The organism is Veillonellales bacterium (assembly GCA_039680175.1).
GTDB lineage: Bacteria > Bacillota > Negativicutes > JAAYSF01 > JAAYSF01 > JBDKTO01.
Map to the genome: position 1 here is coordinate 57,672 of JBDKTO010000025.1, position 57,568 is coordinate 115,239.

A 57,568-nucleotide genomic window follows, 5' to 3' on the forward strand; every position below is an offset into this window, starting at 1 on the left:
TAATTATTGAAGGACTAAACGTTTTACAGACACCCAAGGTAGATTATATGATTTCTAAATCCCATTTATATATTTCTGATTTTCTTGATTTTTCCATTTACGTTCATGCAGATTCAAAGAATATTAAGCAATGGTATATTGAACGATTTCAGATACTGCGTCGTACTGCCTTTCAAGATAAAACTTCATATTTTCATCGTTATGCTCAGATGTCAGAGAAAGAGATAGAATTATTGGCAGAAAAAATATGGGATGAAATAAATGGAGTTAATTTAGAGGAAAATATTCATCCGACGATGCGACGTGCGCGCTTGATTATTAAGAAGGGAGATGACCATTCCGTTCAAAAAATATGTTTGCGAAAGTTATAACCATTTTACTAGGAATCCGCTGTAAAACCAAGTGATATGACGCCCAATATTGACAGTAGGGAACCTCCGATATAGTTGTCTAAGCTTGATTTGGCTGTATTGAGCCTTTTAAAAGGTACAAACATTTTTCCACGTCCGTAAAAGAGCCATATTTTATTAGATACTGATTATGGATTTATCTAGCATATTGCCATTTCGATGAAAATAATAGTATCAAGATATAGAATGTGTATAGTGTTCATAAAGGGCATCACATAATTATGTAGATGTAAAATGGGCAGACAATAATAATTTGGTTGTATATTACAGTTATAATAAAGAATTTATTAAGCGATAAGGTAAAATGTGGAGGTCGTATAATGATAAAGAGGAACATGAATTATCTTGAAAAAGCTATGAAATTACAGAAGCAAGCTGATAAGGTTATTAAAGATCTTCAGATTAGATGCCGATGGGAATTGGTGGGTAAGACCATATTAGTAGGTTCGGCTAGTTTTGGTCTAATGACCAGCCCTAATTTGGATTTTGAGATTTATGTGGAAGAACCAGATGTTCGTATAGGCTTTGATACGATACGTGAATTTGCATCTATTTCAGGAGTGAAACAAATTCAATTTCACAACTTTATGGGGACATACGATCCAGGACTTTATTGGCGTATTGATTATCAAGACCAACAGGGTCTTGTGTGGGATATTGACAATTGGCTTGTGCCTTTTTGCCACCCTTATGCTGGAATGGCTGATAGTTTTGCCAAAGCGATGAAACGGGCATTAACTGATGAAACTAAACAGTTTATTTTAGAGATAAAGTCCAAAGTGTCACCAGAAAAAAAGTTTCGTGGAATAGATATTTATAAGGCAGTTATGAGTGGTGGAGTACGGAACAGAGAGCAGTTTGAAAAGTGGATAGCAAGTAATCCTCCTGTTGAAATGGAAACATGGCAGCCGTCTGTATAGACGATATCCAGAGTTTGAAAAACGAAAACAGGGTCGGTGGTTCTTTCAATTTGTTATATTTTTATTAAGGAGAATTATTTAAATAATAATCATATTAATAAAACAATAGCGATATCTCTTGATTACTCAGGAGATATCGCTGTTGTTATTTTTTTCTTCCATTGGCATAAAAAACTTGATGACATCTACCTCAAGCCCATCAGCAATAGCAAACAAAACGTCCAATGAGTAGGCTTTAGTAGAATTGGGTGCTTCGATCTTGCTTAAATAACTTTTACTAATGCCTATTTTATCTGCTAGTTCATCCTGAGAGAGTCCTTTCTTCATACGGTAATATGCAATTTTTTTAGCGATCTGCCTATACCGCTCATCATAGCTCGTCTTCATAAGTCCGTTCACCCCTATATACATAAAAGTATAGGGGCGTTTTAATTTTCTCACATTACACCTATAGTGAAATAAAAATCTGCCAATTTATTGCACTTATAGTGAAATAAAGATATAATAATTTTAGCATTAATTTACATATAAAGCATTTTCCGATAATTATTTGACATAAAATGATTTTGTTTACGTTTATCTTGTATTTGATATAATCTATTATATAGGAATAATTTTCCAATTTTAATATGAAACCGCTTATAGACGGTAACATATAGTATTTTCATAATCAAGGAGGAACCTATGAAGAAACTAAGCACCTTACTTTTGGCCTCAATGATAATGGCCACTGGTACAACTTCTGTTTTTGCAGAAGAAATTAGCGGAAAAGATGCTACAGTATCTATTACTAATGCTCTTATTTCGCAAGAAATTCAAAACGTTAAGATTAACAACAAAGCTTGGTTGGCTCGAACGGATATTCAGCTTCAAATGGACAATAATATGAAGCCCACGCTTTCGATCGAAACCGTTCAGCCTTTTCATCGAACGGATACGGAAGCTACATTTTATCAATTGCGTGTAGCCCGTAATCCACAAAATGGTACAACTACCAACATTGGTACAGGTTATCGTCATGTAACAGATGACAAAAATACTCTAACCGGTGTAAATCTGTTCTATGATCGTGCCTGGAAGTATGGTCATGAGAGAGTTGGCCTTGGTGGCGAATATTTCCATGGTTTACTGGAAAGTCGTTATAATATCTATCATCCGATTTCTGGAGAGAAGTTGGTAGATGCAATATCAGCTACTTATGAGAAAGCGATTAGTGGAGCTGACTATGAAGTAGGTATGCCAATTCCTCATATGCCATATATGAAGATTTTTCTCCAAGGATATCAGTGGGACTATCAATACAGTGACGATGTAAAAGGGTACAAGCTACGTAGCGAAATTCAAGTGACTCCTCAACTGCAATTAGAAGTAGGGTATTCTCATGATAATTACGTCAAAAACAATCAATATGTAAATCTGATGTATACATTAGGCCAATCCGGCAAAGTGGCTATGCTCGAAGCGGGTAAACCGATCATTCGTCGGGAACGTTGGGAAAAAGTAGATAATTCGAAACGGTTGCTGGATAAGGTAGAACGGGAAAATGACATTAGGGTGGAACGGTATTCCAAGCAAGCAAATGGAATCATCGTATCACTGACGAATTAGGAGGAAACTAGCGAATGAAGAAATCATTGATTATCATATTGACTTGTTTTATGGTAAGTTTATTAATTACACCAGCCTTTGCAGCTCCAGGGGATATTACCAGTATGAATGTCGCGATTAAGGAAATGCAAGTATATAATGAAACAACCAATCAATGGGTTACCATTTATTCGACAGGGGCACCAACCACTCTTGATATAGTAAACACAAACCTGTTTAGCAGTACGACAATCAATTTGCCAGCAGGTCATTATACATATCTTCTGATTACGCAAAATCCCGCAATGAGTTGGACTGCAGAAACAACAACCGGGATTGTGAATAAAAACGTAGATAAAAGCTCTGATGGTACCCCTAGTTTCAATAACAATACAGGTTATGGAATGAGCGGGGGACATTATATGAAAGCTGGATACGTAAACTTTACGATTACTCCCAATACAACTCGTTTGAATATTAAATTTGGTGCTACAGTCAATTCCACTACAGGCGCATTGAATCAGCCAGTATTTCAAGTTCAATCATACTAATAGAATTGCTTGAAATGTGTCAAATCAATCGATGGTATAAGGCATGAATAATAGGAATAGGACGTAGAGAAATATATAATCATTCAGTAATAAATTCCTATTAACTGTACTATCTAAAGTGCTTCTGGGTATTCAGGGTAATTCTGAGTAGTATGCAGAGTATAGTTAAGAACTTTCGTCAATAAATTGACGGAGGTTCATTTTTTTTGTTTATCTAAGCTTTGTCATTTAGCGGCAAACTACCGTTTACGCAGAGACCGTACTTGATATAATTATTATATAGGAAATAATTTACAATTAAAGCGAGGTATATTAACTATGAGCAGTTATATTCGAGAGGCACTTTCAGGAAAAGTATTGGCATACTTAGATGGTGAATATGTACGAAATCTATCTGGTGAAGTACTAGTATCAATTGACGGCAATTATGTTCGGGAAGGTGTGAGTGGTGGTCGAGTTTTAGCATCTTTGGATGGCGAGTTAATCCGAGAAGGTGCATCGGGAGGTAGTATTATTGCTAGTATAAGCGATAATTATATTCGTGAAGGAACAAGTGGCGGTAATGTGATGTTTGAGGTTGATCGTTATTTATCTAATGTTGAAAAATGCGCATTGGCAATAGCTGTAGTAATGATTTGAAGGCTGGTAACACCTAGTATATATAGATTTAATTGGGAGTAGTCGAAAGGATATTTTAATATGTTGTCGAATCCCCTAGTTATACATTCTAGGGGGGACGATTATGGTTGTAGATGATAAAGATTCTAAAAAAATGATTCAACTTGCCCGAGAGGGGAAGGGAATCAAAGAAGTATGGGAAGAAGATTTTTCTAATTATGATTATTGGGATGTTTATTGGACAATAAAGAATGGTGGCGTTACCGCTGCACGGGAAATAAAAAAACAAATAACAATGAAGTTGAACCAAATAACGTCGGAATCTACTGAGCGCCAAAAAGAGTTAATAGACGAAATTCAAGAACTAATTTGGCAGTTATACTCAAGTCATAAAGAAAATCGAAAGAAATTAGAGGATATACGTAAAGTAATAGGTTAGAATGGTTAAGCAAGATTGCAAATTTGGCTATGGCTAGAAAGTAATTCAGACAATTTAATATCTATATATTACAATAGAAACCGTCTCAAAAAATGATGAGACGGTTTTTTTATATTAACAAATAGTTTTGTTGAAAATTTTTGCGAATTTTAAAAATTGAATTGTTTTTTTTCTAGAGAAAAGATTTTTAAAAGTGTATGATAAGGGCATTGAAAGGGGGGATTAAAGATAAAAAAGGTTTGGATTGATGAGAATAAAAGGATAATGATTGAAAAATTTGTTTTGCCATTTCACAGAATACACGAATTAGCAAATCGTTATCCACTAATGAGTGAAGAAGAAAGGGAGGTTTTAAAACAAAGCTTACTAAAATCTGGACAACTAAATCCAATCTATTTGTTTGATAACGAAATTATCGATGGACGCAATCGTTATTTAGTTATGAAAGAGCTAGCTGAAAAAGGACAGTTGTCCTTTAAGCCAAAGATAGAAACTTATCCATGTAAGAAAGAAGACCTGCCTACAATTGTAGAAGCACTTAATGTCCATCGTAGGCATTTATCGCCTAGCCAAAAAGCTGCGATTGGCGTAAAAAATTATCTACCAATTCAAAGACAATTGGCACAGGAACGCCAGCAAAAGGGGGTTAGCTTAAATTTAAGCGAAGGTGGTAAAACAGCAGAAATAATTGCAAAGATGGTTGGGGTAAGCACTACATATATTGAGAAAGCAATAAAAGTCATAACTGATACAGAACTATTTTCCTTACTCGAAGATGGAAAAATTAACGTTGTAGATGCTGAAATTGTTGCTTCGAATGCCACTCCAGAACAGCGGCAAGAGATAATTAACAAAATAATGCATGATGGAAAGGGGGTCAGATATAATATTTCGTTAATTACCCCAAGGAAAAAACAAAAAGTTAAAATTGCTGAAATTCAACAACCATTACTTATAGTAATGAAAAATTTAGATGGAGATAATGATAAGACACAGTTAATAAAAGAAAAAATTCGAGAGTTGAGAGACTTGTTAATATCCGCAGGTGTTGAGAACTCCGAAATTTGGTATCAGCCAACTGATGAAGGCAACAGTGCTTTTAAAGGAGAGTTAGAAAGGTTATATAAAAAAATACAGCCTAAACGGTTGGGTGACTAAGAAATTTCAATATAGAAGTAGAGCTTATGATCTTTGACAATTAAATAGCAGCGAACAGATAGACCAAAGGCTTAGGTGGAAAGCATAGTTCCTTCTACCGGTCTGTCCATTTTAAATTTTAGGAATATTCTGATTTTATGTAAGTTAAATCTAAAATAGTTAAGGAGAGAAGAGAATATGGAAAATGTTGAATTTGATAATGCAAATATTACTAGTGAAATGAACTTAAGGCAATTCGTTGACACAAGTAATGAAAGCGACATGCAAAAATTAACGGACGGAAATTCTCCTAACGAATCAGCCTCAAATAATATTACTTCGTACTTTGGTCCCGTATATGAGACCGTTGAAAAATTTACTGCTCATCCGTTTGCTAATATTTATCCAGATACTACTCAAGCAGAATATGAAAGCCTTTTAGAAGATATGCGGATACATGGGCAATATGAACCTATTATTATTTTTGAAGGCCAAATTGCTGATGGTAGGACTCGCCAAAAAGCTCAACAGGAATTAAATCACCCTATGTTAGCAAATGAATGGTTAGGAACACCAGAAGACTTGTTGAACTATCTCTATGCTAAGAGTCAGCATCGTAATTTGACTAGTCAACAGCGGGCAGTAGTTTCTCTGCAATTTCTTGAAGTTGAAAGAGAATTAGCTAAACAGCGTAAGGGAATGCGGACGGACTTAGCACATATTGTATCTGCTGTTAAAGGCAGAGCATCCGACATAACTGCTAAAAAGCACGGAACCAATCGAATCTATTTAGGATATGCTGAAAAAATTCAAGAAAATGCTAAAGAGTTGCTGGAATTTGTAAAAAGAAATGAAATTCCTATTACTCAGGCAAAATTGCTTGCAGAGTCAATTGATAACCCTGAGCAACGACTTGAAGCTGTTGCAAAATATAAAAAAGACAAGAAATCTATGAAAGCTATTATTCGTGCTATCAAATTACCAGATGACACGAGTGAGCCAAAAGATGGTAAGGAAACTTCAGATATTATTCCAGCACTCATGCTATTCCAAAATATGCATTTATGGCAAGATCAAGAAGTTGCGATGAAAAAAATTCAGCAAATTGCAGAAATCTTAAATATTAATAACCGTGAAATCTGGTACGTTCCAGATAATGATAAAAATACTACAAAGAAAATATTAAAGTTAGTTCAAGCGTTTAATAAAAAGATAGCAAAAATTAATAGATTTTCTTCAGATGGTAGCCCCATTAAAAATTTGTTAAAATGATGCTTAATTTTCTTTATCATATAGCAGTCAAGGGTTATTATAACTATTTTTAATAAAAGGGGGTGGTTACCTTGATTGTTTAAAAATGCAAAGCATTTAATGTTATTCCGCAATTAAATATAAAAATTTTTTAAAAAGAGAGGAAAAAATGGCAATGGAATTAAAAGAAAAAAACTTTAAAGTAATTGTGTTAAAAAATGTCCAGGTTCAAGAAAAAAATGGTCAGTACGAAATTAATGCAGAAACACTTAATGGAAAAATTATGAATATATCAATTAATGAAGCTTTACTTGACGAATTAAATAAATTTAAGATTTATGATACGGTTTTTATTTATCAACATCGTAGTAATAGGGAGTGGAAAGTAGATGGCTTTTTACCTATTACAATAGGTAGAACAAATTTATTTGACATAGAAGGAGCAAAATCTCTAAAAGAAAAAATTAGTGTAATTAAAGATATCAGGAATTTGTTTGGTGATATATCTCAATTAGATTTTAATAATCCCGATGACATGTTGTTGTTATGTGGAGCTTTTATATGTATTGCTCATGATTATGAAAAAGTGAGAAAACATTTATCTATGTCCTTAATTTATAAAATGCTTGAAATTGGTGGTAGAGCATCATGGCTATATAATCAAGGCGAAGTATGCATATTTTAGTTGAATTTAACAGTAAACGTAATATCAAGTTTTCACAAATAATTATAAACAATTTTTACAAAAAGGCGGTGGTTATCGAGTTATTAAAGATAAATAAAAAGGCCAGATTAAGCATTGCCGTGCTTATCCAGCCAAAGTTAAAACTATTAATTAGATTATACTATGGTGTCTAGCTGCTCTGCAAGGAGCAGCTAGGTAATAACTAAAAGAATGGAGTGTATGCTGTATGAATGTTATAAATTTAGCCGATTATTATCCAAAGAAATTAATATTTTGTGGCGACATACATGATTTTTCTGTAAATATGGTAGATGGTAATTTAGTGCTTTGTGTAAATCTTAATAATGAAGACTTTCGCTTTATGAAGCTAAAGGAGACGTTGTCGCTATGGTCTTTTCATGAAGCAAGTAAAATTTTATTAAATGCAATGATTGGAAAAATACCTATTTGCATTCATGCAGAATATGTTGATGACTTTACATATCACATCAATGATATTGGGTACTATGTACAAGATAATTAAGTAATTGTAAAGGAGAGAATAGCACTTGATTGACAGTGGCATGGCATTACAAGATAAACAAGCATTAGAAAAATATCTCGATTTATTGTTTGGACGTCATAATGAGAAAGGTAATATTTTTTTATTGGAGCGATCGGCGTTTAGTGATAATTATAATAATGGTAAAGGAAATCGACAAATTATTAAGCCATTGCAGATATCGGAGATTATAGCGCATATAGAAGACGAAGGTTTTGCTCATGATTTTTCTATATCTCCTGCTATTTATGCTGGTAATTTCCGTTCGCATGATATGGTTTCAGGTTTATATTGCTTTTGGGCTGAGTTTGATTATGGTACGGTAGGTCACAAAAAACGTGACCTACCCTTTGCAAGCAAAGACGAGTGCAAAAGTATGATAAAAAATAATTATATAAGGGCAGAGTTGAATCCTAACATTATTATGAATAGCGGTCATGGTATTCATTGCTATTGGCTGGTAGGTAGCAATCTGATTGGACAGCAGACAAAAAAGCAAATAGAGCAGGTTAACGAATGGTTGTTTCAAATTGGAATTGGCATCAACCGGAATTATTATAATGAAGTCAAAAGCATAACAAGTTTGATGCGTTCGCCTTACCCGGCAGTGAATCGGAAAATAGCAACCAGTCCGGTTAGGACGAAGATGATATTTACGAAACAACCTATATATTCCCTGCCCTTCATCAGAAACAAAATTATTTCTCATATTATGAAAAAACGGAAAAGCAAAAATACTGCATTCCTAAGAACCAAAAAATATAATGGCTGTAAGGCCGCCATACCATTCTTGCGTAGCGGCGATATTGGCCTAGTAGAGGCAGATACAGCCTTTATGGCATGGCTTAGTGATAGTACTGATTTATCTTACTATAAAAGCAACCTTTATGGATTTGATAGCACAAGCGCGAAAGAGGCGTGGATATTTAAATATCTATATTTGTGTAAGCTTGATGTACAAGATATTTATGATTTTTGTGACCAATATATGGATAGGCGGTATCATATGTTTCGAACAAGAAGAAATATGTCAGATCGGTTAAAGCGCATACAATATGAAATTAATTTAGCTTTACACCGCAATACATTTCCTAAAAAAATAAAATATGAACACAGGGGGATTTTATAATGAATAACGATAATAAAAAGAAAAATTTAGCAAAATTAAAGGCTTCTCTTCGGAAGGCAAATTTTATCAAACAGTTTAATGGGGCAAATTTAATTATGATTGCGCTCATGCTTAATTGGTTTCGAAAATTTGGACATTTATTCTTCGAAAATGATTTTAAATTCGTGAACAATGTTCTTTATGGTTGGAACGGTATCCGTTGGGAAAATGGTAAGGATTTAGTTGGAAGTTATATTTTTAATAAAATGGATCAATTGGCTGACACAACGGTGCCATCTAAGCAAATTCCTGAGATAGTTAAAATTGCCAAGAATAAAAAGCAATTTGTAAGTGAAGATTTATGGCAGTGGAATGCCGACTTTGATAAGAGAGTAATTGTAACCTTTCAAAATGGAACATTATTGCTTGATCTCGGCCAGAAGAGTCATCAATTTTATCTAAATCAATTTGATCCAGATAACAATGCGGTGTATGCAATCCAATACGATTTTCAGGATGAATTTCTGACTAATCAATACTGGAAAAATAGCTTTGTTGGCAAGTATCTAACGGATTTTTACAGTGATGAAGATCGACAGTATTTACAGCAATTTTTGGCCTCCATTTTAATTCCTCAGTATCAACCCCAGCAGGGGCTAGTTATTCTGGGTGATGGTGGAGATGGTAAAGGTGTGTTAATGGGAGCATTGAAAAAGATATTCGGAAAAGTGGTTACTGAACTTAGTGTATCAAAATGGACAGGAAACCATGAGACGGCAACGCTGGTAGGATCGTTATTAAACATAACGAGTGAGGCTCCTTCTCGGGAAATCAGTTTGGATACATGGAAATCAATTATTGCTTGTGATAATTTGACAATTGACCCTAAATATAAAACACCGTTTAGTTATAAACCGTTTTCTAAACAGATTATGACGGTAAATCAGTTGCCGAAAATTGCAATTGATAAAGCAGTGTTGCGTCGTATGCCCGTTATTAGGACTTGTCAATCAACAGCCTCAAAAAACCGTAGTGAATCATTTAGAATTCGGTTCGAGAAAAATATAGATGCGCTAATTTCGTTTATGCTGCATGGCTTGTATCTATTAAAAGCAAATAATTTCAGAGAAATCTCAGGAACGGGCGTATTAAGGGATGCCCTTATTTACCAGAATGAGTCCACTCTTGTGGAATTTGTTGAAATGTGTCTGGATATTACAGAAAGCGAAACTGATTTTAGTAGCTCATCTGATTTATTTTCGACTTATGAACTATGGCGTGTAGATCATGGACAAGGGTCAAAGGATATTATCAAAAGCACTTTTAGTAAAAAGCTTAATAATTTATTAATAACTTTAGAAAAAAAGAGCAGAAGTGGCAGTAAAAAAGTAGCAGGAAAATCGGTGCGTGGCTTTGGGGGCATTGTCATTCGAAGTGAATGGCGACAAAAGCTCTTAGAAGAAGAAAAAAGGAATAAACTATTTAAAGAGACAGGAAGGTAGGGAAAACAGTGGTTAATGGCTCAACAAGCGCTGATGAATCAGTTGCGGTTGAGCCATTGCTTTTTATTTTGAAGGTTACAGAGGAGTTACGGATGGGGTTACAGATATAATTTTGTTTATTTTCTAGTGTAAGTATAAAGAGAATAGAGTTACTCTTAAATAATAAAAAAAAATATATAGAGATATAAAATAAAGATTTATATAAGGGTGTGTATACTGTAACTGCTGTTTTTTCTTGTGTAAGAAAGGGGTTTGACGGAAGTTTGGCGGCGACAGTATTTTATTATGAAGGCAGGATATTGGGATATGGTTTGACTTATTTCATTAAATAATTATTTTTTAATACTGCTGCTATATAGTACGTTGAGAAATTATGAACTGATGCTAAAAATGTAAAGGATGGGTTGATGTCATGGCAAGTATTGAAATGAGAGCGGGGTTATTTTAAAAAAGTGCCTTGGAAAATTTAATCGTGCTGGATTTATTAATAGGGGGAAATTATCCGTGATAATCATTATCAGTGGCTGCGCCACGGGTATGGATAATAGAACCTTCGCTGCGCTTCGGTTCTTGTGCAAGGGTTAACAGTCAGCTAGAAGCTTGCTTCTCAAAAGAAAGCAACGATCTGCAAGCTTGTCTTGCAGACTATTTGAGCGTAGCGAAAATAGTATATATCTAGAAAAGAAGATATATAGAGAAAAGTATATATAGAAATGAGTGCACTCTCAGATTATTCCAAATGCACTTCTGGATTATTTGGAATGCACTTCCAGATTATTATATGAAAATCGCAGGTGCTAATTTGGCGGTATACCCAAATGCACCTGCAGATTATTTTTGTGGAGCTATTATAAAGTCTTCGGGTTGATGTATCTATATTACAAATGAAACAAATGTTTCGTTGGTAGTTTCGAAGTGGGAGGAATAGATATGTCGACAAAATTAATTCATGTGGATGCTGAATTGGTAAAAAAATTAAGAATTGCTGCTGCGATCAAGAATATTGGGATGCAACAGGCGGCGAATGAGGCTTTAGAGCAATATATTCAGGCAAACGGGGTGGAGCAATATGAAACAACGACACCTTAAAATGCCGTATAAGTTATTAGAGCTAAACATATCGAATCATGCAAAGTATGTATATATGGCATTGTTGCATTTTCGCAATAAGACAAGTAAGAAAATAAAAGTTTCACTGGCAAAAGTATCGGAGGTAACTGGACTTAAAGGCCGGCAGTTAACAAATCACATTAATACGCTTATTCAATATAAAATTATATCGCGGAAGCAAAATAAACATATTAGTGGAGAATATTGCTGCAATATCTATACGATTTTGTGTGAGGAAACTTACTTTGCAGAAATACCTTGGGAAATTGCCTATAATGATGCGTTATCAGTCAATGCTAAAATTGGATATTGTATCATGAAGCGATTTACCGATTTAGACAAGAAAAATTTTATTTGCTACATGACGAAAAGCGAACTGGCTGAAAAGGTGGGATGCTCGGCTAATGAAATAGACAAGATAAAGCGAAATCTGAAAAATGTTGGATTAATTGAATATGAGCGTAATAGCAATAAAATAACATTGGTATATGAAGAAGCGTTAGAAGAGGAACTCAGTTGTGAAATCAAGCAAGTAGTCCGTAATAAAAATAAGGTGAGCCGGAATGAAAATCATTCGACTGTTTTTTAAAGATACAAAAAGCATAATAACTACATCTATAGAGGAAATTGCCAATGAATGTACGGATAAACCTAGTGAAATGGAAATAATGCGGGCACTTGAGGAAATGGAGGGGGATAATGAAATTGCGATTGTGCCAACACGTAAAGGATATTTATAAATCCATTTTACAGTAGGGGCACTTGCCAGAAAAAATGGCGAAATCAGCAGCGAAACGCTACAGGTGACACTTAAATCACGAGTAAAAAATTAGGCTTTTTCAGGATACTATAATAGTGACTTTTGACAGTGAATTGCCAGAGGTCAATTTTCTCATTTAAAATAGATTTATCTGGATCATATAAAAACTATCATAATTACATGAAATCACGATTATATTGAAGCTGGTGCGAAAAATAATAATTATATTAATAGCATGTAAGATATGACGAAAGTAACAGAAGTACATTCTGTTACTTTCACTAAATACCCACGAATATAGGCAGTATAAGGCTTTGTATAACATTTATACCAGTTTCCATACAGACCGTTTACGCTGAATGTAATACAATATATAATACCAATAAAAGGAAGTACATTGGCGGAAGGGGTGCTGATATGGAACTGGTGGAACCAATTCGAAACAAAAAGCAGATTGATGCTTTAAAAAAGTATTTACGAGGTCAGAATATCAGGGATTACTTGCTTTTCGTACTGGGGATTAATTCAGGACTTCGCATTTCCGATTTGCTCAAATTAACGGTGGAAGATGTGCAGGGACAGGATCGAATCAGTGTTAGGGAACAAAAAACTGGGAAGGCAAAAGATTTTCCTTTATCGGAAACCTGTAAAAAGGCCATTCATGAATATCTTAAAGCGACAGGAGTCAAGGCGGGTTATTTGTTTTCCGGTAGAAAAGGTACTCACCCAATAACTCGCATTCAGGCATATCGCATTTTAAATGAAGCTGCACAGCGTGTTGGCATCAAAGAAGCGATAGGGACTCACAGTTTACGAAAAACATTTGGTTATCATGCGTATCAAAATGGCATTGACATTACTCGTATCCAGAAATTGCTCAACCATTCAGCACCAAGTGTAACGTTGGCATATATTGGGATAACTAAAGAAGAACTAGACAATGTTTACATTTCATTAAATTTATAAAAACGTTTTGAACGATTTTATATGGGAGGGTTTCTATTGCTGACACAAAAGGAATATCAAGCATGGATTGAATATGTTAGGGAAAATCATTTTCCACTTTCAGATATTGTAGTTGATGATATAAATAACTGGCGTAATCGATCGGTACTGGCAAGGGCATTGGTAAGAGTTAAAAAATATGCACCTGCTATCGAACTATTTAAATCAATACTAGATGTTGAAATACATACTGAGGAGAAAGATTGCTTTAGGCTTTCAGAGGTAGAAGATAAAGTCTGGTGCTTACAAGAATTGGCACTCAGCGTATGGCGTACAATTGGAAATCGTAGCGAGGCATTAACGTATATGGAAGAAGCACTAACACTTATTGCAACATATCCAACACAGTTTAATTTCTTAGATCGATGTGAAGTCTGGCGAGAAATCCAGGGCTTTATTTTTTTTACGTCCAAAGGAAAAAACAGAAAATAGGTAGGAGGAGGCAATAAATTTATTATTAAATAAGCTATTTTTAGTGAAGTGGTGATGCAGAGAACTCTTTTAGACGCAAAAGAAGTGTAAAAGGTGTAAAAAATTCACTATAAGTGTACTTTTACACTTGGAAGTGTAATATATAAATCCATTACCCAACTGCTTACAGGTGTCTGTGGTGAACCTGAGGGAATGATTGATAGCCAGCTATTTTGTTGGCTGTTTTTTATTGCTTTCGATGTTCGCTTGTGAAAAAACAATTTATAATAATAAAAACAAACGGGTGTTTGTAGTTGGGGGATGATATGATGCAGAGAGACTATGAAGCGGAATATCTTGATTTGGGAAAACACATTGCATTTTATCGGGAAAAGAGAAACTTATCGCAAGAGCAATTAGCAAAACGGGTGGATTGCACTCCTATCTATATACGAAAAGTCGAAGGGCAGAATGTAGCAACTAAAACAACGTTGAGTGATGTATGGGCAGTGAAGAAACTAGATTTTCTCTTTTCGATTGCTGATGCCTTGCAAATGGATGTAATTGCGTTTTTTAAGCCAATGACAGAAGAATACTTTCAAGAATATCGGCGGGATCACTAATGTTTACTGCGAAGCGATATGCGACAAGAGGAATTACGGAGAAACTGGGGCTAGATTTACAGCTCTTACTCTGGTCATTAATTGATAGAAGGAAAAAGACCGGAATTGAAGTGGATTATTTGCAGGTCTTTGAGCTATCTGTTATACAAAAAAATGGCGTTGCTATACAAAGTGTTATACATAAACAGGAAATTCCGCCAGCAAATGATATTTATTATTTTCCGTTATTGGTCGAAGAGCGAGTACAGGGTACAGTGTGGGCGATGGATAGTGAAGAATATTGCATGATGCTATTACCAGAGGAGTATTAGGATTACCTCTGTCAGGATGTTGACAGAGGTTCTACTTGATTCAATATACAAACAAAGGGAACTCTTGCTAAAAAACGTACTAATTTGGCAGGAGTTTTTTCTTTTTGTAGAAATTTATAAATAAGGGATATAATATCTTCTTTGTTGAAGGAGTACACAATGACTAACTTTTTTGAATTTGAAAACTGGCAATGCGAGCTACTTGAAAAACGGAAAAGAATACGAAATGATAATTTATCTAAATATGCTACAAAAGATTCGGATTTTATAATAAAATATCCACACAAAAATTCTGAAGATTATTGTAGGTCAAATTTTACGATTGATGTTGATCGAATATTACATAATATATTTTATAATCGTTATACGGATAAGACTCAAGTTTTTTCTTTTTATAAAAATGATGATATTACTCGAAGAAGTTTGCATGTTCAACTAGTGTCACGTATTGCTAGAACAATTGGACAATCACTGAACTTAAATTTGGACTTAATTGAGGCAATTGCTATAGGGCATGATATAGGACATACTCCATTTGGACATGTTGGAGAAAAGTATTTGAATGAAAAATATAATGAAAAAACAAGTCGATTTTTTAATCATAATGTTCATAGTGTTCGAGTTTTGCAAACTATTACTAATAGCAACTTAAGCTTGCAAACTTTAGATGGAATACTTTGTCATAACGGAGAAAAAGCTTTTTCTCATTACCAACCTATACTAATTTATGATTTCGATGAATTTGATAGGAAGATAGAAGCTTGTTACACAAACAAGGAAGAAATCGCAAAGTTAATACCATGTACGCTTGAAGGATGCGTAGTTAGAATTAGCGATATGATTGCCTACGTTGGAAAAGATAGACAAGATGCAGCTCGCACTAGAAAATATCATAAAGATACGTTTAAGTATAATGCTGTATTGGGGACAAGCAATAGCGAGATTATAAGAAATATGATTACAAATGTTGTGAAAAATAGTTTGGATCAAAATTTTCTTAAGATCAATGATGAAGTTTATGAGGATTTTCGTAAATTAAAGGAAGAAAATGATAAACTAATATATCGTGATCCGGAAGTTAATGATGAATATGATAACAAAATTAAGCCAATGATGTTCAATTTATATGAAGAGCTATTAAATGATATAAATGAAAAGAATTATGAGTCACCAATATTCAAGCATCATATTAATTATTCAATTTTGTATAATTTTTATAGAAATAGAGAACGGGGTTATTTACAAATTGAACCTAATGATGTTGTTGTAGATTATATTGCAGGTATGACGGATGATTATTTTATTGACTTATACTCATTTCTATTTTCCGAAAGCAAACTAACTGTAAAATATAAGTCATACTTTGAAGATTACATAAATTGAGAAAAGCTTATATAAAAAAGGTTTGGATTGCATAAGAAGCACCTAAAATTACAACCTTTGTCAGCAATTTGACAGAGGTTCATTTTTTTGCATAAAAATAGCCTGAACCGTTTACGCAGGGTGGGATAGAGGATACGATAAATACAGGTAAGTTTACATAATTAGAAGGTGAATGCGTGAAGAACGTAAAAGCAATAACTCCGAGATGTGGTATATGTGGCAAATTGTATTCATTAAAGAATGATGACGGCTCTGGCTTATGTATGTCGTGTAGACCAGAACATAGCCAGTCGATTCTAACGATGAGACATAGATTAAAAAGAAAAATAGTGATGGAGGTAGGTAAAACCATGGTCGATGATTTTGACAGAGAAGAACTGAAAGCCTATGAGGTAGAAGCGGTACAGGAAGTACAAGAAACAGAAGCGGTACAAGAAAACATCGATGCTTCTATTTCTATTGGCGATGCTGCTGAAACTCAAGAAGTCGAGAAAAAAGAATTAAAAATCGAAGACATCATTGAGCCAGGACGGTATGGGATTAGCAACAGCCAAATGATTCCGGCGATGAAAAAAGCCATTGCGGAAGGTTCAATTGAGAAATTGGCATTACTGAAAAACTCCTATCTCTATACTTTTGACCGATCCATACGCTATTTAAAGAAAACAGAACGTGAGTTTATCGCCAAGAACAACATTTAGAGTGATTTTGAAAAATAAATGCTAACATTTGAGGCCCTTTTCAGTTAGATACTTCAAAAACTGAGAGGGGTCACATTTTTATGCAACTACAAATTATTGTTAAAGAAAAAAATAAGCCATCCAGAAAGGCATTACAAGCATTTAATCAATCTGTTTTTGAAGTGGTCAAACGGCATCAACAAAATGGAGAACAAATTGAGGAAGGAGTAACTTCTAATGAATAAAAAACAGGGTGATATTAAACATGTGGCAATCTATTTACGGAAGTCCAGGGATGAAGGAGAGTACGATGATGTGCTCTCCAAACATCGTGATACGTTAACAGCCATTGCAAAAACTCAAAATTGGACATATCGATGCTATGAAGAGATTGGCTCAGGTGAAAGTATCGCCAAACGCCAAAAGATGCAACAGCTATTAACTCATGTGGATGAAGGATATTATGATGGCGTACTTGTTATGGATATTGACCGCTTAGGTCGTGGGGAACATGCTGATTGGGCTAAAATATGCGAAGCATTTCTTTATTCAGATACCTATGTTATCACGCCACAAAAGGTATATGACTTATCCGAAGAACAGGATGAAATGTTTTTTGATTTCCAGGCAATATTTGCTAAGATGGAATACAAAATGATTAAAAAACGAATGAAACAGGGTAAAGTGGCGGGTGCTAAAAAAGGAATGTGGACGAATGGCAGACCGCCATATCCATATGTATATAATCCCAAGAATAGACAGGTTGAAGTCGATGAAGAAAAACGGAAAATATACCGGATGATTATTGATAAATTCCTGAGTGGTATTAGCGCACAAAAATTATCGGAATGGCTGAACCGCTGTAAAATTGCCCCACCCTATGCAGGAACCCGCAATAAGCATGGCTGGTCAAATAATAGTGTAGTTCGGTTATTAATTAATGAAATTCATCTAGGGTACGTCATTTATGGTAAGACGCGTAATATTCGTGGCTCAGTTAAGCTGGTAGAAAAAGAAGATTGGATTAAGGTCAAAGGGACTCATGAACCGTTAAAGACGGAAGAAGAGCATGAATTGATAGTAATGAAGATTGCTCAAAACAATATTATTCCGAAGAAAACCCGCAATGGAATGTTGCCATTATCGGGACTGATATATTGTGCTAAATGTGGTCATGCTATGCAATTTGTCCGTTCGAAAAGAAAAGAGGGAAGCTATTGGACGGCGATATGCAAGTATGTTCATCCTGACGGAACGAGATGCAGTCAAAAAGGGAGAAAATTAGATGTTGCTTTTTATCATGCATTATATAGCACGATTACCAAAATTGATGAAGAAACGGTCGAGATGATTGATGAAACCAATGGACAGTATGTTGAAATAGAAGCATTATTGGAAGTGCGACAAAAAGAACTAAAGCAGGCAGAACAGGCAATAGAAAAACTATTTGAGTTGTATGAAGAGGGGACGATATCAAAACAACGGTTTTCAGATCGAATCGCCATTTATGATAACAACAAGAAAGAGGCGCAGGAGGATATTGAAAAATATCGCCAGATATTGGCTGCTAACAATGATATAGTGACGCTGGATAGCATTCAAGATAAAGTGAGCGAGTTTAAAGAGTCATGGAGTAAGGCGGCAACGGCAAGTGAGAAGAATAAGGCTTATAGGCTGTTGATTGATAAGATTGTATATGACAGGGAAGAAAATGGGGTGACGTTGGAAGTTTTGTATAAATAAATTGATATGAGTAATAAAAAGGGAACTCCTGCTAAATTTTGTATTAATTTGGCAGGAGTTTCCTTTGTTTGCATGGAAATTTATTAATTAGAAGATTAGAATAGTGAGAAAATGATTAACTGAATTTGTCCGCGCTAATATTGATTCATGATGAGTTGTCAAAAGGAAAAATAACACTAAATTTCGCATTTTTATTCTCCACTTTGTACACGATACAACGGAGGTTATGTAATGGAAGAAAAAGCTCAAGAAATTATAAGGTTTTGTAATAGCTGTTATTATGTTGGTGGTAACGATTGGCTAAAAGAGTTTTGTGAAAAAAAGGATACTGAAGAATGCATGCTCTGTATTAATTTTAAAGATAAATTAAAAGAATATGAGGAAATAAAGGACAAAATACGTATTCATTTACAAAATTATTTACAGTTAGACAATGTGAGCTTCCTTTTTGGAACAGGAGCATCATTACATTTAGGAACTACATCTATTAGACGTTTCCCCAAAGCAATAGAGGACAAGATTAATGGCGATGACTCGATTTCAGACTTATTTAAAGAGTTAATCAAGCAGTATCAGAAAAGTGAAGAGATAAGACGAAACAAGAGTGAGATTGATGTTCCACTAGAGGATTTCTTGAATTTTTTACTTGCGTTACAATATATTGGTGAGAAATCTAAGGACATGGGGATGGGAAAACCGTGGAAAACTGAACAGTTAAGTACTCTAATAATAACTATTAAGCAGGCATTATTCACTCTTTGCGATTTGGACGATATAAAAGAAAACTGGTTTACCAGTAACCCCGAGAACACTGAATTTATATTAGAGATGGAATCATACGGAAAGTACTGTTATCATAAGCGATTTATTAAGTCTTTATTGCAACGACCGCTAAATTTACGGAGAGCGAATATATTTACGACTAACTATGACTTAGCATTTGAGAATGCTTTTGATGAATTGGGAGTTTACTACATAGATGGATTCTTCGGATTTCATAAAAGGGCATTTAGACCCGAGAGTTATGATTATGACTTATATTATCCTGGGACAGCAACAGAAGGAAAAGTAAGACGAACGGAACGAGTAATTAGATATTTTAAACTTCATGGTTCTATAACTTGGGTTAATGATGAGGCATCGGAGTTCAACCAGTATGGTCTAGTCGAAAAGCCGATTGAGATAATCAGGGATAAGCCTGAATTAACTGGGAACCTGATGATTTATCCTACATCTCACAAAAAAGGATATACACTTGATTTCCCGTATTCCGAGTTATTTAGGCAGTTTGCCACAACCATAACTCAGCCCCAGTCAGTGCTCTTTTGTATTGGTTATAGCTTCTATGACGAACATATAAATGATATTATAAAGCAAGCATTAGCAATCCCGAGCTTTACGCTTGTTATAGTGGATTGGGACGGAACGGTCAATGAAGAAATTAAGAAGTTGAAAAACTTATGCGATCCGAGAATTATTATCTTAGAGGGGGAGTATTTAGGAGACTTCAAGATTTTTGCGAAAGACATAATGCCGAACTTCCACGATATAGACATAAGGGAGAAAGTAGTTACAACCCTTAAGAAGTTATATCGTAGAGAAGCTAAAGAGGATGAGGAATAATATGTTTGATAGAAATATTGGGAGGGTCGTTAGTGTAGATAGCTTCAGGATAATTATTGAGCTAGAGAAGGATATTAAAACTTTATATAAAAGCGGCTATCAAGACATCTATGAAATCGCTCGAATAAATTCGTATATAATTCTTCCTGTTGGTGCTGACAAAATTGTAGCTTTAATCACCAAGGTAAAAATCAACGATGAAACAGAAATTGAAGCTACAACCGGGGCTATATCTCTACCTAAGGCTAGGCGGTTTATAGTTGCCACTATGATAGGAACTATAGACGGTTCGGGGAAGTTTTTGCAAGGAGTCTATAATTTTCCTATATTGGACAACCCTGTTTGGTATGTGATGAAAGAAGACTTAGAATTGATTTTTGACCAGAGGTTCAAAGGCGAAAACATAGATTTCAAAAAGGATTACTTTCTGTCGATTGGTACTTCACCAGTATTTTCAGGATTTAAAATAAAAATTAACCCAGATAAGTTCTTCAGTAAGCACGCCGCTATTTTGGGTAATACAGGTTCTGGTAAGTCATGCACGATTAGTACGATATTTCAATCAATTTTTCAAGGTAGCTATAAATCTGATGGTGTGGAGAAGAAAGCTTCGAACGCTCACATTATCATTTTTGATACGAATGGAGAATATAAAAAGGCGTTTCAATTTTTGAATAAGGAAATAAGAGCTAGGGTAAATACGTTTACAATTGGTAAGGATGGACTAAAAGTCCCTTATTGGTTCATGAACTACAATGATTTTGATTATTTATTTACTCCCTCGGAACAAACGCAGGCTCCAATATTAAAAAAAGCTATTTCTCTTGCTAGGATAGGTGAGAAATCTGCGGAAGAGAGTGCTTCAGTTTTAGATGAGCCAATTATAAGTAAAATAAGCCAATTGCGAGAATGTCTACAAAAAAATGACTTTACGCTATTTGCTTTTTTGAAAAATAGATTAGCCGATATTATAGAAGCTACAGGAAAAAATGACAACCAGTATGTTCAGGCAATTCACCAGATATTAGCGACATCCTTAGCAACCGAGGCCCAAAAACTTAGCTTCAATAAGATGGGGTATCATTGTGGTGGCGATATCGCCTTAACCGTTATTATTGAAGTGATTAAAGTAATAGACGAAAATCTTAATCAACTATTGGTAGAAACTGGCGGAAAGGGTCTTTCCAATGATTGTGACATAGATGTTCCGAAGTATTTTAGCTATCAACAACTATTTGTGAATTGTATCGATGCTGCTATAAATGAAATTGGGGTTTCGCATTCTAAATATCAAGAGTATTTGTCTAGTCTTAGATTGAGACTCTCTAGTTACTATTCAGATGAACGAGTTAGTATTCCGTTCATGATGAGAGAAAGTGAATTTCCATACGCACTTTCAAGCTTTTTACAATATATCACTGGTATACTAACTGATTCTATGGGTGGCAATATTTTCACTAATTACCGACATAATCAAGACGGAAAAGAATTCATAAATGTCAGTCAGCCCAATAATATTAGCCAAGTGACAATTCTAGATATGTCTTTGTTACCTTATGAAGTACTTGAAAACATGACTGGATTGATTGGCCGATTAATAATCGAATTTCTACAACGGATTGAAAAAGTTGATGAATATAAAGATAAACGAGGGCAATTTCCTGTCGTTTTAGTCTTGGAAGAAGCGCAGAATTACATTCCTGAAATTAATCAAAATAAAGATAGAGTATCTATCTCAAAAAGAGTTTTTGAAAGAATTGCAAGAGAAGGTCGAAAGTACGGATTGTCATTAATTATTTCTTCGCAAAGACCTTCGGAGCTATCAAAAACGGTCTTGTCTCAATGCAATACGTTCATCGTACATCGTCTTCAAAATCCTGAAGACCAAAAATATGTACGCGAATTAGTTTCTTCCGCAAATGAGGATATATTAAATCAGTTACCAATACTTCCTCAGCAGCATGCAATCATAATGGGCGATGCTGTTAGAAGTCCTGTACAGGTAAGAATGTTTGATACAAATCCCAAGCCTGATAGTGATGACCCTAATTTCTTTGATAACTGGATTAACGGAAAAGCTGACGATATTGACTTTGAAAAGGTAGCACGGAGATGGTTAGATAAGGAAGAATGAAATAGTTTTGAGTTAGAAAGGGGAAATGGATAACACGATGTATATGACATTTAGATGATTTGGAATATGTTTCTCTTAGAAGAAATTTGATGGTATGTTAGCGAGCGAGCAGAATAAGGCTTATAGGTTATTGATTGATAGGATTGTATATGACAGGGAAGATAATGGGGTGACGCTGGAGGTTTTGTACAAATAAGGTCTGGATAAGATAATAATAGGAAACTCCTGCTAAAATTTGTATTATTTTGGCAGGAATTTTACTTTTTTATGGGAAATATTACATTAGGGGAAATGAAATTATGTGGGACTGAATCAATGGGAAGAACCATTCCATGCGATTCTGGTATGTATTTATTGATTCAAATTTAAAAATCGAGATTGTAACTGTTTAGCTATGTGCTAAGGAGGAATATAATATGGATGCAATTCCATTAAAACAGCCGTCCAAACCCATAAATGCGAGTGTGGTCTTTGACTCAAGCGTTGATCCGTTGGTTCGTCTTAGAACAATTTCAGAAGATGAATTTGAGGACATTACTTGCGAATGGGCATATAGCTGCTTATCAGAAAGAGAAGAATACTTTGATGTTGTTCAATTGGGTGGTTCACGAGATTCTGGAAGAGACTTGGTTGCTTATTTGGACCAAACAAAGTTGAATTTTGATATTTTTCAATGTAAAAGGTATAAAGATCCTCTAACTCCAGGTGTATATATGACAGAATTCGGAAAATTATGTTATTATACGTTCATCCAAGAGTATAGGATACCCAGAAAATATTTTATTGTCGCGAGTTATGGAATTGGGCAAAGTCTAAGGAAATTAGTTGAAAATCCAGAAACAATTAACGATGTGTTAATTAGAAATTGGAATGCATGTTGTGCAAAAAAGAAAAAGATCACAGATAAAGGAGTACCATTGACTCCTGAACTGAAAACATATATAGAGCAATTTGATTTTTCGATTATTTCCGAAGTTTCGCCAGTTAGATTAATAGAAGAGTTTTCGTCAACTCCGTGGTTTAAATATCATTTTGGTGGAGGATTAAAGAAACGTCCTATTGTGCAACAACCACCGGAGCAGGTTGGTGTTGAAGAACAAACTATGCCATATGTGCAACAATTATTATCTGTATATGGTGGACATGCAAAAGAAGATATTCCAACAATTGAAGTCCTGAAAAATAAAAAACAGTTACATTCACATTTTAAGAGACAACGTGCTTGTTTTTATTCAGCTCAATCGTTAAAAAGGTTTGCTCGTGATGAACTAATCAATGATGATGCTTATTTGCAAATAAAAACAGATATATATCATGGAGTTGTTGACATATGTGAAAAATCGTATGAAGATAGTTTTGATCGTGTTAATGGTACTATTAACAAAGCACAGTTACTTTCAGTTGCTAATGAAGAATTGAAAAACGTTAGCATAATGGATAAAAGCGGGATTTGTCATGAACTTGTTAACGATGAGGAGCTGAAATGGATTTATGATAAAGATAAATAATGTTCATGTTTTTAATACTCCAGAAGAAATTGGTGTCAGAATATTGTTTGTTTTGTCAGAATGCCAACATAAAATGAGCTTACAAAGACTGATGTATTATGATTATCTTTCACTGCATCTTAGCGATATTAATGCTGAATATATAAGTTTACATCCTTCTAATCCTCATCATTCTTCTGAAATAGCTGTTAAACGCGAAATTATTAGAGATGGCATTAACCTTATGATCAATAGAGGACTCATGAATGTTAGGTATACAAGGCAAGGAATATTCTATGAAAGAAATCAAATAACGGATAACTTTACAAAGATGTTTGATAGTAGTTACTCCAGTCAATATAAAGCTAACATATCAATAATAAAGCAGAAATTTTTAAGCTTTTCGGATAACGCTTTGTATAAATTTGTTTCTGATAATATAGGTAATTGGGCGGGAGAGTTTGAACAAGAACGCTTCGTAAGGACTGATTTTAATGATTAACTATGGATTTAATTTGAAAAAATTAGTTGTCAGAGGTGAGGGAAAAAAAGATGCTATCTTGACTTTTGATAAAGGACTAAATGTTGTGGCTGGTGCATCAGATACAGGTAAATCCTTTGCGTTCGAATGTATTAACTATGTTTTAGGAGCAAGGGATATACCATCTAAACCAAATGAAGCTAATGGATATGATATGGTTTTTCTGGAAATCGAAAATAATGGAAATAAACAGATTTCGACGTTGCAGCGTAGTTTAAATGAGATGGAAAAAAGTAAAATCTATCATATATTTTCTGATATTGATAACATCAGAAACGGCAATACTGAAATATTATCAAGTAAACATAATGCTAAAAACAGTATATCTAAGTTGCTTCTTGATTTATGCAACTGTAAATATGAAAATGTGTTATCGTCTGCTTCGAAAGGTAAAACCAGATCTTTTTCTTTTAGGGATTTTGTACATCTTACTATGCTAAATGAAACTAAAGTTGTTGGAAAAAATTCTCCAGTATATACATCCGATAGTAAAAAAGATCCTTCTAGAACTTCAGAGGCAACCGCCTTTCATACGTTGATTAGAGGTAATGATTATAAAAAATCTAATATTACTGAAAATCCAGAAATAGCTAGGGCTAAACTTAGAGGACAGATTGAAGAATTATATACTCTATGTGATACATTAAGACAAGAAATTAGCGATAGTATGCAGTATACTCACGGGAAAAATTATGACGACGTAAATTATAGCATAAACCATTTAAAGGCTATTGTTGAAGAAAAGAAAAAAATAATTGCAGTAGAAGAAAAAATATACCAAACCCTTAAGAATGAATGTTGTGCATTGTCAGAAAAGAAAGAACGCATTGAAGAAAATGCTAAGAAGTTTAATTTGCTTAAAAAAAATTATAATTCTGATATTGAACGCTTGGAATTCATTGAAGAAGCACATTGTTATACAGATCAGCTAGTCAGTATAAAATGTCCAATATGTCACTCATCAAACGAATTTTATAATGATATGGTATTGGCGGATAAATCAGTGTATTATATAGCTTTGGAAAAAGAAAAGAAAAAATTGAGTATGCAGTTATCGGATTTGCAGGATACCATAAATGATTTTTATAATGATATTATAATTCTGGATAAAGAAATTGAAAGTAAACAAAGTGAAATAGCGGCATCAGAACAGCGTATGACAACGGAACTAGCCCCGATTGTTACCAAGACGTTAGATGAATTAAAGCATCTTTTTGATATAAAAGAGTTCTTTATTAAAATTAATAACAATCGAGAGAGACTAGAATCGTTAAATAAGCGTATTAATGATCTTAATGACAAAATATCCACCCCGAAAACATCTGGTAATGTCACTGAAATAGAGCAGCTTCCAATGAAGTTGCTAGAAGCACTTTGTGATAACATACAAAATCTCTTATCTGAATGGAATTTTGAAAAATTAAATGTGAAATTTGATTTGTACAAAAATGATGTAATTGTTGGAGATAAAGAAAAATCTTCTTTTGGGAAAGGCGCTCGTGCGGTTATTAACACAGCTTTTATTATAGCTGCTATGCAATACTGCCTTAACAGAAATTTGCCACATCCTACATTTATCATAGTAGATTCACCATTAACTACTTATAAAGAAAAAGATAAGAAACAAGGAGAGATTAATGAGGAAGTTATAGATAATGTAAAACGGTCATTTTTCGAAAACTTATCAAAAATAAATAATGATTGTCAAATAATTATTTTTGATAATGTTGTTCCTCCAAAATCAGTTTCAAATATAAATTATCATCATTTTACTGGGAATGATGACATAGATAGGACCGGATTTATTCCTAAAAACTAAACTATGGGAGAAACTCATTTTAGAGAATGTACAATAATTGTGTTTCTGATTTCGGCATAATATTTAGTTTTAAACCTGCATGGACGAATTTTCCATGCAGGTTTTTTCTTATAAAGGGCAATCTAACCATATAAATTATTGGGAGGAATAGTCATGGAAAACAAGCCCTATTACGATCCGAAGACCAAGAATCACGATGTTAACAGTCGTAATACCAACAAGCCTAATCGCCTAATCCACGAAAAGAGTCCATATTTACTCCAGCATGCTTATAATCCAGTAGATTGGTATCCTTGGGGTGAAGAAGCATTTCAGAAAGCACAGAGGGAGAGTAAGGCTGTGTTTTTGTCCGTGGGCTATTCGTAGTGAAGCTAAAAATGAGTAAAGGATGTTACTTTTACCGACATGCCATTGGTGTCATGTTATGGAGCGGGAGTCATTTGAGGATGAGGAAGTTGCGGCCGTGTTGAACCGTGATTTTGTTTCCATTAAGGTAGACCGTGAGGAACGTCCGGATGTGGATCATATCTATATGTCTGTTTGTCAGGCAATGACCGGGCAGGGAGGGTGGCCTTTAACAATCGTTATGACTCCTGAGAAAAAGCCCTTTTTTGCCGGTACTTATTTTCCTAAAAGCAGCAAATGGGGCAGACCGGGGTTGCTGAATGTTTTATCTGCGATACAGGAACGCTGGCGCGATCATCGGCAAAGTATTTTAGATCTTGGGGAAGAAATTGCTGGCATTTTACGCAAGCAGGAGCAAAAGCCGCGTCAAGGTCAATTATCTCCTAAAATTGTGGAGGATGCTTTTCGGCAATTGGAAGATAGTTTTGAAGTACAATACGGCGGTTTTAGTCCGGCCCCTAAGTTCCCCGCACCGCATAGTATGATGTTCTTATTGCGGTATTGGCATCGGACAGGAAATCCTAAGGCGTTGGCAATGGTAGAAAAAACGCTGCAAGCTATGCAGCAGGGTGGGATTTACGATCACCTGGGATATGGTTTTGCCAGATATTCGACGGATGAAAAGTGGTTGGTGCCTCATTTCGAAAAAATGTTATATGATAATGCCCTGTTGTGCTGCACGTATTTAGAAGCCTATCAGTGTACCGGCAAATCATACTATGCCAGGATAGCCGATGAAATATTAACTTATGTGCTGCGGGATATGACCGATGGGCGGGGAGGTTTCTATTCGGCGGAAGATGCCGATTCGGAAGGAGAAGAAGGAAAGTTTTACGTTTTCACCAGAGAAGAAATTATGAGTGTCTTAGGCGGAGAGTCAGGAAAAATATTTTCCGACTATTATCATGTTACTCTTCAAGGCAATTTTGAGCATGGAACCAATATCTTAAATACAATTGACCGGAACACCGGCGATTTTGCCGCTCAAGTCGGAATGAGTGAGACCGAATGCAATCAGCTATTATGTGATGGACGGGCGAAACTGTTCCAATATCGTGAACAGCGGGTTCATCCCTACAAGGATGACAAAATATTGACTGCCTGGAATGGATTGATGATTGCAGCATTTGCCAAGGCAGGCCGGATACTTGATTCGGCTGCTTATGCTGAAGCGGCGCAGCGCGGACTTGAATTCATCATGGACAAGCTTATTGATGGAGAGGGGCGGCTGCTTGCCCGGTTTCGTCAAGGGGAAGCGGTTCATCCGGCCTATTTGGACGACTATGCTTTTTTATTATGGGCGTCATTGGAATTGTATGAGACTGTATTTTCACCGGCTTATCTGAAATGGGCTTTGGAATTGAGTGCTGAAGTGAAACGATTATTCTGGGATGAAGCGAATGGAGGATTTTTCTTCTATGGAGATGATGGGGAGCAATTGATTTCCCGGCCGAAAGAATTGTATGATGGCGCTATTCCGTCAGGAAATTCTGTTGCGGCCCTGGCATTATTAAAGCTGGCGCGAATGACAGAAAACAAGGAACTGATGGATATGGCGGCTCAGCAAATTCGGGCCTTCTCGGCAGAAGCAGGCAAGTATCCGAAAGCTTTTACCTTTTTTATGATGGCACTGGAATATTATTGGGCGCCATATAAAAAGATTGTTATCGCCGGGTCGAAGGATTCCGCTAATACCTGGACGATGCTGACAAGTCCGGGACGGTATTTCTCGCCCAATACCAGCGTGATTTATCATGATACAGACCAACCGGAATTGCTTAGTGCTATATTGCCGGACGTAAGTCAGCAGCCGGCATTAGAAGGCAGGCCGACTGCCTATATTTGCGAAAATTTTACCTGCCGAGCCCCTGTGACTGATATTAGCCGTTATCTGCAGGATCTACAGCAGACCGCAAACGCCAATTTTGCACAATAAATATATTGGTTAAAAATAAAATAAATAACAAATGCCCCGAAGTTCAGATAATAAACTTCGGGGCATTTGTTATTGTGTGTAACATGAATTTGATGGCATGTTCGTAATAGACACACACCATAAAAAGCGCAAGAACTTATTAATGGCCGCAGCAATTCTTAAACTTTTTACCGCTGCCGCAGGGACACAAGTCGTTACGGCCTATGCCGCCTGATATTTTTTCTTCGATCTCTCTTTCCAAAGCATCCTTTTTATCAATTACCGGTGCAAGAATTTCGCAGATAGCCATGGCACTTTTACCGGCCTCAGTAAGTGCGTCGGCTTGCTGCCAAATTTTTTTATTTATGTTGATATACTCGAGAACAAGTGGATGTTCTATTAATGGTTTTAGCATACTGTCTATTGGCTTGCCTTCAAATTTTGTCTTGTTGTCAATAATAAATAGCAGATTCTCTCCTCTTCCCCGAGGCGTAACATCCACCAGCTGCCCGTCGTCATTTACCCATACGGCCCAGAATTCAGCTTCGAGCATAACGTCCGGCCATTCCCAGATGGCCCAGCCGAATTGGAAGCTGCCACCGTCCTTTAACATCTTGAGGGCAACCATTTCGACGCAGTCTGCATCACTTGCAACCACCGTTTTATTATCTACAGGTATATAAACAGGCTGCTCGCCGGGATTAATTTCATAGCAAAGCTTTTCAATTTCTTTGGTCAGCTTTTTTGGTACTCTAATCTTCATGTGTTCCTCCCAATAGTATAATAGGCTTATTATAACAGCAAAAAGGCGGAAAGGAAATAAACCTGCTTAGAATTAGCTTAAGAAATAATTTTTGCAGGATAAACAAAGAATAGTTATAGGCTTCCTGAAATATATAATGGAGGTGGGTATTTATGGGAAAAGTTATGTCGGAAGAAACAAAAGTAAAATTAGCCAATGACCTAGGTTTTGGCGATAAAGTAGCAGATGGTGACTGGTATGAAGTAACCATATAACCTTTTTTAACAGAATAGCTTTTGATATAACGGCAAATACTATACATAGGCTTCCAAAAATTATAGATGGAGGTGGCTAATGTATGGGTAAAGTAATGTCCGAAGAAACAAAACAGAAATTAGCAAATGATCTTGGATTTGGTGATAGAACGGCAGATGGTGATTGGAGTGATGTTACCACGGGTGAAGTTGGCTCGATGGTTAGAGAAGCTATCAGGCGTGGTGAACAGGCGATATCGGACGAAGCAAAGGTTAATGGTGCAGTTCATCAAAATGCTAAATAAATGAAAAAATGCCCTGAGTTTTTAAAAATTCAGGGCATTTTGTTGTCGCATGATGATGCTTTACGCAAAATGTTGTACTTGGCGTCGAATAATATCGTCAAAAAATGGACGCAGCGTTATCGGGATTAGGATATGGTTTTGAACCACTTAGCTATACTTTTTGAGGATCGTTACGCAGGTTAATTGCCCCTTTAAAGTGGGATTTCCCAGGCAAGACGGAAGCATTCACGCTTTCACGCTAACGCGTGCATACTTCTGTCCCGCCCAGGAAAGAGATAGAACAAGGGGCAATGAATAAAAATATTTTTAACAAAGTCACTATTTCTTGTCGTAAGGAAATTCAAGTTACACAAAATTATCCGCAGACCCAACTATTTAGTAAACGTTAAGTTTATAGATTTCCTTTTAGACCAATTTCTTTAGCATTCTCTCTCATACCAAGAATTGTTTCCTGAATCATATAATTGAGATCAGCATCTAAAAGTTTGCATCCTTTTTCAATTATTGATCGATTAACTCCCTCAGCAAAACTTGACTGCTTATATTTTTTCTTTACTGATTTAACTTCTAAATCCAGTATGCTTTTAGATGGTCGAACAAGACAAGCTGCTGTAATAAGTCCTGTTAATTCATCGATTGTATATAGTATTTTTTCCATTTTGTTTTGAGGTTCTATATCAGAACATATTCCGTAACCATGACTGCAAATGGCATGAATATATTCCTCAGCTATATCTCTAGCCCTCAATATCTCTGCTGCTTTTTGACAGTGTTCTTCAGGGTATTTTTCATAGTCCAAATCATGTAAAAGACCCACTATACCCCATTTTTCAACATCTTTGCCATCAATTTCCGCAAAATGCTTCATAACAGCTTCAACAGCAAGCGCATGTTTTTGTAATGCGGTGGTTTTAGTATATTCCGTTAATAGATCCCAAGCTTCCTGTCGTGTAAGTTCTTTGTCCATATTAATTCTCCCTTTTAAAATATAATTTGATATATTTTGATATATTATGTGACAAAAACAAATTGTACTAACATCATATAAATTATTGTACCTAAGAAAATACATGCTAAAGCATTTTTCTTCCAAAAATAAAAGATAAGTATACATAAAATTGAAAGTATCTCTGGTAACCCATAGGAGCCTGAAAAGAAAGACATATCTTTTAAACAATAAATTACTAATAAACCGATTACGGCGGAAGGTAATACTTTACCTAGATATTGGATGTAGGTTGGCGGTGTTTTATTTGCAGGAAACAGTATAAAAGGTAAAAATCTTGTAGTTACAGTTCCTAAGACAACCGTAATAATTATTAGGATGCTTTGCCCTAAAGTCATGGTCATTTTGCCATCGATCTACTTTCAGAATGATTTTTTAATATGGTAAGGTTCAATATTATAAGGATCATTGCCGGAATCATGAATTTGTTCGGTCCAAAAATCAATAAGCAAATAACTGAGGATAATATCCCGACGCAAGACGGTAAATGATTTTTTGATTCATTCCACTGGCTTAGAAAAATGACTACGAATAATGCAGTTAAAACAAAGTCAATCCCTTTTTTTCTTTCCCACATTTTACAAGTAATCCTACTCGTAACTTTGAAATGTTTCGTATAGAATTAGACCCTCATTCATCAAATGAATCTATTGGGCATTCGGAAAAATCTCAGGAATATATTTATGTTTCCAGCGGGGATCTGCTTTTAAAAACGAAGGGAAAAGAATACACACTATTAGAAGGGGATTCAATCTACTTTGATTCCTCTGTGCATCATGCTTATATTAATAAGCATGACAAGTTACTTACCTGTGTTATAATTAACTATTATCCTTAAAAGTGGGATAGTGGAGCAGTCATGGTCATCGTGATTTAAATAAAAAAGGGTTATGTGCGAACATATCACTGGAGCGACGTGACGACAGGCGAAGTCGGTTCGATGGTGAGAGAAGCCATCAAGCGCGGCAGCGAAGCTGTTGCAAAAGAAACGCAAGTTGAAAATGGTTTAGCACATCAGAACTGCAAAATAAATAAGAGCCAGAAAGTCTGTTTATTCTAGACTTTTTGGCTCTGTTTCTTTTTACAGTAACCTTGAAATCCAAGTTCTTATTAGTATAATTAAGGGGGTACACAATATAACATTGCATCGGAGCGGAATCAGGGTACTTTTACTCTGATTTTTGCGAGTGCCGATCTTATCGCCATTGCCGCTGTTTTATGGTAAAGTAATAGAGAGCTTTATTAGGGGGTGAACATGTGCTGAAACGGATTGTTGCATTGGTTATTGTATTAACGGTTACCGCCTCCAGCGTATTTGCCGCTTCGCCGTTAGAACGTGAGATCAATAACGATATCAGGGGATTTGATGGCCGGGTCGGAATTTATGCAAAAAATTTGCGAACCGGTAAGGTGATTGATTATCATAAAGATGAAATTTTTCCTACTGCTTCTACCAGTAAGCTGGTGGTGGCTCTTGCTGCTTATAAATATTTATACAACAGAGCGGATGGTGAGAAGAAGGAATTGTATGACTCTGATGTCAAATACATGCTGACAATCAGCGACAATGCTTCTTTTGATGAACTGCTGAGCGAAATTAGTTTGTATAAACCGGATGCCTTAAAAAAGGTGGCTCAGGATTTACGGCTCAAGCAGACGCAGATACATAGTGAGGAAGCTTTTCAGCGGTATCAATACCATAGTGTGACGACTCCCTATGAGATGTCTAAGGTGTTTGAAAATATTTACCGGGAGAAATATTTAGACAGAGAGAAGTCAAAGGTTCTAAAGGATGAGCTTGCCAATACCATTTTTCATGATGAAATACCCCGCTACATGCTGACGCCGGTAATGCATAAAGTCGGTGAGCTGGATGATGTATTATGTGATGTCGGTGTGGTAGACGATGGCAGAGATCCAATTTTGATTAGCGCCTACACTGTCACCGGCAATTCGGAACAATACGCCAGCGATTTTATCGCCGGGATATCGGCAAAACTTTATAATGCATTACGACGGAAATAATTAATTGGCGGGACTTATGGGGAGTTCTGCTTTTTTTTTTGTGCCTGAAGACCTATTTATCTTTAGGAAAAAGTGATTTAAAATAGAGACAGTCCCAGTACAGGCATGCGTATGTGTGGCGAGATAGAGGGGGTGGATAATTTGTCAGCAATAGAGAACATAATCCACAAGGCGGAAACACGGCATCAGCTTGCAAAGACTGAAATCGTTGTACTGTTAACAGATCAGGATAGCAGCGCCGCCTTATTTGCTGCAGCAGATCACGTCAGGCATCGGTATGTCGGCGATGAGGTTCACTTGCGGGGATTGATTGAATTTTCTAATATTTGTAAGCAAAATTGCTGTTATTGTGGCCTTAGGCGGGATAATGCAAAGATAAAACGCTACCGGCTGCAGCCGGATACGATAGTTGAGTTCGCGGCAAAGGCGAAATCTTATGGCTATAAAACAGTCGTACTGCAATCCGGTGAGGATATGTTTTATACTGTTCCGGTACTGGAACAGCTGATCAGAGAAATTAAAAAACTGGATTTGGCGATTACACTGAGTATTGGCGAAAAAACCCGCGAAGAATACAAAGCATACCGGGCTGCCGGTGCGGATCGGTATTTACTCCGGATTGAAACCACAGATGAAGCCTTATATCACTCGCTGCATCCGGGCATGAGCCTGGCGAATCGAAAACGCTGTCTGGAAGATTTAAAGGAGCTTGGCTACGAAGTAGGAACGGGCTGCCTTGTCGGCCTGCCGGGACAGACGATGGAATCTTTGGCCGGGGATATCCTTTTTTTTCAAGAAATTGCGGCGGATATGATAGGATTAGGACCTTTTATTCCCAATCAGGATACACCGCTGCATGATCAGCCGGGAGGTTCTTTTGAGATCAGCTTAAAAGTGATGGCAATTACCAGGCTCTTGATGCCTGATATCAATATTCCGGCAACGACGGCTATGGAGACGCTGAATAGTCAGGGACGCATGATTGCGTTGCAAAGCGGCGCCAACGTGGTTATGCCAAACGTAACGGAAGGAGAATATCGCCGGCTGTATGCTTTGTACCCCGGGAAAATTTGCCTGAATGATACTCCGGCTCGCTGCCGCAGCTGCATTGGCGGTAAAATTCGCAGTATCGGGCGTACCATATCCCAGGGATATGGCGGCCATAAGAAGGCAGGGGTGTGAATGCCGATAGGTTATTTTTAGCTCTGCTGATTTATCAGCCGGAGCACTTCGTTTTGCAGGTCATGCTGCGTCAAGAAGTGGTAATTCGCTGTTTCCATGAATAGGTAGACAAAATTACCCTAAAAGTGCTAAAATTCTAATATAGTTCCACCTGATGTTTTTAAATAAAATCGTGCAATAAATTGTTTTTTATTGAATCTAGATTAGACAGTAGGGGGCCTGGAGATTGGAAAAATCCACAGTAATCGGCGTTGTGCTTGGATTTTCGGCGGTCGGTTTTGGCATGGCTCTTAAGGGAGCTAGTATGTCGGTACTGATTAATCCGGCAGCATTTTTGATTATTATTGCCGGAACAGCAGCTTGTTTGTTTAATGGTTTTCCCATGGAGCAGCTAAAGCCATTTCCTAGTTTGGTCAAGGAATTGTTCAAAAAGAAAGAGTTAGTATCTAAAACGGAGCTGTTGCCGCTGTTTGTAGAACTATCCCAAACTGCCCGCCGGGAAGGCATTTTGGCTTTGGAAAGCCGGGTGGAGGAAATTCGCGATCCGTTTTTGAAGAATGGTCTAAGTATGGTTATCGACGGCTTGGATCCCGAATTTGTCGGCGATGTATTGGATGCTGAAATTGAAAGTATGGAAGAACGTCATCGCAATGGTGTCCTTATTTTTTCCCAGGCAGGCACATATGCGCCGACTCTGGGAGTGCTGGGTGCGGTTGTTGGTTTAATCGCGGCCTTGGGCAATCTGGATGATATCGAAAAACTGGGCCATTCGATTGCGGCGGCATTTGTGGCTACCTTGCTGGGTATATTCACCGGATATGTAATTTGGCATCCCTTTGCCAATAAATTAAAACTGCTGTCCAAGAAAGAAGCGGAAATCAAAAAAATGATGATCGAAGGAATTTTATCCCTTCAGGCCGGTGATTCACCGACTGCGATTGAAGCCAAGCTGCTGGTATTTATTCCTTTGAAGGAGCGTGCGCAATTAAAGCCTAAAACGGAGGAACCCTAATGGCAAAACGGAAGCATCATGGCAAACCGCCCGAAGAGCATATGGATGAGACATGGCTGGTACCTTATTCTGATATTTTGACACTTTTGCTGGCTTTGTTTATTGTTTTGTTTGCATCGGCTCAGGTTGACCAAAAAAAGTTTGACCAGATTCGAATGTCTTTTAGCAACACTTTCGGCAGCGGCAGTCCGGCGGTATTGGACAGCTATCGGATAGCGCCGGAGACTCCTGATGTCAAACCCCCGGATTCGTCGCAAGACAGTTTTACGGAGAGCGGAGAAGAGGCAGCTATGAGGGAGACTGTGCAGCTGTCGGAGGTTAAAAAAAAGATTGATAGATACATTGACGAGAACAATCTCACTGGTGATCTGCAAACCGCATTAACAGAGGATGGGCTGATGGTTCGCATTAAGGATACGGCGTTATTTCCCTCCGGCAGTGCCGAACTTTTGCCTGAATCTCAGCGCTTGGCTGCCGTGGTGGCGAAGATGCTGGTACCATTACAGCAGAAAGTGACTATCTCCGGACATACCGATAATGTGCCGATCAATACGCGGGAGTTCCCTTCTAATTGGGAATTGAGTTCCCAGCGGGCAGTCAATTTTATGAAATTTATTCTGGCTCAGGAAAAAAGTTTGCAGCCGGAACGTTTCAGTGCAACCGGTTATGGGGAGTTTCGACCGATTATGGCAAATGATACGGCTGAGGGAAAGGCAAAAAACAGGCGGGTGGAGGTACTGATTGTCAGAAATTATCGAAAGTAATGCTGCACAAATATAGAAAAAGCCTTGTCGAGGAACAAGGTTTTTTCTATATTTGCATCAGGGTAGAAACAGGTGTCTGGAAAAATAGCGGGTAGGCTGTTAGAATAAAAGTATATTGCGCTTGTAATGAGGTGACAGCATGATTGTTGGTGTCGGTATTGATATTATCGAAATTGGCCGTGTGGCGCAGGCTATTAGCCGTGAAGCTTTTATACGCCGGGTGTTTACCGCCAGGGAACGAAGCTATTGCGATGAGCGAGGCGCCCAGCGGGCGGCGTCTTATGCGGCTCGTTTTGCCGGGAAAGAGGCAGTTTTAAAGGCATTCGGTACCGGGCTTAGCGGCGGCAGTCTGCAGGATATTGATATTGTAAACGATGCTTTAGGCTGTCCCCAGGTAGAGCTCACGGGATATTTCGCTAGGTTGGCCGAAAAGCGCAGTATAACGAAGATACATATTTCATTGACACATGCACGGGAATATGCCGCCGCACAGGCAATATTGTGGAGGAGTGAATCAAATGAAAGCAACTACGGCAGCTGAAATGAGAGAAATTGATCAGACCGCGACTCAGCTTTATGGTATTCCAGGCATCGTATTAATGGAAAATGCCGGTGGGGAAATCGCCCGGAAGATTCAAAGCATTTTAGGGGAAGTGCCGGGGAAAAAGATTTGTATTTTTGCCGGTAAGGGGAATAATGGCGGTGACGGGTATGTTGTGGCCCGGCATCTTTTCAATCAGGGGGCCAAGGTGAAGGTGTTCTTGCTGGGCAGCAGCAAAAATATAACTGGCGATGCGAAAATCAACCTGGATATTATTACAAATATGGAGATCAATATACTGGAAATCACCAGTGAACGGGATTGGGATCAGGTAAAAATTGCCGTTGCTTTTGCCGATTGTCTGCTGGATGGAATATTGGGTACGGGATTCCGGGGAGCAATTGATGGCGAAGTAGCACGGGCAATTGAAATCATGAACAACTCAGGACGAGCAATCGTCGCCGTGGATATTCCATCCGGGGTTGATGCGAATACCGGACAGGTTCGCGGCGGTGCGGTCAAGGCTTGTCATACGGTTACGTTGGGACTTCCTAAGCCGGGCTTGCTGCTTTACCCGGGAGCCGCGTATGCCGGTGCGATAACGGTTGCCAATATTGGGCTTCCTTCTTCCTTGCTGCTTGATAACGAAATCAAGCAAAATATGATTACCGCGGCTGAAGTTCGCAATTTACTGCCCCCAAGACAGGCGGATGCACATAAGGGAAGCTGCGGCAAGGTGTTGATCGTTGCCGGTTCACAAGGGTTAACCGGGGCGGCCGCGTTGTCTTCTCAGGCGGCGCTGCGTGCCGGGGCGGGGCTGGTAACGCTGGGAATTGGTGAAAGCCTTCATGATATTATGGAGGCCAAGCTGACAGAAGTGATGACAAAGCCTTTGCCGGAAATAATTAAGGGAGCCATTGGTCGTAAGGCCGTCCCTTATATTGAGGAATTTGCCGGTGAATGCAATGTGCTGGCAATTGGTCCGGGAATCGGACGGCAGGAAGAGACGATGACGGCTGTTCGTGAGTTGGTCAAAAGCGTTTCCTGTCCGTTGGTGATTGATGCGGATGGGCTGCAATCTCTGGTCGGATTTACAGAGATCCTGCCCGATTTAAGCGGTGTGGCGGTTCTTACTCCCCATCCTGGTGAAATGGCCCGGCTTATTGGCTTATCGCCGGAAAGGATTAATCAGGATCGTATCGGCATAGCCAGACAGGCAGCCGGTCAGTGGGGCAGTATTGTCGTATTAAAAGGGGCCCGCACGGTGATAGCTTTTCCTGATGGCGAGGTGTATATCAATACCACCGGCAATGCCGGGATGGCTACAGGAGGAACGGGTGACGTGCTAACCGGAGTGATTGCCGCTTTTATTGCCCAGGGGTTATCCAGTCATGCGGCTGCGGTGGCGGGAGTATATATTCATGGCCTTGCCGGGGATATTGCGGCGCACAACGGGGGAATTGGTCTTACAGCCAGCGATGTCATCCAGGCATTACCAGCAGCAATATTGGGAATTCAGACTGTATAGTATATAAAAAAATTGACATTGATATATATAAAATAATATAATAAAGTTATAAAAAGAGCAGGTTGCTAATTGGCGGGGGTGAAGGCGTGGCGGAACTGAGGCGTATTATGATTAGTATCCCAAATAGCTTGTTGCAGGAAGTCGATGGTATTATTGCCATGGAAAAACTTAGCCGCAGCCAATTTGTACGGGATGCGATGCGTTTGTATATAGAAGATCGAAAACGCAAGGCAGTACGGGACATGATGCGAAAGGGCTATCAGGAGATGGCCGCAATTAATTTGACATTAGCCGAGGAAGGTCTTATGATTGACTCGGATGCATTTGGAATGCCCACCTTATTGGCGGAGCGTGAATAGCAGATGATCGTGAAGCGTGGGGATATTTATTATGCCAATCTAAGTCCGGTGGTGGGATCGGAGCAGGGGGGACATCGTCCTGTTCTCGTGATTCAAAATGATGTTGGCAATAAATATAGTCCGACTGTTATTGTAGTAGCTATTACATCACAGATTTCTAAAGCAAAACTGCCGACGCATGTGGAAGTAAGTGCTAAACAGTATAATCTGGAGAAGGATTCGGTGATCTTATTAGAACAACTGCGTACTATTGACAAGCGGCGTCTCAAGGAAAAAGTGACTCATTTAGGCGAGGAATTTATGACTAAGGTGGATGAAGCGCTGCGGATTAGCATAGGCTTGGTGCAAATTTAATCTAATTTGTCGATAATAGGCGGGCGACTGCCTATTTTAGTTTAGATACATATTTCGCCCGTGATGCGGCTGAGCAGCTGCTTCGACAGATCATAGAAAAAAACCGGGAAGGCGGATGCTTGCCTGGCTTTTTTTTTTATTGTGACAAAGGCTGTGCAGGAAATTGCGATTCAAGCACGAAATATATAAAAACGCGTCGAATTTAAGACATGCAAGACATAGAGGAATTTTTTTGGTTTGCCAGGGGGTGTTCAATTGCAGCGTATTGTTGCGTTTCTTTTCTTGTTGCTATTTTCACTTGTTCCACAGATCGCTTCGGCAAAGCTCCCTGCCGCTACCACACCTATGGCAGTGCCGGCTGCTCAACTGTCTGTGTTAAAAACAGATGCTGCCGCGATGAAAGGGGCTTTGGCAAAACCGGAGCTGACGAATCTTCGCTTCGCCGTTCATAACGATGCAGTTACTGGAGCCAGCCGATTAAGAGTTGTTATCGATGTGACTGGCCCGGTAAAGGTAGACGCTTCCGTTAGTGCATCGCCGGCGCCTCAGCTGACCGTCAATATTAAAGGGGCCGGTACAGGTACGGCCTCCGATTGCCTGCAGCTTGACGGACAAATAGCCCAGCAGGCCACGCTGTCTGCGGTGGAGGATAATAGTCAGGTATTGATTGATCTTCCCAATATGATTGATAATAATGATTACCGGGTATTTACGTTGCCTCAGGATATAAAAGCCAATAAACCTTTCCGGGTAGTTATTGATATAAACAAGCCGGTTCAGTCGGCAAATATTAAATTCACCCCGGGTCTCAGCGGCAAGGTGATAGCTCTTGACCCGGGGCATGGCGGTACGGATTCGGGTGCCATTGGCCCTGCCCAGGTTCAGGAAAAAACAGTTACGCTGGCAGTCGCCCAAAAGGTGCAGGCCCTGCTGGAGCGGGCCGGAGCGAAAGTACTGATGACTCGCAGCGATGATCGGGATGTATTTGCTCCCAACGACAGTGCGGTGGACGAGCTTCGTGCCCGGGCTCAGGTTGGTAATAGCAATAAAGCCGATATTTTTGTAAGTATTCATGCTAATTCGTTTACAAGTCCGGCTGTAGGCGGCACGTCTACGTATTATTATCCAAAATCCGCTTATGACAGGACATTGGCGCAAAGTTTGCAGGACTGTATTGTCCAGACAGACGGCCTGGATGATCGCGGCATTAATCAGGCTAATTTTTACGTTGTTAAACACACAATGATGCCGGCGGCACTGATTGAGATGGCTTTTATCTCTAATCCGAAGGAAGAAAAATTGCTGACAATGCAGCAGTTTCAGCAGAAAATGGCACAGGGGATTGTACAAGGACTGGAACGGTTTTTTGCTCAGGCTTCTAGAATGGGAGGTGGGCAATGATGACGGGGAAAGTGAAAGTGGCCGCGGTTGTGCTGTTGCTGTTAACCGCGTTGCTTGGGGGATGTGCTTCTCCTGCTGCTACCACACCAGCGTCACCCACAGCGCCGGCCGCCGGTGCGTCGCAGCCGGCGGAAACGGCTGCAAACGGAGCGTCTGCTGCGGAGAATGCCGTGCCAGGTACAAATACAATGCGGCTTACAGTCTATCAGGCGACTGCCAATGGAATGTATCTGGTTCCCGATGCACATGTTGTGCCAAAAAATGATCATCCTGCCAGGACGGCTCTGGAATTATTGCTGGCCGGAACTAATAAGCCCAATACGGTGTCCGTCGTTCCGAAGGGGACGAAGGTTAGAAATCTTTGGTTACAGGATCATATTGCCTATGTGGATTTTAATGATAAAATAGTTAAAAATAATACGGGCGGATCGGCGGCAGAAATGCTGTTAGTGGGAGCTATTGTAAATACACTGACTGAATTTCAGGAAGTGCATAAAGTACAGATCCTGGTTGAGGGGAAAAATATTGATACGATTTCCGGCCATATGGATATTAGTGAACCACTGAGCCGTTCCGAGAAAATTATCAAAAAGTGAATGGTAAGAGAACGGACATAAAATGCAGCCGCGTAAAAGACGGCTGCATTTTCTATTATCCTTTCCGCGGCAATGGCAAAGCGTATTTGTGCAGTTTTTTGAGAACGGCAGTGTGGGAAAGACCAAGGGCTTGACCCATCTGCCGCAAGGTATGGTATCGGGTCAGTGCTTTCAAAAGGGCGTCCTTTTCCACTTCGGCGACTAATTCGTCCAGCTTTTTTTCCAAAGGCAGCGGTGCGGCAGCACGGGGAGTATAATCATGATCAAAAATGATATGCTTGGCAAGTAAGATGGTGCCATCGATGATATTGACAGCCCGTTCCATTACATTCTCCAATTCCCGGACATTACCCGGCCAATGGTATTGAGACAATTTTGTCAGGGCTGTTTCGCTCATGGTGCTGACCGGTTTTTGCAGCCGTACGGCGAAACGCTGGAGGAAAAATTGGGACAATAGCGGAATATCTTCGGTCCGCTCCCGGAGCGGCGGAATGAATAAAGGAATGACATTCAGCCGATAATAGAGATCTTCGCGGAATTTTCCTTCCTCCATCATTTTTTCCAAACTGGAATTGGTTGCCGCCAGTACTCGTACATCGACACTAATCTCCCGATTATCACCAAGACGGCGAAGTTTGTTTTCCTGCAGAACCCGGAGCAGCTTTGCCTGGAGGTGGAGTGGTATTTCACTGATTTCATCAAGAAAAATCGTTCCGTGGTTGGCAAATTCAAATAAACCGGGTTTACCGCCTTTTACCGCCCCGGTGAAGGCACCCTCCTTGTAGCCGAATAGCTCGCTTTCCAGTAAGTTGTCCGGGATGGCCGCACAGTTCAAAGGAACAAAGATATTATTGGTTCGCGGTGAGGCAGCGTGAATAGCCCGGGCAAATAGTTCTTTACCGGTTCCTGTTTCGCCCCGGATCAACACGCTGGAATCACCATGGGCAATTGCTTTGGCTATGGATACCACTTTTTGCATGGTTTCGCTGGCGTACAGCATTTCACCAAAGGAGAGACTGGATTGCCCGGTAATGCTGTAGACCATTTTTCGGACTTCGCTGATGTCCCGCAGTGTAGCTACGGCACCAATGATATGGCCCGTGGAATCCATGATTGGCCGGCCGCTTGTCAGGTAATGGCTTTTTGTACGCGGCAGCATAATTTCCCGGTTATTGTAGACGGTTCCTTGTTTGACCGCATCTAAGAGTGGTATATCAGGGGGGAATATTTCAGTGAGAAATTTACCGATTGCCTCTTTTGCCGGGAAATGGACAATTTTTTCGGCGGCGGGGTTATATTGGGTAATATAGCCCTGATGATCAACGGCGATAATGCCGTCGTTGACGGACGCTAAGACGGTCTTAAGCTGTTCGGCTTTTTCCTGGTGCGGCAGCAGTTCGATTTCGATCACATCGATAATTTGAGGAATGCGCTGTAATGCATTGAACAGAATGTGTTTCGTCTCTTTTGAAGAAAGTTCAATTTCCAGATAAGTCGTATTGCGTTCTACTTCCATCCCGGTTATATTAATTTGGTGAGCTGCTAGAATTTGTGAAATGTCCAGTACCAAGCCGACCCGATCAATATTGGGCAGTTTAAAGCGTAAAATGTCCATGGCAATCCTCCCTGTTAGCGCTACTATATGATTAGCTAAAAAATGGGAAAAACCTTTACAGGGTACAACTTTTTTTATCAGGGTGGCATACTAGGAATGCAGGAAATAGTCAGGTAAGGCAGAAATCTATTAAGATTAGTCGTTGCTCTGCCTGGTGGTACTTTGTTTTTAGAATGGAGTATAGTGCTTATGGAACTAAAACAAGTAGGTGAATTTGGCTTAATCCAGTTATTGAAAGAAGATACAATTGCCGATCCCAGCAGTGTGGTGGTTGGGATAGGCGATGATGCGGCTGTTTTGCTGCCGACGCCGCATCAGCTACAATTGATTACTGCCGATATGCTGGTGGAAAATGTTCATTTTGCTTTACATACTACAACGCCATGGCAGCTGGGCTATAAGGCAATCGGCGTGAGCCTGAGCGACATTGCCGCCATGGGGGGGAGACCGCACCATGCGGTTGTTTCCATAGCTCTTTCACCGGAAACTCCGGCTGAGGTTGTTTTGAACATCTATCAGGGAATGAAAGAGATTTGTCATCAATTTGGCGTCAATATCGTCGGCGGGGATACTGTTTCCAGTCCGGGGGGAATGGTGATTAATGTAACTGTACTGGGTGAAGTGGAACCGGGTAATTTACTGCGCCGTTCCGGGGCTCAGGTGGGTGACCTTGTCGTTGTAACCGGCAATTTAGGAAATTCCGGAGCCGGACTGGAACTGTTATCCCGCCCAGACTGGGAAGAATACGAATTTGCCTGGCCTTTGGTGACAGCTCATCTGACGCCTTCTCCCCAGGTGAAAACCGGACAGATGCTGGCAGCCTTCGGAGCGACCAGCATGGATGATATCAGTGACGGACTGGCCAGTGAGGCCAATGAAATCGCCTCCGCCAGCGGAGTGGGTATGCGGCTGTACAGCCGGCAGATTCCTTTATCGAAGGAAATACGGGAAGCGGCGGTCTTGTTAGAAAAATCAGCGCTGGATTTTGCTTTATATGGCGGCGAGGATTTTCAACTGCTTTTTACAATAGACAAAGATCATTTTAAGCAGATACCGGCGGAGGAACCGGATGTACCGTTGACTGTGATCGGAGAAGTTGTGGAGCGAGGCGAGGGGATTCAATTGATAAACGAACATGGTGATGCCGTTGTTTTGGAGCCGGGAGGCTACAACCACTTCCGCTAGTGCACAACAAAGGCGGATTTTGTGAGACTTGGGAGGAATTGCATGTTGATTTTTAAAACCAATTCACCGGAGGATACATTTTCTTTTGGTCAAAAAATGGCTGGTTTAGTTTCAGCCGGAGACGTTTTTTGTCTGGCCGGGGATTTGGGAGCGGGGAAAACGCTGCTGACGCAGGGAATCAGCGCCGGGTTACAGGTCGGTGATGCAGTAACCAGCCCTACTTTTGCAATCCTGAATGTATATGCGGCTGTTTTGCCAATATACCATTTCGATTTATACCGGCTGGAACATCCGGCGGAACTTACTGATATCGGTTTTTATGAATATATTGAGGGAGATGGTTTGGCAATTATTGAATGGCCCGACAAGTTTCCCGCAGAACTGCCGGATGAATATTTGTGGATTGACATTAAAACCGGGGACAGCCCGAATGAACGGCTGCTCTGCTTACGCCCCCGGGGGGTTCGGTATGAACAGTTTGGTGAGGAGTTGAAAATCATTGCCGGTTCTTGCTTTAGATACAGCCACCCTGGTGTCTAGTGTAGCCTTGGCTGCAGAAGATATCTTGCTGGCTGAAATTACCCTTCAAACAAAGAAGACACATTCTGAAGTATTGATGCCCCATATTGAGCAGCTATTGACGATGGCCAATGTGGCTAAGCGGGATATTATGGCAGTGGCGGTTAGTATTGGACCAGGGTCCTTTACCGGTCTCAGGATCGGACTGGCTACAGCGAAAGCGCTAGCGTATGCTTTACAGATACCCATAGTCGGTGTGCCGACTTTGGCAGCGCTGGCATACGGTTGTCCGCTGCCGGGGACGCTTCTTTCACCACTATTGGATGCCCAAAAGGGAAATGTCTACCAGGCTGTATTTCGCTGGGAGCAGGGAAACCTTCAGACAGTACAGCCGGCTCGGGTTATCCGTTTTTCTGATGTGCTGCGGGAAATGGGCAGTAAGGATCAGCCGGTGCTGCTGCTGGGTGAAGGCGCGGTTATGAATCGCCAGGTGATCCTGCAGGCAGGGGGGAACCTGCTGCTGGCGCCGCCGCATATTATTATGCCCCGGGCAGCCAGTGTAGCCATGCTGGGGCAGAAAATGCTGGCGGCAGGGGAACAGCAGGACGTTATGGCGCTGGAGCCTCTGTATATCCGCCGTTCCGAAGCGGAAGTGCTTTGGGAAAAACGTCATGGAGTCTGTTTATAATGGAATTTCATATACGACCGATGAATCAGGCAGATATCGACGGCGTTCTGTTAGTGGAACGCCAGTCTTTTATTACCCCGTGGTCTCGCAAGGCTTTCGAGGCGGAATGTGAAAATGAGCTGGCGTATTATTTGCTGCTGCTGGAGGGACATCAGATTATCGGTTACGGCGGCATGTGGGTTATTATTGATGAAGCCCATGTAACGAATATTGCAGTATCTCGGGGATATCGCGGTTTAGGACTGGGAAGACGTCTATTGCTGGCGATGATGGCTGATGCGAAAAAACGGGGAGCAGCCAGCATGACGCTGGAAGTGCGGACGGGTAATACCGTCGCCCGCAAGCTGTATACCAGCCTGAATTTTAAAGAGCGGGGAATACGTCCCGGGTATTACAGCGATACTCATGAGGATGCGCTGATCATGTGGCGGGATGCACTGTAAAAAAACGTAAAAAAAGCTGCTTTCGCAGCTAAGGGTGATTGATAGTGTAACATATGCGGAGCCTGAAAATATGTGCTATAATCAAAGGAATACAGCGGCGGCTGAAAATAAACGGGCGGCTGTCATGCCGCCCGTTGGGGAATCTATTGGAGATTGCTTGATTCATACTGCTCGATCATCTTGCGAACCATTTGACCGCCTACACGACCGCAGTCAGCGGAAGTCATTGTTGCCCAGCCCGAGGAACGAACGCGCTCGGCAATACCCAATTCGGAAGCAATTTCAAATTTCATACGGTCCAGTGCATTTTCAGCAGAAGGATTAACAGGTTTATTCGAGCGTGCCATTTCGATCTCCTCCTTTCAGGCGGTTATATCAACGCCCAGTGTTAATGTGCCATTTATAAATCATTTGCATACATGAAAATAATTCAAGTATTTGGGGGCTATCGCATTGACCGACCAATGTCAAGAGAATCAAAGTACAGATTGCTTAGTATTAGGCTTGGAAACGAGTTGCGATGAAACATCTGCTGCCGTTATTCTAAACGGGCGCACCATTTTATCAAACATTATTTCTTCTCAGGTACCATTGCATCAGAAATATGGAGGGGTCGTTCCTGAAATCGCTTCCCGCAAACATATTGAAAATGTTATTCCGGTTTTACATGAAGCCTTGGCCGAAGCCGGGATTTCTCTGTCACAGTTGGATGCTATCGGTGTAACGTATGGTCCCGGTCTGGTCGGTGCCCTGTTGGTCGGAGTGGCGACGGCAAAGGCTCTGGCTTTTTCTGTAAATGTGCCCCTGATTGGCGTGAATCATCTGGAAGGACATATTTTTGCTAATTTTTTAAATCAGCCGGAGCTTGTTCCTCCCTTTGTTGCTTTGGTGGTATCCGGCGGACATACTTCTTTGGTAAAAGTAAAAAACTATAACGAATTTGAACTGTTAGGCCAAACCAGGGATGATGCGGCCGGAGAAGCATTTGACAAAGTGGCCAGGGTTATGAAACTGCCCTATCCGGGGGGACCGCCGATTGATCGGCTGGCAGCGGCAGGCAATCCGGCAGCCATTCATTTTCCCCGGGCCTTAGTGGAGAAAGGTAACTTCGAATTCAGTTTTAGCGGGCTGAAATCCGCTGTCCTAAACTATTTGAACAGTACCGCCCAACGGGGCGAGACAATTTGTGCCGCCGATGTGGCGGCCAGTTTTCAGGCGGCAGTGGTCGATGTACTGGTGGAAAAAACCATGCAAGCGGCTGCGTACTGTAGTGCCAAACAAGTGGTATTAGCCGGAGGGGTAGCGGCGAATACCGGCTTGAAAGAAAGTATGGCGTCAGCTTGTGAAAAAGCGGGAATTCAGTTTAGCTATCCTCAGCCGATACTTTGTACGGATAACGCGGCAATGATTGCTTGTCGGGCTTATTATCAATTTTGTGCCGGCAAGTATGCTGATATGCATCTGAATGCAGTACCGTCATTGCGGCTTAGCGGCACAGCGGTTTGAAATTTTCCACAATGACTTGTGGGAAACGCTTAGCAGATAATTGTGGATTATGTGAATAATTCAAGCCCAGACCGGTAAAGGCAGGAAATTGATTGTGGATAAAGCTGGGGATATTGTTGATAACTTTGTGAATAAAATTTTAAGCGTAATTTAAGTTTAACCTTTCAGGCGAATAACAGGAATACATTACAATAAAGTGGAATAAGAAATGTTTACAGATAAAAAGTGTAAAAAGTCAAAGGCTGGCCTGATACGGTGGGAGGAAACTATGACGGTAGTGGGGAAGTTATGCCGGAATATTACCGCTTTAACGGCGGAACAGATTGCGTTATTGGATAATATCAGTCAAACATTGACCTTAGCGGCTGATTTAGCGCATGCACAAGTCACCGTATATGCCAAAGCCCGCAGTGACAAATTTATGGTGATTATTGATCAGACAAAGCCCAATACCAGTTTTATTCAGTATAAGCCGAATCTGCTTGGTACTACCGTTCACGCAACTGAGGAACCGCTGCTGTGGCGAACGATTACTTCCGGGTGTTCTATAAACGGTCAACGGGAATGGGCTCTGGGTATGTGCATTGATATGCAGACTTTTCCGGTATGGGACAACGACAAAACTGTGATTGCGGCCGTAAGTTTTGAAACAACATATGAAGAGTCAAGGGCCGAGGGGCACGGTATTTTAGTCGATGGGGCATATCGCTTGTTGATTGCCAAAACAAAACCAGCGGAAGCTCATTATTATCGGGCCTTGGCGGCCAGTGACGGAATTATCGTTGTTGATGAGCGGGAAACAATTATTTTTGCCAATCCCCCGGCTGCCAGCATTTATAAGGTATTGGGCGTCGGCCAGCTTGTCGGACGGCGCATTACCGAGCGTAAGATTAACATGCGGCTGGGTCACAAGGCTCATAGCAGTCAAAATCCTTGTGAAACTCAGTTTGAAGTCGGCAATATTACCTTGGAACAGCGGGCCATACCGATTGTGATAAATGATCAGACTGTGCGAACGATTGTTATTATTTCGGATGTCACCGAACTGAAGAAAAAGGAAAAAGAGCTGCTGATTAAGTCGGCAGTGATTCAGGAAATTCATCACCGGGTAAAGAATAATTTGCAAACGATTGCCAGTTTATTGCGCCTGCAGGCCCGCCGTACAGAGTCGGCGGAAGTGAAAGCTGCTCTCAGAGAGAGCGTAAACCGTATTCTCAGTATATCAGTGGTTCACGAATTTTTATCCCAGCAAGACGCAGAATATATTGATGTGGCGGAGGTGGCAAAGAATATTTTGGATCTGGTGATTCAAAATATGCTGGAGCCGGATTTTAATTTACAGACTGTTTTTAACGGCAACACGGTCATTCTTCCTTCCGAACAGGCCAGCAGTCTTGCTTTGGTCATTAACGAATTGATCCAGAATTCCATTGAACACGGCTTCATCGGTCGGGAAGAGGGAATTATCGGCATTGATATTGCAACATTTCCTGACAGTTATCAAATCAAAATATATGATAACGGTATTGGAATACCGCAAAATTTTAATCCCCAGACTTCGAAAAGTTTGGGATTGCAAATTGTCCGTACGCTGATTGAAAGTGATGTCGGCGGCAGTTTTAAGTTGTATGCCGACAAGGGTACGCATGCCTGTATTACAATTCCCCGCAGTGGGAAGGAGGAAGGTAAGCTATGAATTCTTTGCGAATCGTGATTGCCGATAATGAGTCCATTATCCGGATGGATCTGAAGGAAATACTGGAAGAGGCCGGACATACCGTGGTAGGAGAGGCGACCGACGGCTTAAAAGCAGTGGAGCTGGCCAGAAAATATCAGCCGGAACTGGTGATTATGGATATAAAAATGCCGGAAATGGATGGAATAACAGCTGCTAAGATTATTTCCAATGAAAAGATTGCTCCTGTTTTACTGTTAACGGCATTCAGTCAGAAGGAAATTGTTGAAAAAGCCAAAGATTCGGGAGTATTGGCCTATTTGGTTAAGCCGGTTAAAGAATCCAATTTGTTTCCGGCGATGGAAATTGCTTTGTCACGATTCCAGGAATTTGCCCAATTGGAGCACGAGCTGGAAGATGTGAAAAATTCGCTGGAAACCCGAAAAATTCTTGATCGGGCCAAAGGCATTTTGATGGATGCTTATAATCTTACCGAGAGTGAAGCATATCGTCGTATTCAGCAGTATAGTATGAGTAAGCGGAAATCCATTCGCGAAGTGGCAGAGGCCATTGTCAATGCGGCTACCAAAAATCGATAAGCGGGCCAAAAAGATTGGAATCATATCGGACTTTTGTCAGACTGTGATAATACTGGCAGAAGTCTTCGCTGTTTTTATTTTGCAAAAATGAATAAATCAGGAGTAATAAGTAAAAAATACCATAGGACAATAACTAAATTTAAAAAAAATTTCCTAATTCATGATTTTTTTCGTCGTAAGGTCTTGATTTTTTTTGGCAAATTCTATATCATAAATTATGTAATTAGCACTCACTAAACGTGAGTGCTAATAAAACGCTAAATCAATACTACATCATAAAGGGAGGTTACTTTCATGATTAAACCATTAGGCGACAGAGTAGTCATTAAAGTTCTGGAAGGGGAATTAAAAACAAAGAGCGGTATTGTATTGCCGGATACTGCGAAAGAAAAGCCCCAGGAAGGACAAATCGTAGCTGTAGGAACCGGTAAAGTACTTGAAAATGGTCAACGCGTAGCTCTTGATGTAAAAGCGGGTGACAAAATCATTTTCTCTAAATATGCTGGTACTGAAGTGAAAGTAGATGGAGAGGAATATCTCATTGTTAGCGAAAGAGACATTCTGGCAATTGTAGAGTAAGATAGATTTGTTGTCATACTGTCGGCTGCTGCCGGGTACGCTGAGGATCTGGTTAGCAGATGAATCAAAATATATTAGGAGGTATACATAAATGGCAAAGCAAATTTTATTTGATGAAGAAGCACGTCGTGCGCTGGAAAAGGGTGTAAACGCTCTGGCCAACGCTGTTAAAGTGACTTTAGGGCCAAAAGGCCGTAACGTAGTATTGGATAAAAAATTTGGTGCTCCGATGATTACAAATGATGGTGTTACCATTGCCCGTGATATCGATTTGGAAGATCCTTTTGAAAATATGGGCGCACAATTAGTAAAAGAAGTTGCCACCAAAACAAATGATGTAGCCGGCGATGGTACTACTACCGCAACGCTGCTGGCTCAGGCCATGATTCATGAAGGCATGCGCAATGTTGCTGCCGGTGCTAACCCGATGATTCTGAAAAAAGGTATTCAAAAAGCAGTGGATACTTTAGTTACCGAAATAAAGAAAAGCTCTCAAAAAGTGGAAACCAAAGATGCAATCGCACAGGTTGCTGCTATTTCCGCCAGTGACGGCGAAATTGGCGAGCTGATTGCGGAAGCTATGGAAAAAGTCGGTAAAGACGGTGTTATTACTGTTGAAGAATCCAAAGGCATGGGAACCAATCTGGAAGTGGTTGAAGGTATGCAATTTGACCGCGGCTACATTTCTCCTTACATGGTTACCGATACCGATAAAATGGAAGCTGTACAGACCGATCCCTATATTTTGATTACCGACCGTAAAATCGGTGCTATTGCGGATTTACTGCCTGTTTTGGAAAAAGTGGTTCAACAGGGCAAAGAATTGCTGATTGTTGCTGAAGATGTGGAAGGCGAGGCGCTGGCTACTCTGGTTGTCAACAAACTGCGCGGCACCTTTAAGGCTGTTGCTGTGAAAGCCCCCGGCTTTGGCGATCGCCGCAAGGCAATGCTGGAAGATATCGCAATTCTTACCGGCGGTAACGTAATTACCGAAGAATTGGGCCGCAAACTTGACAGTGTTGAACTGACTGATCTTGGCCGGGCTCATCAGGTACGGGTTTCCAAAGAAGAAACCACTATTGTCGACGGTGCCGGCGATTCTGCTGCTATTAAAGCCCGCGTAGCTCAACTTAAAGCACAAATCGAAGAAACTACATCTGATTTTGATAAGGAAAAGCTGCAGGAACGCTTGGCAAAATTGGCCGGCGGCGTAGCAGTTATTCAAGTGGGTGCGGTTACCGAAGTCGAACTGAAAGAAAAGAAACTGCGCATTGAAGATGCTTTGAATGCAACTCGTGCTGCCGTGGAGGAAGGCATTGTAGCCGGCGGCGGTACTACCTTCATTGATGTTCAAGCTTCACTGGATGCTATTCAATCTGAAGGTGATGAAAAAACCGGTGTACAAATTGTCCGCCGGGCAATTGAAGAACCGGTTCGCCAAATCGCGAATAACGCCGGTTTGGAAGGCTCTATCGTAGTAGAAAATGTTAAGAAAGCAGGGAAGGGTATTGGCTTCAATGCTCTGACAGAAAAATATATTGACATGATTGCTGCCGGTATTGTTGATCCTGCCAAAGTGACCCGGTCGGCATTGCAAAATGCTGCCAGCATTGCCGCTATGGTGCTGACTACCGAAACGTTAGTTGCTGATAAACCGGAAAAGGATAACCCGGCTGCTGCTGCCGCTGGCATGGGCGGTATGGGTGGCATGGGCGGTATGGGCGGCATGATGTAAAAAGGTCTTACAACCCCAGTAAATAAGGGATTGTGAATACCTAAAATACATCATTGACCATATTTTGACCACATTAGTCCTAAAATTGTAAGAGGTCTCGCATAAGTTCGCTGAATTTGTGCGCGGCCTCTTTTTTCATGTCCTTTGTCACGTGCAAGTAAATTCTTCTGGTTGTATCGTCATCCGTATGCCCTAGGCGCTCCATGATAGCCTCTAAGCTCACCAGCATACAGCATAGTCAGTCAATTTATGCAAATAAAAATTGACCGTCCTCAAAAAATGAGAAACGGTCAGGTCTCGGCTATTCTCTTACCGGTGTACTCGCTTTATGCACTGCATCCAGCGCGTGGTTTATAACTTCTTTAACTTGGCTTTTGCTTAGTCCTAAAGGCTTTAGCATATTTTTTACTTCGGAGATAAATTTTTGCTCATCAAAATTGATAATCAAAGTATCACCACCTTGCTTTATTATACGTTTTATGTTGAAAGGAGGTGTGATGTGTTTGCATAAAAAAAATCCTTAAGGCTCAAAGGAGGCAATAAGAAGAGAAGCCTTAAGGTCATAAAAAAATTAATATCACTGTGAACATGGGATAAAGTTATGGTAACATTATGTAATGCTTTTGTCAATAACAATGTGAGAAAATATCTTACAAAGAAGTAAGAACTAATGCTAATAATGCGGGTGATAGAAGGATTCATGTAAATTACGGTGCTTTTGTCTCAACGAAAGGTTAATTGTAAAGTTGGAAATATTATGTATTTTACGGGGTGACATGGTGCTATGCTATCACCCCAAAATGAAAGTTCTAATCGAAAAATCAACAGCATAAAAATAAGCATTGAGCATCCTAGCATGAATAAGGATGCTCAAAAATAGAATACTGGTGGTTAGCTAATTAGCTGAGTGATGATGCGTAGGATTATAAGTAATACGCTGTCTGAGACGGTAAGCTTAAACAGTTTCGTCTCAAGACGCATCACGACGGTCACCTCCCTGTATTCAATTTGGGGGCAGAGATGGCAGCTCTGCCCTACCAAAATATATGCGCGCTTGTATAAATTTAGAAATAAAATATATTTTCCCACCGGACAAGCTTCCGGTGGTTTTATTTATGGGGGCGGGAGAGTGGATGAACTCGACAAAAAGGGGATGAACATGCCAGATTGACACGCGAACTGCAGAAATATTGCTGCAGCCGTGTCCAGGGTGCAAGGTGGAAACCAGTCATAATTTCGTCACATTTGACAATTATAATAAAAGCAAGAAAGAGAGGAGGAATATCCCATGAAAAATATTGCTAAAAAATTAGTTGTTTATTCAATGGTAGGTATGCTGCAAATTGGGCTAGGTGCGTCAATGGTTTCCGCTTCTCCTGCCTATGGTTTTGAAAGAGTACAATTTTGTGAGAAACATCAGAATCGAGATATGTCACCTTTGTACCGATATTTCAATAATTCAACGGGTGATCATTTTTACACCACTAATTTTGAAGAACTCGGTAATGGTAATAATGGCTATACATATGAAGGTATTCAAGGGTATATTTTCCAACGACAGCATCCGGGAACGGTTCCTTTATATAGGTATTGGAACAATAATAGCAGAGATCATTTTTATACTACTAATTTTGATGAACTTGGAAATGGCAGGGACGGTTATGCGTTTGAGAGAATTCAAGGATATGTTTACGATCGGCGCCGTGAGAACACGATCCCATTACGCAGATATTTCAATGGTGGAAATGGTCATCACTTTTATACCACGAATTTTCATGAACTTGGAAGGGGCAATGATGGTTATCGGTACGAAGGTATTCAGTGTTACGTTCTCAAGTGATTAATTGCCGCCCATCCTTCGGGATGGGTCGGTAATTAAAAGCCCTATCTCGGTTATAACGCCGGGGTAGGGCTTTTTTATTGCTAAATTTTTGCGGTAGTTCAGTTTGCTAAACTACCTAGCGTAAGCTTTACTATTTTTTCATTTATTTACATATTTACTATTTACAAATAATAATTATCGGTATATAATTTAATCAAGATAAAGATAATCATTATCAATAAATAATAAAGGATGTGTTATATATGAAAGCTGTATTAAATAGATTACTTGCCAAAGAAGAATTACATCTCTGTAATTCCAAAAATATTATGGATTGTCCGGAGTACTGGACTAGATTAGCGGTAATCAGTTAAATGTATGGTTAAGCCCCTTATCGCGTATGCTTTTAGGTGAGGGGCTTAATTTTGCCACATAGTTGTTAATAAGAAAGTGTAATAATAAACGATGATATCGATAAGAGGGGGAGATAAAGATGCAGTATTTGCTATATCTCATTATTTCTGTCAGTGTTACCGCATTATACTATTTACTTCAATATGCGATAAATCTTCCGCCAGAAGAGTAATATACCATTAGGTCGTCTACTTTGAAGGTAGATGGTTTCTAATTTGAGGCTGTTCATGAGTTGAGAAAACTTATGGGCAGCCTCTTTTTTCATTGTTTTTATAGATAGAAGCTAATGGGAAATTAGAAAGAAAATGTAAAAATACCTATGCTTTTTGACCTCAGACTGTACGAATAAATAATAGAAGAATAAATTCTTTTTTTGCTAGGGAGAAGGTGATCTATTAAAATTAAATATTTTTCCCCGATTAAATGACTGTTTTAATGCAGCTTTCAATTTAAAAAAATCTCAATATTAAAAAAACGAATAATGCATGTGTAGCCAAAGCTATAGAATTAAGGAGGTATTTACGTGAATAGTAAATCACAACCAAAATTCGATCGGAATTCGGCTAAGAAACCATATGTTTTAAGTAAGTATAACAGTCAAGAAATTATAAACATTATCCGGCATTACTACGAACTAAAAAGTGCAGCGGAAATAACGGTTGTACAATATGGGCATGTGGGTGGGGGCAGCAATTATGTCAATGGTAAAGACGATATCATGTGCGTTTTGGCGGACCTTGATTATGGCGTGAATGGATTATCAGCGAGACAAAGGGAAGTTGTAATGCTATTGAAAACGGGTTATCTGATTAAAGAAATTAGTAAAATTATGGGCGTCAGGCGGGTGACGGTGAATTTTCATATTCGTCAAGTGGGATTACGCTTAGCCGATTATCTCAATGCCTCACGCATAGGAAGAAGGTGGACAAGGTGAAACGATATTATACTTTGGAAACTCTAGAGGATTTTTATCGATGCCAAGACCCCGGATTGTCAGAAATAGCAGTGAAAGAAAAGGCGAAAAACTTAAAACGGCTGCTAAATACAATGGATATTGGGTGGTCGAGAAGTAACCGTCGCTTTTATCTTCATAATCAACTATATGATTTTTCCAATTTGTTTTAATAAAAAAACTAAACGTAACTGGCGCTGCATGTATGAATAAAGAGTAGGAGGTGAAAAAAATGTTTTGTCCATTACTTAGTATAAAATCCGATAATCCCAAGATTTCTTTTGGTCAATGTATGGAGGGGGCATGTGCCTGGTGGGTTGTCAATAATGGCACCGGTAAATGCGCAATCTGCAAGATGGGAGATTATGCAGCGAAGCAGGAATCACTTTAGAAAGGAGGCAGTAAAATGATTTCAACATTAAAATTAAGCGACATAACCAGCAAATGGCGGGACGCGCTGCAAGCAAGCACCCCGATTCAAAACTTTTGTACAACAAAGTTTAATCAGGCGCCTAAAATATACGTTGGCATTAACGGCAAAAACCTGCCGGCGGCTGCGGACTGCCCGTTAATTATTCTTTATCCCGGAGCAAAGCTGGAAGGCCTCGAGCTGCAGGAATATACCTATAAGCTGACCGTTGGCTGGATCATACTGCGGGATGCAGCCACAACAACAAATAATGTTATAGAATACTCGGGCGTTGCGGAATGCGACCAGCTTGGGCAACTGATCTATCAGGAACTGGCGGGGCTGAATGCAAAAAACCCGCTCAGTGTCGTAGATTACAGTATTGAGCCGTTCGCGTATTATCCCCGCTTTCCCGGACGCATGGACATTACACTGAAAATAACGCCCGTCAACGGTTATAGCGTTGAATATTAAGGAGGTACAACATGGCAAGAGCAAAAGGATACAACTCTCAATTGGCACTTGGTTTTGAAAGCACGTATGGCAAGACACCAGCGACTGTTCAGGGGTACAATATGCCCTTTAGCCAGTCAAAAATTTCGGCTGCGCAAAATCTCATCGAATCAAGCACTATCCGCGGACGTCGTGACAAAGAACAGCCGGCATTAGGCAATATCGATGTATCCGGCAGTGTAGTCGTGCCTTTGGATCAGATTGGCATCGGCTATTGGCTGGCGGCCATGTTTGGCAGTCCGACAACTACCGGTTCCGGCGATCCTTATACCCACGTTTTCAAAATTACCGGCCAACAACCGTCTCTGGCGCTGGAACAGCAATACACGGATATTGCAGCGTATGAATTGTTTAACGGCTGTAAAATCAACAAATTTTCCTTTACCTACGGCGGCGAACAAGAGCTGACTGCCAATATCGATCTAATGGGTGCGAAAAGAACCATTGGAACGGCTCCCTTCGCAGCATCTTTGCAGGATGTCTCGCTCCTTAAATTCAGCAATTTTCAAGGATCAATTGAAGAAGGCGGCTCGCCGCTTGCGATTGTGACCGAAGCCAGCCTTAACCTGGATTGTGGCCTGGACGGCAATACGTATGCAATTGGCAGCGGCGGTTATCGAACTGGCCTGCCGGAAGGATACCTGCAGATTTCCGGCAATATCAAGGCATTTTTTGAAGATGCGGTGCTTCTCAATAAAGCAATAAATAACACCAAAACATCGTTGAATTTTAAATTCGTTAATGGCAGTCACAGCTTGGGCTTTTATATGGAAGAAGCAGTTTTTCAGCAGACTTCACCCGGTATAGATAATGAAAAAGGCATCATCATCACTCTCCCCTTTAAGGCGTTTTACAATAGCGGCGCCAATGGCAGTGCTATTGTAGCAACGTTGATCAATAATTGTGCTTCTTATGCAGTAGCTTAAAAGGCAGAAATTTTAAAGAAACGTTGTAATCGGTTTTAAGAATGTACTGGGACAGCTAAAACCTCATGCCTAAGGTTAAAAGAATTGACCTTAAGTATGGGGTTTTTAAACAAAATGATGGTACTGTCATTCGCAGGCGAAGCGGACCGGAAACGACGAAGAAAAGCGGTTTATTAGTAATGACATGGAAGAGTGGGAAGTGGTTGAATGTCATTTGTTGAGGATATGGTTAATCAATTTATGGTAAATATAGGAAAAAGCGGACAAGCAATCGCAGATTCTATTCGTGAACACGTCCCTACGGAATTGGGGCAAGACCAAATAGTAGACTTAGGGAGCGAACCAGAAGTACCGCAAGGGCAAGGGCAGCCTGATGGATCGGACGGTTATGATAACGAAGACAGCAGCGGTACAACTAACGTTGCGAGCCAGGCTTCCCTACAATCGGTAAACGGAGTGACTGCTTCCGCAGGAGAAGTTTGGTACTATCAAAAGGCGCAAGAATTGCAAGTTCAGCATCCCGACTGGAACCTTGCTAAGCTAACGGATAAAATGTCGGAGTTGATATGGAACAACAATTATAATGCATTAATGAGTGATATCGCCAACAGTCGAACGCCGGAAGAACGGGAGCAGAAGATTAGCGAGCATCAGCTAGAGTTAGACAATTATAAAGATTCGGGAATTGATGTCGCTAATGATATCCAGTATCTAAGAGATAATCAAGGGATGGAAACCTTCAGCTTATTTAATAAAGTAGCGTCGCTGATAAGCAGTTACTCATATGGAGGAGTAGAGGCCCAGTCTATTTTATCTCCGAGCAATACTGCGTTTGACAACGTAGAGTATGCTGCGGATGGAACCTTTACGGAAATAAACCCTGACGGAGTATCGAGTGATGAGGCAATACAACAGAGTGAAGATCGAATTAAGGTGTTTAACGGTATCTGGCAAGAATTTAGTGATTTTTTCAGCAATCCTATTGTGGAAAACCTGCCGTTAATTTTAGGTGGCACGGTTGTTTCTACAGGGCTAGAGCTTCAAAATTCAGCAAATCCATTTGGACTTTCAAAGGGGGCGGGTAAAGCTGGGGATGCAAATGATACACAAGACACTAAGTCAGGCAATGATCCATTGAAATTCAAGTTTGGATATTTTCAATCCGATGGGGCACCGGTTTTCTACGCCACTAAAGATGTTGTCGTTCAGGGGTCGAGTAA

Annotated in this window: 64 protein-coding genes (1 of these 64 running past the window's edge); 57 read left to right on the forward strand and 7 right to left on the reverse strand. The window is 39.7% G+C overall.

Annotated elements, in window-relative coordinates; all coding sequences use genetic code 11:
• Both coaA and ABFC84_04035 read left to right on the forward strand, forming a co-directional pair.
• Nucleotides 1-371: the final stretch of a type I pantothenate kinase gene (gene coaA, locus ABFC84_04030; GenBank protein ID MEN6411922.1), read on the forward strand. 577 nt of this gene lie to the left of the window's left edge; 371 of the gene's 948 nt are visible here — the last part of the coding sequence; its start codon lies beyond the left edge, outside the window; the stop codon is at nucleotides 369-371.
• A 359-nt stretch (nucleotides 372-730) separates the two neighbouring features.
• Nucleotides 731-1,330, forward strand: coding sequence for a hypothetical protein (locus ABFC84_04035; GenBank protein ID MEN6411923.1), 600 nt, complete (start codon nucleotides 731-733; stop codon nucleotides 1,328-1,330).
• Between the two features lie 126 nt (nucleotides 1,331-1,456).
• Here ABFC84_04035 and ABFC84_04040 read toward each other — a convergent pair whose 3' ends face one another.
• Nucleotides 1,457-1,771: a helix-turn-helix domain-containing protein gene (locus ABFC84_04040; protein ID MEN6411924.1), complete on the reverse strand. Its 315-nt coding sequence runs from the start codon at nucleotides 1,769-1,771 to the stop codon at nucleotides 1,457-1,459.
• Nucleotides 1,772-2,014: 243 nt separating this feature from the next.
• On the opposite strand from ABFC84_04040, the gene ABFC84_04045 reads away from it, so the two are divergent.
• The 28 genes from ABFC84_04045 (at nucleotide 2,015) to ABFC84_04180 (ending at nucleotide 28,720) form a co-directional block, all read left to right on the forward strand.
• A complete protein-coding gene (locus ABFC84_04045) occupies nucleotides 2,015-2,938 on the forward strand; it encodes an inverse autotransporter beta domain-containing protein (GenBank protein MEN6411925.1) in 924 nt (307 codons plus the stop codon).
• A gap of 14 nt (nucleotides 2,939-2,952) precedes the next feature.
• Entirely contained in the window at nucleotides 2,953-3,468 is a 516-nt protein-coding gene (locus tag ABFC84_04050; protein ID MEN6411926.1) for a hypothetical protein, read from the forward strand.
• A gap of 318 nt (nucleotides 3,469-3,786) precedes the next feature.
• Entirely contained in the window at nucleotides 3,787-4,107 is a 321-nt protein-coding gene (locus ABFC84_04055; GenBank protein MEN6411927.1) for a hypothetical protein, read from the forward strand.
• 103 nt (nucleotides 4,108-4,210) lie between these two features.
• Entirely contained in the window at nucleotides 4,211-4,525 is a 315-nt protein-coding gene (locus ABFC84_04060; GenBank protein ID MEN6411928.1) for a hypothetical protein, read from the forward strand.
• A 327-nt stretch (nucleotides 4,526-4,852) separates the two neighbouring features.
• Nucleotides 4,853-5,683: a hypothetical protein gene (locus tag ABFC84_04065; protein MEN6411929.1), complete on the forward strand. Its 831-nt coding sequence runs from the start codon at nucleotides 4,853-4,855 to the stop codon at nucleotides 5,681-5,683.
• 177 nt (nucleotides 5,684-5,860) lie between these two features.
• Nucleotides 5,861-6,934: a hypothetical protein gene (locus ABFC84_04070; protein ID MEN6411930.1), complete on the forward strand. Its 1,074-nt coding sequence runs from the start codon at nucleotides 5,861-5,863 to the stop codon at nucleotides 6,932-6,934.
• Between the two features lie 148 nt (nucleotides 6,935-7,082).
• Entirely contained in the window at nucleotides 7,083-7,598 is a 516-nt protein-coding gene (locus ABFC84_04075) for a hypothetical protein (GenBank protein MEN6411931.1), read from the forward strand.
• Nucleotides 7,599-7,824: 226 nt separating this feature from the next.
• Complete coding sequence (locus ABFC84_04080; protein MEN6411932.1) at nucleotides 7,825-8,121, forward strand: hypothetical protein; 297 nt, start codon at nucleotides 7,825-7,827, stop codon at nucleotides 8,119-8,121.
• Nucleotides 8,122-8,146: 25 nt separating this feature from the next.
• Entirely contained in the window at nucleotides 8,147-9,268 is a 1,122-nt protein-coding gene (locus ABFC84_04085) for a hypothetical protein (protein ID MEN6411933.1), read from the forward strand.
• Nucleotides 9,268-10,749 carry a DUF5906 domain-containing protein gene (locus tag ABFC84_04090; protein MEN6411934.1) on the forward strand — a complete coding sequence of 494 codons (1,482 nt, stop codon included), beginning with the start codon at nucleotides 9,268-9,270 and terminating at the stop codon, nucleotides 10,747-10,749. Before ABFC84_04085 ends, ABFC84_04090 begins: the two co-directional genes overlap by 1 nt.
• Before the next feature lie 930 nt (nucleotides 10,750-11,679).
• Nucleotides 11,680-11,838 carry a hypothetical protein gene (locus ABFC84_04095; GenBank protein MEN6411935.1) on the forward strand — a complete coding sequence of 53 codons (159 nt, stop codon included), beginning with the start codon at nucleotides 11,680-11,682 and terminating at the stop codon, nucleotides 11,836-11,838.
• Nucleotides 11,819-12,448 (forward strand): hypothetical protein, encoded by a 630-nt coding sequence (locus ABFC84_04100; GenBank protein ID MEN6411936.1) that lies wholly within the window; start codon nucleotides 11,819-11,821, stop codon nucleotides 12,446-12,448. The genes ABFC84_04095 and ABFC84_04100 overlap by 20 nt, the downstream gene beginning before the upstream one ends.
• The gene (locus ABFC84_04105; GenBank protein MEN6411937.1) at nucleotides 12,423-12,599 is read left to right on the forward strand and encodes a hypothetical protein; all 177 of its coding nucleotides are present in this window, start codon (nucleotides 12,423-12,425) and stop codon (nucleotides 12,597-12,599) included. The genes ABFC84_04100 and ABFC84_04105 overlap by 26 nt, the downstream gene beginning before the upstream one ends.
• 437 nt (nucleotides 12,600-13,036) lie before the next feature.
• Nucleotides 13,037-13,585, forward strand: coding sequence for a site-specific integrase (locus ABFC84_04110; protein MEN6411938.1), 549 nt, complete (start codon nucleotides 13,037-13,039; stop codon nucleotides 13,583-13,585).
• Between the two features lie 36 nt (nucleotides 13,586-13,621).
• Nucleotides 13,622-14,056: a hypothetical protein gene (locus ABFC84_04115; protein ID MEN6411939.1), complete on the forward strand. Its 435-nt coding sequence runs from the start codon at nucleotides 13,622-13,624 to the stop codon at nucleotides 14,054-14,056.
• Nucleotides 14,057-14,361: 305 nt separating this feature from the next.
• Nucleotides 14,362-14,658: a helix-turn-helix transcriptional regulator gene (locus ABFC84_04120; protein ID MEN6411940.1), complete on the forward strand. Its 297-nt coding sequence runs from the start codon at nucleotides 14,362-14,364 to the stop codon at nucleotides 14,656-14,658.
• Nucleotides 14,658-14,969 carry a DUF960 family protein gene (locus ABFC84_04125; GenBank protein MEN6411941.1) on the forward strand — a complete coding sequence of 104 codons (312 nt, stop codon included), beginning with the start codon at nucleotides 14,658-14,660 and terminating at the stop codon, nucleotides 14,967-14,969. Before ABFC84_04120 ends, ABFC84_04125 begins: the two co-directional genes overlap by 1 nt.
• Nucleotides 14,970-15,128: 159 nt before the next feature.
• Complete coding sequence (locus tag ABFC84_04130; GenBank protein ID MEN6411942.1) at nucleotides 15,129-16,352, forward strand: HD domain-containing protein; 1,224 nt, start codon at nucleotides 15,129-15,131, stop codon at nucleotides 16,350-16,352.
• Between the two features lie 302 nt (nucleotides 16,353-16,654).
• Nucleotides 16,655-17,053 (forward strand): hypothetical protein, encoded by a 399-nt coding sequence (locus ABFC84_04135; protein MEN6411943.1) that lies wholly within the window; start codon nucleotides 16,655-16,657, stop codon nucleotides 17,051-17,053.
• Nucleotides 17,054-17,133: 80 nt separating this feature from the next.
• Nucleotides 17,134-17,277 (forward strand): hypothetical protein, encoded by a 144-nt coding sequence (locus tag ABFC84_04140; protein MEN6411944.1) that lies wholly within the window; start codon nucleotides 17,134-17,136, stop codon nucleotides 17,275-17,277.
• Nucleotides 17,270-18,775, forward strand: a complete 1,506-nt coding sequence (locus ABFC84_04145; protein ID MEN6411945.1) for a recombinase family protein — start codon at nucleotides 17,270-17,272, stop codon at nucleotides 18,773-18,775. The genes ABFC84_04140 and ABFC84_04145 overlap by 8 nt, the downstream gene beginning before the upstream one ends.
• Before the next feature lie 231 nt (nucleotides 18,776-19,006).
• Nucleotides 19,007-20,398, forward strand: coding sequence for an SIR2 family protein (locus ABFC84_04150; GenBank protein MEN6411946.1), 1,392 nt, complete (start codon nucleotides 19,007-19,009; stop codon nucleotides 20,396-20,398).
• A 1-nt stretch (nucleotide 20,399) separates the two neighbouring features.
• Nucleotides 20,400-22,532: a DUF87 domain-containing protein gene (locus ABFC84_04155; protein ID MEN6411947.1), complete on the forward strand. Its 2,133-nt coding sequence runs from the start codon at nucleotides 20,400-20,402 to the stop codon at nucleotides 22,530-22,532.
• Between the two features lie 416 nt (nucleotides 22,533-22,948).
• Nucleotides 22,949-24,040 (forward strand): ABC-three component system protein, encoded by a 1,092-nt coding sequence (locus ABFC84_04160; protein MEN6411948.1) that lies wholly within the window; start codon nucleotides 22,949-22,951, stop codon nucleotides 24,038-24,040.
• Nucleotides 24,024-24,521: an ABC-three component system middle component 2 gene (locus tag ABFC84_04165; GenBank protein ID MEN6411949.1), complete on the forward strand. Its 498-nt coding sequence runs from the start codon at nucleotides 24,024-24,026 to the stop codon at nucleotides 24,519-24,521. Before ABFC84_04160 ends, ABFC84_04165 begins: the two co-directional genes overlap by 17 nt.
• On the forward strand, nucleotides 24,514-26,379 hold the full coding sequence (locus tag ABFC84_04170) for a hypothetical protein (GenBank protein MEN6411950.1): 1,866 nt from the start codon (nucleotides 24,514-24,516) through the stop codon (nucleotides 26,377-26,379). The genes ABFC84_04165 and ABFC84_04170 overlap by 8 nt, the downstream gene beginning before the upstream one ends.
• 153 nt (nucleotides 26,380-26,532) lie before the next feature.
• Entirely contained in the window at nucleotides 26,533-26,745 is a 213-nt protein-coding gene (locus ABFC84_04175; GenBank protein ID MEN6411951.1) for a DUF255 domain-containing protein, read from the forward strand.
• A 22-nt stretch (nucleotides 26,746-26,767) separates the two neighbouring features.
• On the forward strand, nucleotides 26,768-28,720 hold the full coding sequence (locus ABFC84_04180; GenBank protein MEN6411952.1) for a thioredoxin domain-containing protein: 1,953 nt from the start codon (nucleotides 26,768-26,770) through the stop codon (nucleotides 28,718-28,720).
• Nucleotides 28,721-28,859: 139 nt separating this feature from the next.
• On the opposite strand, the gene ABFC84_04185 is transcribed toward ABFC84_04180, so the two are convergent.
• Nucleotides 28,860-29,462 (reverse strand): SEC-C metal-binding domain-containing protein, encoded by a 603-nt coding sequence (locus ABFC84_04185; GenBank protein MEN6411953.1) that lies wholly within the window; start codon nucleotides 29,460-29,462, stop codon nucleotides 28,860-28,862.
• 337 nt (nucleotides 29,463-29,799) lie between these two features.
• Between ABFC84_04185 and ABFC84_04190 the strand changes: the two genes are divergently transcribed.
• Nucleotides 29,800-30,000 (forward strand): hypothetical protein, encoded by a 201-nt coding sequence (locus tag ABFC84_04190; protein MEN6411954.1) that lies wholly within the window; start codon nucleotides 29,800-29,802, stop codon nucleotides 29,998-30,000.
• A 391-nt stretch (nucleotides 30,001-30,391) separates the two neighbouring features.
• Here the strand turns inward: ABFC84_04190 and ABFC84_04195 are convergent, their stop codons facing one another.
• Together ABFC84_04195 and ABFC84_04200 are read right to left on the reverse strand one after the other, a co-directional pair.
• Nucleotides 30,392-30,967: an HDIG domain-containing metalloprotein gene (locus ABFC84_04195; protein MEN6411955.1), complete on the reverse strand. Its 576-nt coding sequence runs from the start codon at nucleotides 30,965-30,967 to the stop codon at nucleotides 30,392-30,394.
• 44 nt (nucleotides 30,968-31,011) lie between these two features.
• Entirely contained in the window at nucleotides 31,012-31,350 is a 339-nt protein-coding gene (locus ABFC84_04200) for an AzlD domain-containing protein (protein MEN6411956.1), read from the reverse strand.
• A gap of 572 nt (nucleotides 31,351-31,922) precedes the next feature.
• On the opposite strand from ABFC84_04200, the gene ABFC84_04205 reads away from it, so the two are divergent.
• The 11 genes from ABFC84_04205 (at nucleotide 31,923) to ABFC84_04255 (ending at nucleotide 40,768) form a co-directional block, all read left to right on the forward strand.
• Nucleotides 31,923-32,066, forward strand: a complete 144-nt coding sequence (locus tag ABFC84_04205) for a hypothetical protein (GenBank protein MEN6411957.1) — start codon at nucleotides 31,923-31,925, stop codon at nucleotides 32,064-32,066.
• A gap of 197 nt (nucleotides 32,067-32,263) precedes the next feature.
• Nucleotides 32,264-33,031: a metallo-hydrolase family protein gene (locus ABFC84_04210; GenBank protein MEN6411958.1), complete on the forward strand. Its 768-nt coding sequence runs from the start codon at nucleotides 32,264-32,266 to the stop codon at nucleotides 33,029-33,031.
• A 141-nt stretch (nucleotides 33,032-33,172) separates the two neighbouring features.
• Entirely contained in the window at nucleotides 33,173-34,213 is a 1,041-nt protein-coding gene (gene hydE / locus ABFC84_04215) for a [FeFe] hydrogenase H-cluster radical SAM maturase HydE (protein ID MEN6411959.1), read from the forward strand.
• Between the two features lie 226 nt (nucleotides 34,214-34,439).
• Nucleotides 34,440-35,225 carry a flagellar motor stator protein MotA gene (motA, locus tag ABFC84_04220; GenBank protein MEN6411960.1) on the forward strand — a complete coding sequence of 262 codons (786 nt, stop codon included), beginning with the start codon at nucleotides 34,440-34,442 and terminating at the stop codon, nucleotides 35,223-35,225.
• Entirely contained in the window at nucleotides 35,225-35,989 is a 765-nt protein-coding gene (locus ABFC84_04225) for a flagellar motor protein MotB (GenBank protein ID MEN6411961.1), read from the forward strand. Before motA ends, ABFC84_04225 begins: the two co-directional genes overlap by 1 nt.
• 139 nt (nucleotides 35,990-36,128) lie before the next feature.
• A complete protein-coding gene (acpS, locus tag ABFC84_04230; GenBank protein ID MEN6411962.1) occupies nucleotides 36,129-36,530 on the forward strand; it encodes a holo-ACP synthase in 402 nt (133 codons plus the stop codon).
• Entirely contained in the window at nucleotides 36,508-38,058 is a 1,551-nt protein-coding gene (locus ABFC84_04235) for an NAD(P)H-hydrate dehydratase (protein MEN6411963.1), read from the forward strand. Before acpS ends, ABFC84_04235 begins: the two co-directional genes overlap by 23 nt.
• A gap of 86 nt (nucleotides 38,059-38,144) precedes the next feature.
• A complete protein-coding gene (locus tag ABFC84_04240; protein MEN6411964.1) occupies nucleotides 38,145-38,417 on the forward strand; it encodes a ribbon-helix-helix protein, CopG family in 273 nt (90 codons plus the stop codon).
• 3 nt (nucleotides 38,418-38,420) lie between these two features.
• Entirely contained in the window at nucleotides 38,421-38,771 is a 351-nt protein-coding gene (locus ABFC84_04245; protein ID MEN6411965.1) for a type II toxin-antitoxin system PemK/MazF family toxin, read from the forward strand.
• 255 nt (nucleotides 38,772-39,026) lie between these two features.
• The gene (locus ABFC84_04250) at nucleotides 39,027-40,172 is read left to right on the forward strand and encodes an N-acetylmuramoyl-L-alanine amidase (GenBank protein MEN6411966.1); all 1,146 of its coding nucleotides are present in this window, start codon (nucleotides 39,027-39,029) and stop codon (nucleotides 40,170-40,172) included.
• Nucleotides 40,169-40,768 carry a GerMN domain-containing protein gene (locus ABFC84_04255; protein ID MEN6411967.1) on the forward strand — a complete coding sequence of 200 codons (600 nt, stop codon included), beginning with the start codon at nucleotides 40,169-40,171 and terminating at the stop codon, nucleotides 40,766-40,768. Before ABFC84_04250 ends, ABFC84_04255 begins: the two co-directional genes overlap by 4 nt.
• Nucleotides 40,769-40,823: 55 nt before the next feature.
• Here the strand turns inward: ABFC84_04255 and ABFC84_04260 are convergent, their stop codons facing one another.
• Entirely contained in the window at nucleotides 40,824-42,383 is a 1,560-nt protein-coding gene (locus ABFC84_04260) for a sigma 54-interacting transcriptional regulator (GenBank protein ID MEN6411968.1), read from the reverse strand.
• A gap of 189 nt (nucleotides 42,384-42,572) precedes the next feature.
• On the opposite strand from ABFC84_04260, the gene thiL reads away from it, so the two are divergent.
• The 4 genes from thiL to rimI are packed head-to-tail and all read left to right on the forward strand — an operon-like array spanning nucleotide 42,573 to nucleotide 45,218.
• Nucleotides 42,573-43,568 carry a thiamine-phosphate kinase gene (gene thiL, locus ABFC84_04265; GenBank protein ID MEN6411969.1) on the forward strand — a complete coding sequence of 332 codons (996 nt, stop codon included), beginning with the start codon at nucleotides 42,573-42,575 and terminating at the stop codon, nucleotides 43,566-43,568.
• 42 nt (nucleotides 43,569-43,610) lie between these two features.
• Entirely contained in the window at nucleotides 43,611-44,108 is a 498-nt protein-coding gene (gene tsaE, locus ABFC84_04270; GenBank protein MEN6411970.1) for a tRNA (adenosine(37)-N6)-threonylcarbamoyltransferase complex ATPase subunit type 1 TsaE, read from the forward strand.
• Nucleotides 44,068-44,775 (forward strand): tRNA (adenosine(37)-N6)-threonylcarbamoyltransferase complex dimerization subunit type 1 TsaB, encoded by a 708-nt coding sequence (gene tsaB, locus ABFC84_04275; protein ID MEN6411971.1) that lies wholly within the window; start codon nucleotides 44,068-44,070, stop codon nucleotides 44,773-44,775. The genes tsaE and tsaB overlap by 41 nt, the downstream gene beginning before the upstream one ends.
• Nucleotides 44,775-45,218 carry a ribosomal protein S18-alanine N-acetyltransferase gene (rimI, locus tag ABFC84_04280; protein ID MEN6411972.1) on the forward strand — a complete coding sequence of 148 codons (444 nt, stop codon included), beginning with the start codon at nucleotides 44,775-44,777 and terminating at the stop codon, nucleotides 45,216-45,218. The genes tsaB and rimI overlap by 1 nt, the downstream gene beginning before the upstream one ends.
• A gap of 143 nt (nucleotides 45,219-45,361) precedes the next feature.
• On the opposite strand, the gene ABFC84_04285 is transcribed toward rimI, so the two are convergent.
• Nucleotides 45,362-45,565: an alpha/beta-type small acid-soluble spore protein gene (locus ABFC84_04285; protein MEN6411973.1), complete on the reverse strand. Its 204-nt coding sequence runs from the start codon at nucleotides 45,563-45,565 to the stop codon at nucleotides 45,362-45,364.
• A 106-nt stretch (nucleotides 45,566-45,671) separates the two neighbouring features.
• Here ABFC84_04285 and tsaD point away from each other — a divergent pair, with 106 nt between their 5' ends.
• The 5 genes from tsaD to groL all read left to right on the forward strand — a co-directional run bounded on the left by tsaD (nucleotide 45,672) and on the right by groL (nucleotide 51,312).
• Complete coding sequence (tsaD, locus tag ABFC84_04290; protein MEN6411974.1) at nucleotides 45,672-46,724, forward strand: tRNA (adenosine(37)-N6)-threonylcarbamoyltransferase complex transferase subunit TsaD; 1,053 nt, start codon at nucleotides 45,672-45,674, stop codon at nucleotides 46,722-46,724.
• A 268-nt stretch (nucleotides 46,725-46,992) separates the two neighbouring features.
• Entirely contained in the window at nucleotides 46,993-48,420 is a 1,428-nt protein-coding gene (locus ABFC84_04295; GenBank protein MEN6411975.1) for a histidine kinase N-terminal domain-containing protein, read from the forward strand.
• Nucleotides 48,417-48,998 (forward strand): response regulator, encoded by a 582-nt coding sequence (locus ABFC84_04300; GenBank protein ID MEN6411976.1) that lies wholly within the window; start codon nucleotides 48,417-48,419, stop codon nucleotides 48,996-48,998. The genes ABFC84_04295 and ABFC84_04300 overlap by 4 nt, the downstream gene beginning before the upstream one ends.
• A gap of 294 nt (nucleotides 48,999-49,292) precedes the next feature.
• Entirely contained in the window at nucleotides 49,293-49,577 is a 285-nt protein-coding gene (gene groES, locus ABFC84_04305) for a co-chaperone GroES (protein MEN6411977.1), read from the forward strand.
• Nucleotides 49,578-49,668: 91 nt separating this feature from the next.
• Nucleotides 49,669-51,312, forward strand: coding sequence for a chaperonin GroEL (groL, locus tag ABFC84_04310; protein MEN6411978.1), 1,644 nt, complete (start codon nucleotides 49,669-49,671; stop codon nucleotides 51,310-51,312).
• Nucleotides 51,313-51,613: 301 nt separating this feature from the next.
• Here the strand turns inward: groL and ABFC84_04315 are convergent, their stop codons facing one another.
• Entirely contained in the window at nucleotides 51,614-51,760 is a 147-nt protein-coding gene (locus ABFC84_04315) for a hypothetical protein (protein ID MEN6411979.1), read from the reverse strand.
• Nucleotides 51,761-52,600: 840 nt separating this feature from the next.
• On the opposite strand from ABFC84_04315, the gene ABFC84_04320 reads away from it, so the two are divergent.
• The 6 genes from ABFC84_04320 to ABFC84_04345 form a co-directional block, all read left to right on the forward strand.
• Nucleotides 52,601-53,152 carry a hypothetical protein gene (locus tag ABFC84_04320; protein MEN6411980.1) on the forward strand — a complete coding sequence of 184 codons (552 nt, stop codon included), beginning with the start codon at nucleotides 52,601-52,603 and terminating at the stop codon, nucleotides 53,150-53,152.
• 919 nt (nucleotides 53,153-54,071) lie between these two features.
• Nucleotides 54,072-54,482, forward strand: coding sequence for a LuxR C-terminal-related transcriptional regulator (locus tag ABFC84_04325; protein MEN6411981.1), 411 nt, complete (start codon nucleotides 54,072-54,074; stop codon nucleotides 54,480-54,482).
• A gap of 250 nt (nucleotides 54,483-54,732) precedes the next feature.
• Complete coding sequence (locus ABFC84_04330; GenBank protein ID MEN6411982.1) at nucleotides 54,733-54,891, forward strand: hypothetical protein; 159 nt, start codon at nucleotides 54,733-54,735, stop codon at nucleotides 54,889-54,891.
• Between the two features lie 15 nt (nucleotides 54,892-54,906).
• Entirely contained in the window at nucleotides 54,907-55,383 is a 477-nt protein-coding gene (locus tag ABFC84_04335; GenBank protein MEN6411983.1) for a hypothetical protein, read from the forward strand.
• Between the two features lie 11 nt (nucleotides 55,384-55,394).
• Nucleotides 55,395-56,348, forward strand: coding sequence for a phage tail tube protein (locus ABFC84_04340; GenBank protein ID MEN6411984.1), 954 nt, complete (start codon nucleotides 55,395-55,397; stop codon nucleotides 56,346-56,348).
• Nucleotides 56,349-56,555: 207 nt separating this feature from the next.
• A partial coding sequence (locus ABFC84_04345) for a hypothetical protein (GenBank protein MEN6411985.1) occupies nucleotides 56,556-57,568 on the forward strand: 1,013 nt, incomplete at its 3' end.

What these genes read in the sequence shown, in the direction of transcription:
- ABFC84_04145 (MEN6411945.1), top strand. Translation starts at nt 17,270, where the DNA reads ATGAATAAAAAACAGGGTGATATTAAACATGTGGCAATCTATTTACGG.
- ABFC84_04170 (MEN6411950.1), top strand. Translation starts at nt 24,514, where the DNA reads ATGATTAACTATGGATTTAATTTGAAAAAATTAGTTGTCAGAGGTGAG.
- ABFC84_04180 (MEN6411952.1), top strand. Translation starts at nt 26,768, where the DNA reads ATGTTACTTTTACCGACATGCCATTGGTGTCATGTTATGGAGCGGGAG.
- ABFC84_04260 (MEN6411968.1), bottom strand. Translation starts at nt 42,383, where the DNA reads ATGGACATTTTACGCTTTAAACTGCCCAATATTGATCGGGTCGGCTTG.
- ABFC84_04080 (MEN6411932.1), top strand. Translation starts at nt 7,825, where the DNA reads ATGAATGTTATAAATTTAGCCGATTATTATCCAAAGAAATTAATATTT.
- ABFC84_04255 (MEN6411967.1), top strand. Translation starts at nt 40,169, where the DNA reads ATGATGACGGGGAAAGTGAAAGTGGCCGCGGTTGTGCTGTTGCTGTTA.
- rimI (MEN6411972.1), top strand. Translation starts at nt 44,775, where the DNA reads ATGGAATTTCATATACGACCGATGAATCAGGCAGATATCGACGGCGTT.
- ABFC84_04045 (MEN6411925.1), top strand. Translation starts at nt 2,015, where the DNA reads ATGAAGAAACTAAGCACCTTACTTTTGGCCTCAATGATAATGGCCACT.
- groES (MEN6411977.1), top strand. Translation starts at nt 49,293, where the DNA reads ATGATTAAACCATTAGGCGACAGAGTAGTCATTAAAGTTCTGGAAGGG.
- ABFC84_04285 (MEN6411973.1), bottom strand. Translation starts at nt 45,565, where the DNA reads ATGGCACGCTCGAATAAACCTGTTAATCCTTCTGCTGAAAATGCACTG.
- ABFC84_04060 (MEN6411928.1), top strand. Translation starts at nt 4,211, where the DNA reads ATGGTTGTAGATGATAAAGATTCTAAAAAAATGATTCAACTTGCCCGA.
- ABFC84_04200 (MEN6411956.1), bottom strand. Translation starts at nt 31,350, where the DNA reads ATGACCATGACTTTAGGGCAAAGCATCCTAATAATTATTACGGTTGTC.
- ABFC84_04090 (MEN6411934.1), top strand. Translation starts at nt 9,268, where the DNA reads ATGAATAACGATAATAAAAAGAAAAATTTAGCAAAATTAAAGGCTTCT.
- ABFC84_04245 (MEN6411965.1), top strand. Translation starts at nt 38,421, where the DNA reads ATGATCGTGAAGCGTGGGGATATTTATTATGCCAATCTAAGTCCGGTG.
- tsaE (MEN6411970.1), top strand. Translation starts at nt 43,611, where the DNA reads ATGTTGATTTTTAAAACCAATTCACCGGAGGATACATTTTCTTTTGGT.
- ABFC84_04340 (MEN6411984.1), top strand. Translation starts at nt 55,395, where the DNA reads ATGGCAAGAGCAAAAGGATACAACTCTCAATTGGCACTTGGTTTTGAA.
- acpS (MEN6411962.1), top strand. Translation starts at nt 36,129, where the DNA reads ATGATTGTTGGTGTCGGTATTGATATTATCGAAATTGGCCGTGTGGCG.
- ABFC84_04095 (MEN6411935.1), top strand. Translation starts at nt 11,680, where the DNA reads ATGTCGACAAAATTAATTCATGTGGATGCTGAATTGGTAAAAAAATTA.
- ABFC84_04295 (MEN6411975.1), top strand. Translation starts at nt 46,993, where the DNA reads ATGACGGTAGTGGGGAAGTTATGCCGGAATATTACCGCTTTAACGGCG.
- ABFC84_04300 (MEN6411976.1), top strand. Translation starts at nt 48,417, where the DNA reads ATGAATTCTTTGCGAATCGTGATTGCCGATAATGAGTCCATTATCCGG.
- ABFC84_04185 (MEN6411953.1), bottom strand. Translation starts at nt 29,462, where the DNA reads ATGAAGATTAGAGTACCAAAAAAGCTGACCAAAGAAATTGAAAAGCTT.
- ABFC84_04120 (MEN6411940.1), top strand. Translation starts at nt 14,362, where the DNA reads ATGATGCAGAGAGACTATGAAGCGGAATATCTTGATTTGGGAAAACAC.
- ABFC84_04335 (MEN6411983.1), top strand. Translation starts at nt 54,907, where the DNA reads ATGATTTCAACATTAAAATTAAGCGACATAACCAGCAAATGGCGGGAC.
- ABFC84_04050 (MEN6411926.1), top strand. Translation starts at nt 2,953, where the DNA reads ATGAAGAAATCATTGATTATCATATTGACTTGTTTTATGGTAAGTTTA.
- ABFC84_04155 (MEN6411947.1), top strand. Translation starts at nt 20,400, where the DNA reads ATGTTTGATAGAAATATTGGGAGGGTCGTTAGTGTAGATAGCTTCAGG.
- ABFC84_04065 (MEN6411929.1), top strand. Translation starts at nt 4,853, where the DNA reads ATGAGTGAAGAAGAAAGGGAGGTTTTAAAACAAAGCTTACTAAAATCT.
- ABFC84_04235 (MEN6411963.1), top strand. Translation starts at nt 36,508, where the DNA reads ATGAAAGCAACTACGGCAGCTGAAATGAGAGAAATTGATCAGACCGCG.
- ABFC84_04100 (MEN6411936.1), top strand. Translation starts at nt 11,819, where the DNA reads ATGAAACAACGACACCTTAAAATGCCGTATAAGTTATTAGAGCTAAAC.
- ABFC84_04110 (MEN6411938.1), top strand. Translation starts at nt 13,037, where the DNA reads ATGGAACTGGTGGAACCAATTCGAAACAAAAAGCAGATTGATGCTTTA.
- ABFC84_04055 (MEN6411927.1), top strand. Translation starts at nt 3,787, where the DNA reads ATGAGCAGTTATATTCGAGAGGCACTTTCAGGAAAAGTATTGGCATAC.
- ABFC84_04140 (MEN6411944.1), top strand. Translation starts at nt 17,134, where the DNA reads ATGCAACTACAAATTATTGTTAAAGAAAAAAATAAGCCATCCAGAAAG.
- ABFC84_04160 (MEN6411948.1), top strand. Translation starts at nt 22,949, where the DNA reads ATGGATGCAATTCCATTAAAACAGCCGTCCAAACCCATAAATGCGAGT.
- ABFC84_04225 (MEN6411961.1), top strand. Translation starts at nt 35,225, where the DNA reads ATGGCAAAACGGAAGCATCATGGCAAACCGCCCGAAGAGCATATGGAT.
- ABFC84_04075 (MEN6411931.1), top strand. Translation starts at nt 7,083, where the DNA reads ATGGCAATGGAATTAAAAGAAAAAAACTTTAAAGTAATTGTGTTAAAA.
- ABFC84_04195 (MEN6411955.1), bottom strand. Translation starts at nt 30,967, where the DNA reads ATGGACAAAGAACTTACACGACAGGAAGCTTGGGATCTATTAACGGAA.
- ABFC84_04130 (MEN6411942.1), top strand. Translation starts at nt 15,129, where the DNA reads ATGACTAACTTTTTTGAATTTGAAAACTGGCAATGCGAGCTACTTGAA.
- ABFC84_04105 (MEN6411937.1), top strand. Translation starts at nt 12,423, where the DNA reads ATGAAAATCATTCGACTGTTTTTTAAAGATACAAAAAGCATAATAACT.
- ABFC84_04150 (MEN6411946.1), top strand. Translation starts at nt 19,007, where the DNA reads ATGGAAGAAAAAGCTCAAGAAATTATAAGGTTTTGTAATAGCTGTTAT.
- thiL (MEN6411969.1), top strand. Translation starts at nt 42,573, where the DNA reads ATGGAACTAAAACAAGTAGGTGAATTTGGCTTAATCCAGTTATTGAAA.
- ABFC84_04125 (MEN6411941.1), top strand. Translation starts at nt 14,658, where the DNA reads ATGTTTACTGCGAAGCGATATGCGACAAGAGGAATTACGGAGAAACTG.
- ABFC84_04320 (MEN6411980.1), top strand. Translation starts at nt 52,601, where the DNA reads ATGAAAAATATTGCTAAAAAATTAGTTGTTTATTCAATGGTAGGTATG.
- ABFC84_04070 (MEN6411930.1), top strand. Translation starts at nt 5,861, where the DNA reads ATGGAAAATGTTGAATTTGATAATGCAAATATTACTAGTGAAATGAAC.
- ABFC84_04330 (MEN6411982.1), top strand. Translation starts at nt 54,733, where the DNA reads ATGTTTTGTCCATTACTTAGTATAAAATCCGATAATCCCAAGATTTCT.
- ABFC84_04175 (MEN6411951.1), top strand. Translation starts at nt 26,533, where the DNA reads ATGGAAAACAAGCCCTATTACGATCCGAAGACCAAGAATCACGATGTT.
- ABFC84_04035 (MEN6411923.1), top strand. Translation starts at nt 731, where the DNA reads ATGATAAAGAGGAACATGAATTATCTTGAAAAAGCTATGAAATTACAG.
- groL (MEN6411978.1), top strand. Translation starts at nt 49,669, where the DNA reads ATGGCAAAGCAAATTTTATTTGATGAAGAAGCACGTCGTGCGCTGGAA.
- ABFC84_04190 (MEN6411954.1), top strand. Translation starts at nt 29,800, where the DNA reads ATGGGTAAAGTAATGTCCGAAGAAACAAAACAGAAATTAGCAAATGAT.
- ABFC84_04165 (MEN6411949.1), top strand. Translation starts at nt 24,024, where the DNA reads ATGATAAAGATAAATAATGTTCATGTTTTTAATACTCCAGAAGAAATT.
- ABFC84_04135 (MEN6411943.1), top strand. Translation starts at nt 16,655, where the DNA reads ATGAGACATAGATTAAAAAGAAAAATAGTGATGGAGGTAGGTAAAACC.